Source organism: uncultured Porticoccus sp. (assembly GCF_963975625.1).
Classification (GTDB): domain Bacteria; phylum Pseudomonadota; class Gammaproteobacteria; order Pseudomonadales; family Porticoccaceae; genus Porticoccus.
The window spans coordinates 171,329-228,999 of record NZ_CAXBHS010000001.1; the positions used below are offsets into that span (position 1 = coordinate 171,329).

Annotated in this window: 53 protein-coding genes and 2 pseudogenes (2 of these 55 running past the window's edge); 27 read left to right on the top strand and 28 right to left on the bottom strand. The window is 53.0% G+C overall.

What is annotated here, in order from left to right:
- Window positions 1-155 (bottom strand): annotated as a pseudogene (locus AACZ64_RS00815) (carboxylesterase); it reaches 508 nt to the left of the window's first position.
- A gap of 112 nt (window positions 156-267) precedes the next feature.
- Here AACZ64_RS00815 and AACZ64_RS00820 point away from each other — a divergent pair.
- On the top strand, window positions 268-921 hold the full coding sequence (locus AACZ64_RS00820) for a glutathione S-transferase (protein ID WP_339639586.1): 654 nt from the start codon (window positions 268-270) through the stop codon (window positions 919-921).
- Here the strand turns inward: AACZ64_RS00820 and panB are convergent.
- From panB to dksA, 7 genes are all read right to left on the bottom strand, one after another.
- Entirely contained in the window at window positions 918-1,706 is a 789-nt protein-coding gene (gene panB, locus AACZ64_RS00825) for a 3-methyl-2-oxobutanoate hydroxymethyltransferase (protein WP_339639587.1), read from the bottom strand. The two genes, AACZ64_RS00820 and panB, sit on opposite strands and share 4 nt — an antisense overlap.
- Before the next feature lie 14 nt (window positions 1,707-1,720).
- The gene (locus tag AACZ64_RS00830; protein ID WP_293613898.1) at window positions 1,721-2,404 is read right to left on the bottom strand and encodes a deoxynucleoside kinase; all 684 of its coding nucleotides are present in this window, start codon (window positions 2,402-2,404) and stop codon (window positions 1,721-1,723) included.
- Window positions 2,388-2,897, bottom strand: a complete 510-nt coding sequence (folK, locus tag AACZ64_RS00835; RefSeq protein ID WP_293613897.1) for a 2-amino-4-hydroxy-6-hydroxymethyldihydropteridine diphosphokinase — start codon at window positions 2,895-2,897, stop codon at window positions 2,388-2,390. Before folK ends, AACZ64_RS00830 begins: the two co-directional genes overlap by 17 nt.
- Window positions 2,890-4,257, bottom strand: coding sequence for a polynucleotide adenylyltransferase PcnB (gene pcnB / locus AACZ64_RS00840; RefSeq protein ID WP_293613896.1), 1,368 nt, complete (start codon window positions 4,255-4,257; stop codon window positions 2,890-2,892). The genes folK and pcnB overlap by 8 nt, the downstream gene beginning before the upstream one ends.
- 414 nt (window positions 4,258-4,671) lie before the next feature.
- A complete protein-coding gene (locus AACZ64_RS00845; protein WP_293613895.1) occupies window positions 4,672-6,042 on the bottom strand; it encodes a sigma-54 dependent transcriptional regulator in 1,371 nt (456 codons plus the stop codon).
- 105 nt (window positions 6,043-6,147) lie between these two features.
- Window positions 6,148-7,065: a tRNA glutamyl-Q(34) synthetase GluQRS gene (gluQRS, locus tag AACZ64_RS00850; protein ID WP_293613894.1), complete on the bottom strand. Its 918-nt coding sequence runs from the start codon at window positions 7,063-7,065 to the stop codon at window positions 6,148-6,150.
- A 21-nt stretch (window positions 7,066-7,086) separates the two neighbouring features.
- A complete protein-coding gene (dksA, locus tag AACZ64_RS00855; RefSeq protein ID WP_272991884.1) occupies window positions 7,087-7,533 on the bottom strand; it encodes an RNA polymerase-binding protein DksA in 447 nt (148 codons plus the stop codon).
- 252 nt (window positions 7,534-7,785) lie between these two features.
- Here dksA and AACZ64_RS00860 point away from each other — a divergent pair, with 252 nt between their 5' ends.
- Window positions 7,786-8,946 carry a pyridoxal phosphate-dependent aminotransferase gene (locus AACZ64_RS00860; RefSeq protein WP_339639589.1) on the top strand — a complete coding sequence of 387 codons (1,161 nt, stop codon included), beginning with the start codon at window positions 7,786-7,788 and terminating at the stop codon, window positions 8,944-8,946.
- Window positions 8,943-9,653, top strand: coding sequence for a DNA/RNA nuclease SfsA (gene sfsA / locus AACZ64_RS00865; protein ID WP_339639590.1), 711 nt, complete (start codon window positions 8,943-8,945; stop codon window positions 9,651-9,653). Before AACZ64_RS00860 ends, sfsA begins: the two co-directional genes overlap by 4 nt.
- Window positions 9,654-9,669: 16 nt before the next feature.
- Here the strand turns inward: sfsA and rep are convergent, their stop codons facing one another.
- The 4 genes from rep to AACZ64_RS00885 form a co-directional block, all read right to left on the bottom strand.
- Window positions 9,670-11,703, bottom strand: a complete 2,034-nt coding sequence (gene rep, locus AACZ64_RS00870; protein ID WP_339639591.1) for a DNA helicase Rep — start codon at window positions 11,701-11,703, stop codon at window positions 9,670-9,672.
- 84 nt (window positions 11,704-11,787) lie between these two features.
- Window positions 11,788-13,575: an alpha/beta fold hydrolase gene (locus AACZ64_RS00875; protein WP_293613890.1), complete on the bottom strand. Its 1,788-nt coding sequence runs from the start codon at window positions 13,573-13,575 to the stop codon at window positions 11,788-11,790.
- A 79-nt stretch (window positions 13,576-13,654) separates the two neighbouring features.
- The gene (locus tag AACZ64_RS00880; protein WP_339639592.1) at window positions 13,655-15,148 is read right to left on the bottom strand and encodes a YifB family Mg chelatase-like AAA ATPase; all 1,494 of its coding nucleotides are present in this window, start codon (window positions 15,146-15,148) and stop codon (window positions 13,655-13,657) included.
- A gap of 67 nt (window positions 15,149-15,215) precedes the next feature.
- Entirely contained in the window at window positions 15,216-15,473 is a 258-nt protein-coding gene (locus AACZ64_RS00885) for an accessory factor UbiK family protein (protein ID WP_297187463.1), read from the bottom strand.
- A 315-nt stretch (window positions 15,474-15,788) separates the two neighbouring features.
- Between AACZ64_RS00885 and AACZ64_RS00890 the strand changes: the two genes are divergently transcribed.
- From AACZ64_RS00890 to glnK, 4 genes are all read left to right on the top strand, one after another.
- Complete coding sequence (locus AACZ64_RS00890) at window positions 15,789-16,562, top strand: TorF family putative porin (RefSeq protein ID WP_297187464.1); 774 nt, start codon at window positions 15,789-15,791, stop codon at window positions 16,560-16,562.
- A 53-nt stretch (window positions 16,563-16,615) separates the two neighbouring features.
- Complete coding sequence (locus AACZ64_RS00895) at window positions 16,616-16,954, top strand: P-II family nitrogen regulator (RefSeq protein WP_036858463.1); 339 nt, start codon at window positions 16,616-16,618, stop codon at window positions 16,952-16,954.
- Window positions 16,955-16,973: 19 nt separating this feature from the next.
- The gene (locus AACZ64_RS00900; protein WP_036858462.1) at window positions 16,974-18,221 is read left to right on the top strand and encodes an ammonium transporter; all 1,248 of its coding nucleotides are present in this window, start codon (window positions 16,974-16,976) and stop codon (window positions 18,219-18,221) included.
- A 155-nt stretch (window positions 18,222-18,376) separates the two neighbouring features.
- Window positions 18,377-18,715 (top strand): P-II family nitrogen regulator, encoded by a 339-nt coding sequence (gene glnK / locus AACZ64_RS00905; protein WP_036858461.1) that lies wholly within the window; start codon window positions 18,377-18,379, stop codon window positions 18,713-18,715.
- Window positions 18,716-18,825: 110 nt separating this feature from the next.
- Here the strand turns inward: glnK and AACZ64_RS00910 are convergent, their stop codons facing one another.
- The 6 genes from AACZ64_RS00910 to AACZ64_RS00935 all read right to left on the bottom strand — a co-directional run bounded on the left by AACZ64_RS00910 (window position 18,826) and on the right by AACZ64_RS00935 (window position 23,570).
- Complete coding sequence (locus AACZ64_RS00910) at window positions 18,826-19,539, bottom strand: SIMPL domain-containing protein (protein WP_293613885.1); 714 nt, start codon at window positions 19,537-19,539, stop codon at window positions 18,826-18,828.
- Window positions 19,540-19,627: 88 nt separating this feature from the next.
- Entirely contained in the window at window positions 19,628-20,524 is an 897-nt protein-coding gene (gene xerC / locus AACZ64_RS00915) for a tyrosine recombinase XerC (RefSeq protein WP_293613884.1), read from the bottom strand.
- Window positions 20,525-20,540: 16 nt separating this feature from the next.
- On the bottom strand, window positions 20,541-21,239 hold the full coding sequence (locus AACZ64_RS00920) for a DUF484 family protein (RefSeq protein ID WP_339639593.1): 699 nt from the start codon (window positions 21,237-21,239) through the stop codon (window positions 20,541-20,543).
- Window positions 21,236-22,066, bottom strand: coding sequence for a diaminopimelate epimerase (gene dapF / locus AACZ64_RS00925; protein ID WP_339639594.1), 831 nt, complete (start codon window positions 22,064-22,066; stop codon window positions 21,236-21,238). The genes AACZ64_RS00920 and dapF overlap by 4 nt, the downstream gene beginning before the upstream one ends.
- Before the next feature lie 58 nt (window positions 22,067-22,124).
- On the bottom strand, window positions 22,125-23,372 hold the full coding sequence (gene lysA, locus AACZ64_RS00930) for a diaminopimelate decarboxylase (protein ID WP_339639595.1): 1,248 nt from the start codon (window positions 23,370-23,372) through the stop codon (window positions 22,125-22,127).
- 24 nt (window positions 23,373-23,396) lie between these two features.
- Window positions 23,397-23,570, bottom strand: coding sequence for a lipoprotein (locus tag AACZ64_RS00935; protein ID WP_293613880.1), 174 nt, complete (start codon window positions 23,568-23,570; stop codon window positions 23,397-23,399).
- A 115-nt stretch (window positions 23,571-23,685) separates the two neighbouring features.
- Here AACZ64_RS00935 and cyaY point away from each other — a divergent pair.
- Both cyaY and AACZ64_RS00945 read left to right on the top strand, forming a co-directional pair.
- Window positions 23,686-23,928: pseudogene (gene cyaY, locus AACZ64_RS00940) on the top strand (iron donor protein CyaY); the annotation flags it as partial.
- Between the two features lie 188 nt (window positions 23,929-24,116).
- Complete coding sequence (locus AACZ64_RS00945; RefSeq protein WP_293613879.1) at window positions 24,117-24,863, top strand: proteasome-type protease; 747 nt, start codon at window positions 24,117-24,119, stop codon at window positions 24,861-24,863.
- Here AACZ64_RS00945 and AACZ64_RS00950 read toward each other — a convergent pair.
- The 4 genes from AACZ64_RS00950 to argH form a co-directional block, all read right to left on the bottom strand.
- Window positions 24,817-25,860: a putative zinc-binding metallopeptidase gene (locus AACZ64_RS00950; RefSeq protein WP_293613878.1), complete on the bottom strand. Its 1,044-nt coding sequence runs from the start codon at window positions 25,858-25,860 to the stop codon at window positions 24,817-24,819. The genes AACZ64_RS00945 and AACZ64_RS00950 overlap by 47 nt on opposite strands.
- Window positions 25,857-26,795, bottom strand: a complete 939-nt coding sequence (locus tag AACZ64_RS00955; protein WP_293613877.1) for an alpha-E domain-containing protein — start codon at window positions 26,793-26,795, stop codon at window positions 25,857-25,859. The genes AACZ64_RS00950 and AACZ64_RS00955 overlap by 4 nt, the downstream gene beginning before the upstream one ends.
- Window positions 26,795-28,240, bottom strand: coding sequence for a circularly permuted type 2 ATP-grasp protein (locus AACZ64_RS00960; protein WP_293613876.1), 1,446 nt, complete (start codon window positions 28,238-28,240; stop codon window positions 26,795-26,797). Before AACZ64_RS00960 ends, AACZ64_RS00955 begins: the two co-directional genes overlap by 1 nt.
- Before the next feature lie 193 nt (window positions 28,241-28,433).
- Window positions 28,434-29,834: an argininosuccinate lyase gene (gene argH, locus AACZ64_RS00965; protein ID WP_339639596.1), complete on the bottom strand. Its 1,401-nt coding sequence runs from the start codon at window positions 29,832-29,834 to the stop codon at window positions 28,434-28,436.
- A gap of 93 nt (window positions 29,835-29,927) precedes the next feature.
- Between argH and AACZ64_RS00970 the strand changes: the two genes are divergently transcribed.
- From AACZ64_RS00970 to AACZ64_RS00995, 6 genes are all read left to right on the top strand, one after another.
- A complete protein-coding gene (locus AACZ64_RS00970) occupies window positions 29,928-31,028 on the top strand; it encodes a histidine kinase (RefSeq protein ID WP_339639597.1) in 1,101 nt (366 codons plus the stop codon).
- Between the two features lie 11 nt (window positions 31,029-31,039).
- Window positions 31,040-31,777 carry a LytTR family DNA-binding domain-containing protein gene (locus tag AACZ64_RS00975; RefSeq protein WP_036858451.1) on the top strand — a complete coding sequence of 246 codons (738 nt, stop codon included), beginning with the start codon at window positions 31,040-31,042 and terminating at the stop codon, window positions 31,775-31,777.
- Between the two features lie 97 nt (window positions 31,778-31,874).
- Window positions 31,875-32,810 (top strand): hydroxymethylbilane synthase, encoded by a 936-nt coding sequence (hemC, locus tag AACZ64_RS00980; protein WP_293614021.1) that lies wholly within the window; start codon window positions 31,875-31,877, stop codon window positions 32,808-32,810.
- A gap of 10 nt (window positions 32,811-32,820) precedes the next feature.
- Entirely contained in the window at window positions 32,821-33,582 is a 762-nt protein-coding gene (locus AACZ64_RS00985) for a uroporphyrinogen-III synthase (protein WP_293613873.1), read from the top strand.
- A gap of 123 nt (window positions 33,583-33,705) precedes the next feature.
- Complete coding sequence (locus AACZ64_RS00990) at window positions 33,706-34,932, top strand: uroporphyrinogen-III C-methyltransferase (RefSeq protein WP_339639598.1); 1,227 nt, start codon at window positions 33,706-33,708, stop codon at window positions 34,930-34,932.
- Window positions 34,929-36,143: a heme biosynthesis HemY N-terminal domain-containing protein gene (locus AACZ64_RS00995; RefSeq protein ID WP_293613871.1), complete on the top strand. Its 1,215-nt coding sequence runs from the start codon at window positions 34,929-34,931 to the stop codon at window positions 36,141-36,143. Before AACZ64_RS00990 ends, AACZ64_RS00995 begins: the two co-directional genes overlap by 4 nt.
- A gap of 65 nt (window positions 36,144-36,208) precedes the next feature.
- Here the strand turns inward: AACZ64_RS00995 and AACZ64_RS01000 are convergent, their stop codons facing one another.
- From AACZ64_RS01000 to yrfG, 5 genes are all read right to left on the bottom strand, one after another.
- Window positions 36,209-37,768, bottom strand: a complete 1,560-nt coding sequence (locus AACZ64_RS01000; protein WP_339639599.1) for a phosphoenolpyruvate carboxykinase — start codon at window positions 37,766-37,768, stop codon at window positions 36,209-36,211.
- An 87-nt stretch (window positions 37,769-37,855) separates the two neighbouring features.
- Window positions 37,856-38,746 (bottom strand): Hsp33 family molecular chaperone HslO, encoded by an 891-nt coding sequence (hslO, locus tag AACZ64_RS01005; protein WP_293613869.1) that lies wholly within the window; start codon window positions 38,744-38,746, stop codon window positions 37,856-37,858.
- 94 nt (window positions 38,747-38,840) lie between these two features.
- Window positions 38,841-39,278, bottom strand: a complete 438-nt coding sequence (locus AACZ64_RS01010) for a DUF4124 domain-containing protein (RefSeq protein WP_339639600.1) — start codon at window positions 39,276-39,278, stop codon at window positions 38,841-38,843.
- The gene (locus AACZ64_RS01015; protein WP_036858445.1) at window positions 39,275-39,682 is read right to left on the bottom strand and encodes a S4 domain-containing protein; all 408 of its coding nucleotides are present in this window, start codon (window positions 39,680-39,682) and stop codon (window positions 39,275-39,277) included. Before AACZ64_RS01015 ends, AACZ64_RS01010 begins: the two co-directional genes overlap by 4 nt.
- Window positions 39,672-40,343 (bottom strand): GMP/IMP nucleotidase, encoded by a 672-nt coding sequence (yrfG, locus tag AACZ64_RS01020; protein WP_339639661.1) that lies wholly within the window; start codon window positions 40,341-40,343, stop codon window positions 39,672-39,674. Before yrfG ends, AACZ64_RS01015 begins: the two co-directional genes overlap by 11 nt.
- 31 nt (window positions 40,344-40,374) lie before the next feature.
- Here yrfG and nudE point away from each other — a divergent pair, with 31 nt between their 5' ends.
- Window positions 40,375-40,935: an ADP compounds hydrolase NudE gene (nudE, locus tag AACZ64_RS01025; RefSeq protein WP_293613867.1), complete on the top strand. Its 561-nt coding sequence runs from the start codon at window positions 40,375-40,377 to the stop codon at window positions 40,933-40,935.
- A gap of 11 nt (window positions 40,936-40,946) precedes the next feature.
- Window positions 40,947-41,771 carry a 3'(2'),5'-bisphosphate nucleotidase CysQ gene (cysQ, locus tag AACZ64_RS01030; RefSeq protein WP_339639662.1) on the top strand — a complete coding sequence of 275 codons (825 nt, stop codon included), beginning with the start codon at window positions 40,947-40,949 and terminating at the stop codon, window positions 41,769-41,771.
- Here the strand turns inward: cysQ and AACZ64_RS01035 are convergent.
- Window positions 41,763-44,228 (bottom strand): penicillin-binding protein 1A, encoded by a 2,466-nt coding sequence (locus AACZ64_RS01035; protein WP_293613865.1) that lies wholly within the window; start codon window positions 44,226-44,228, stop codon window positions 41,763-41,765. The two genes, cysQ and AACZ64_RS01035, sit on opposite strands and share 9 nt — an antisense overlap.
- A 133-nt stretch (window positions 44,229-44,361) precedes the next feature.
- Here AACZ64_RS01035 and AACZ64_RS01040 point away from each other — a divergent pair, with 133 nt between their 5' ends.
- The 10 genes from AACZ64_RS01040 to hemE all read left to right on the top strand — a co-directional run.
- Window positions 44,362-45,429 carry a pilus assembly protein PilM gene (locus AACZ64_RS01040; RefSeq protein ID WP_293613864.1) on the top strand — a complete coding sequence of 356 codons (1,068 nt, stop codon included), beginning with the start codon at window positions 44,362-44,364 and terminating at the stop codon, window positions 45,427-45,429.
- 1 nt (window position 45,430) lies between these two features.
- Window positions 45,431-46,018, top strand: a complete 588-nt coding sequence (locus AACZ64_RS01045; RefSeq protein WP_293613863.1) for a PilN domain-containing protein — start codon at window positions 45,431-45,433, stop codon at window positions 46,016-46,018.
- Window positions 46,018-46,629, top strand: coding sequence for a type 4a pilus biogenesis protein PilO (locus AACZ64_RS01050; protein ID WP_293613862.1), 612 nt, complete (start codon window positions 46,018-46,020; stop codon window positions 46,627-46,629). The genes AACZ64_RS01045 and AACZ64_RS01050 overlap by 1 nt, the downstream gene beginning before the upstream one ends.
- Before the next feature lie 3 nt (window positions 46,630-46,632).
- A complete protein-coding gene (locus tag AACZ64_RS01055) occupies window positions 46,633-47,169 on the top strand; it encodes a pilus assembly protein PilP (protein ID WP_293613861.1) in 537 nt (178 codons plus the stop codon).
- A gap of 23 nt (window positions 47,170-47,192) precedes the next feature.
- Window positions 47,193-49,340 carry a type IV pilus secretin PilQ family protein gene (locus AACZ64_RS01060; protein ID WP_293613860.1) on the top strand — a complete coding sequence of 716 codons (2,148 nt, stop codon included), beginning with the start codon at window positions 47,193-47,195 and terminating at the stop codon, window positions 49,338-49,340.
- Entirely contained in the window at window positions 49,340-49,864 is a 525-nt protein-coding gene (aroK, locus tag AACZ64_RS01065; RefSeq protein WP_036858438.1) for a shikimate kinase AroK, read from the top strand. Before AACZ64_RS01060 ends, aroK begins: the two co-directional genes overlap by 1 nt.
- Window positions 49,865-49,909: 45 nt before the next feature.
- Window positions 49,910-50,998 carry a 3-dehydroquinate synthase gene (aroB, locus tag AACZ64_RS01070; RefSeq protein ID WP_200877085.1) on the top strand — a complete coding sequence of 363 codons (1,089 nt, stop codon included), beginning with the start codon at window positions 49,910-49,912 and terminating at the stop codon, window positions 50,996-50,998.
- Window positions 50,999-51,182: 184 nt separating this feature from the next.
- On the top strand, window positions 51,183-55,637 hold the full coding sequence (gltB, locus tag AACZ64_RS01075) for a glutamate synthase large subunit (protein ID WP_036858436.1): 4,455 nt from the start codon (window positions 51,183-51,185) through the stop codon (window positions 55,635-55,637).
- Window positions 55,638-55,665: 28 nt separating this feature from the next.
- On the top strand, window positions 55,666-57,084 hold the full coding sequence (locus AACZ64_RS01080) for an FAD-dependent oxidoreductase (protein ID WP_036858435.1): 1,419 nt from the start codon (window positions 55,666-55,668) through the stop codon (window positions 57,082-57,084).
- Window positions 57,085-57,102: 18 nt separating this feature from the next.
- Window positions 57,103-57,671, top strand: partial view of a uroporphyrinogen decarboxylase gene (gene hemE / locus AACZ64_RS01085; RefSeq protein ID WP_036858434.1) — the 5' portion only. Its footprint extends 496 nt past the window's final position; the window shows 569 of its 1,065 coding nt (coding positions 1-569); its start codon is at window positions 57,103-57,105; the stop codon falls past the right edge of the window.

A 57,671-nucleotide genomic window follows, 5' to 3' on the forward strand; every position in this document is an offset into this window, starting at 1 on the left:
AAGATAAAGCGAACTGGCAAAGACTCTGGAAGATGTAACTCCGGCACCACAGGTTCAAAATCGTGGCCGTTGGCCCCCAGTCCGTGTAGCCATATGACAGCGGCGTTTGCCGGTGATGCGGGATCTATTTCGACCCCGGGTAGTAGCGGTTTCATATTTGCCTGAACTCCTGTTTTTATGGCCGGGCGGCCAGTATAAAGCCTGCTGGTGGATGGTGTGGAAAGTTTGCTACGCTAACTTCGCTTATTTTTTACCGGGTAGGTTCTGATGTTGCCTGTATTGTATTCCTTTCGCCGCTGTCCCTATGCCATCCGGGCCCGCATGGCCATTTGCTATGCCGGTGTCCCCGTGGAATTGCGGGAAATTTTATTGAAGAACAAGCCACCGAGCATGTTGGCGGTCTCGCCGAAAGGCACGGTACCCGTGTTGGTGCTGCCCGACGGCCGTGTGCTGGATGAAAGCTGTGATGTGATGTGCTGGGCTCTGGCTGTTCACGATCCGGACAATTGGATAAATCCAGCTGTAAGCCGGGAAGCCTCCCGGCTGATTGCAGAGAATGACGGGTCTTTCAAAACTCATCTGGACCATTATAAGTATTCAGACCGTTACCCTGAGCAAGCCTCTGCGCATTATCGTGCCGAAGGAGAGGCTTTTTTGCAGGCCCTGGAGGTCCGTTTGCAGCAGCAGTCGTTCTTGCTCGGTCATCAACCGGGCTTTGCCGATGTAGCCATTTTTCCGTTTGTGCGGCAGTTTTCCCTGGTGGATCCGGACTGGTTTTCCAGCGCGCCCTATCCCAGATTGCGGCATTGGTTAAACTACTGGCTCGAATCCCATCTGTTTACCTCTGTTATGGAAAAATATCCGGTCTGGCAGGACGGTGCGGCTGCGCGCTATTTTGGCTGCACGGCTGAAAACAACTAGAAGCTCTGCCCGCTTTGTGGAAAAAGACCCGCGCGCACAGCCTCGGCGTAGGCGTTCAGTGCAGCTGTCACATTGCCGGTTTCTGCGAGAAAATTTTTGGCGAAACTGGGCTGATGGGGTGACAGGCCGAGCATGTCGTAGAGCACTAACACCTGGGCGTCCGTATCTGCACCTGCACCGATCCCGATCACTGGTGCGGCCAGTGCCTCGGTAATGGTTTTTGCCAGGGTGGCGGGCACACACTCCAGCACCAGTAAGTCGATCCCGGCTTTTTCCAGCATCTTGGCATCACTGATCATCTGATCGGCGGCGGTTTCGTCCCTGCCCTGAACGCGATAGCCACCGAGTTTGTTGACGGACTGGGGCGTAAGGCCGAGGTGGCCGCATACCGGGATGCCCCTCTCGGTCAGCATGGCGACTGTCCTTGCCAGCCAGGCCCCGCCCTCCAGTTTTACCACGTGGGCGCCGGCCTGCATGATCCGTGCGGCATTGTCCATCGCCTGTTGTTCAGTCGCGTAGGCCATAAAGGGCAGGTCCGCAACAATCAGGGATTTACTGTTACCCCGTCGCACAGCACTGACGTGATAGGCCATATGCTCCATGGTGACGGGAAGCGTGCTGTCCTGTCCCTGTATAACGTTGCCCAGTGAGTCGCCTACCAGCACAACTTCAATACCCACCTGTTCTATCAGTCGCGAAAAGGCGGCGTCATAAGCGGTGATTACCGGGAATTTCTCACCCTGCTGCTTGAGTTTGTAGAGGGTGTTGATGGTGACCGTTTTCATGGGCGATGGTCCTGTCACAAGTGGGCTTGTGGATTGTAGTAGTGGCGTCCGGTCTTGATATTCAGCAAATAGGCCAGCAGGTTTTGGTAGTCCAGCTCATTATTGGCGAGATCGATGTCTGCTGCGTTGACAATCAACAGCGGGGCTTCATCGTAATAGTAAAAAAAACGGGTGTAGGCATCGTTGAGCTGATGGAGATAGGCGGCGTCTATGGATTTCTCTGCTTCGGTACCGCGGCGCTGAACCCGATCCAGCAGTACCTCTGTAGGCGCCTGAAGATAAATGACCAGATCCGGTGTGGGGGCATCGATGGTGAGCTGCTGGTACACCGTCTGATACAGTTTTAATTCATCATCGTCTAGCGTGATTTGGGCGAACAGTTGGTCTTTGTCGATTAGAAAATCTGCCACCCGGACCTGCTGAAAGATATCGCCTTGTCGCATTTCCTGAATTTGCCGGGCACGGTGGAACAGGAAAAACAGTTGTGCCGGAAGCGCACCCGAGCGTCGATCTTCGTAAAAGCGTTCGAGGAAGGGGTTTTGCTCGGGTTCTTCCAGCAGTGTGTCATAGTTAAAACTGCCTGCCAGTCGCTTGGCCAGCGTGGTTTTCCCCACGCCAATCGGCCCTTCTACCGCAATAAATCCCGGTAGTTTCTGGTGTGCCTGCCCAGGCTTCAGATCGTTAGTCAGTTGTTCCACAGGGATCTCCAGACGAGAGGCGAACGATACCGTCAGATGGGCAGTTTTCCAAGTGTAAAACCAGTGGCGTTCCATCGGGAAAAATCAGCTGTTCCGTGATCTCCGCCAATGGCAGCAAGACAAAGTTTCTGAGGTGGAGGCCGGGGTGGGGAATCTGCAGGTCGGTGTTGTCAATAATCTGTCCGCCATACAGCAAAATGTCCAGATCGAGGGTACGCGGACCCCAGTGTCTGTCCTTTTTGCGCAGGTGTGCCTGTTCGATGGCTTGTAACGCCTCAAGCAGTTTTCGAGGGGACAGTGATGTCTGAAGCTTGGCGACGCCATTGATGAAGTCTGGCTGGTCCTGTGGCCCCATTGGCGGGCTCTGGTACCAGCTGGATGTTGTTATCAGGTTGGTGTCTGGTAGAGATGCCAGTTCGATAACCGCATCCCGGAGTTGTTGCAGTGGTTGGTCGAGGTTGCTGCCCAGCCCGATATAGGTGATTTCAGTCATGGTCTGGCGGGGTTGTGGCCGGTGACCGGCGGGGCCGCCGCCGACGACGTTTTTTGGTGGGTGTCGGCTCTGCCAGAGTGCTGACCATCTTGAGTCGTTGATCTTCGTCCATTTCCTGAAAGCGGGTCCACCAGGTTCCCAAGCCGGGTTCCAGTTCGCCGGCATCTTCCCGCAATAACAGGAAGTCATAACCGGCGCGAAAACGTTTATTTTCCATCAGACGGAAGGCCTGGTTGCCATTACGGCGGGGGAGGCGCAATTGCATCTCCCAGATCTCTCGCATTGGCATACTGAAGCGGCGCGGAATGGCTACCCGCTGACAGGCTCTGTGCAGTACGTCTGCCGTGGCCTGTTGCAAGGCGTAAACCGGAGAGATGTTGGAGCGCTCAAATTTTTTGTTGGCCTGTTTGGCCGCCGGCCAGAGCAGTGCGGCAAACAGAAACGCCGGTGTCACCCGTTTGCCCGAGCGAATGCGTTTGTCGGTATTGGTCAAGGCCTGCTCGATAAACTCAAGGTACCAGCCGGGGTCTTCATCCAGGGCGTCTTCGGTGGCGGGAAACAGCAGACGAAACAGATCATATTCCCGGAGTAGTCGGAAAGTGACCAGGGCCTGACCGTGCATCAGTAGCTTGAGGACTTCATCAAACAGCCGAGCCGGTGGAATATCTGCGAGTAGATGCGCCATTTTATTGATGGCGACGGCACTTTTTTCCTCAATACTGAAGCCGAGTTTTCCGGCAAAGCGAATGGCTCGCAGCATCCTGACCGGATCTTCCCGGTAGCGTACCTCGGGGTCGCCGATGATTCTGATCACGCGCCGCTCTATGTCTTCCAGGCCATTGGCATAGTCATAGACGCTATTATCCTGCGGGTGGTAATAGAGGGCGTTCATGGTGAAATCACGACGACTGGCATCTTCGTTGATAGAGCCGAAGAGGTTGTCTCTCAGCAGCAGACCCTTGGCGGATCGGTGTGATTCATCCCGGGTGTTTGAGCCCTGTTCTGTGTGATGGGCCCGAAAGGTGGTTACCTCGATAATTTCAGCACCCATGCGGACATGCACAATCTGGAAGCGGCGGCCGACAATACGGGCTCGCCTGAACAGTTTGTTGACCTGCTCCGGTGTGGCATCGGTGGCTACGTCGAAATCCTTGGGACTCAATCCCAGCATCAGGTCGCGGACACAACCACCGACCAGGTAGGCCTGAAAGCCATCGCTGACCAATTGTTCGACAACCTTTCTCGCACCACTGGTAATCTGCCTGGCGGAGAGCGGGTGCCCTCCGGAGCGGACAATATGGGGTTCGCTGATAACTGGGAGAGCGTGTCTCCTGAAATATTTGGAAAGCTTTTTTAGCATGTTGTGGTGGCGTAGACCCGTAAACTGGCGATTCTAGCACAGGGTATGACAAAAAGACTGTTGGCAGTCACGCTGATATTGATCTGGGATCAGATCAATTCTGGGGGACATTAAAAAAGGGGAAGCATTCAAGCTTCCCCCTGTATCCCATAGGCTATTGGTCGATGGGTCTACCCCCCTTGTCAACCTCCTAGCAATCCATCCTGTATTATTTTTATTGTTTATTTTTTTAATAGTTGCTGTTTTTATTGTGTCTATAGATGAGCATGAAGCGTGCCATAAAATTAAAGCCTTTATAAACAAAGTGTTACGTATTTTTTTGTGACGTGTCGCACATAAATTCATCAGTTTTGTTACCTATCTACACGACGGGCTGGTTAATAAGGTAACAGTTGGTTCTGGTGAAACAGCTGGCTAATCGTTTTTTTGACGGGGAATACCCAGCTTCTGGCGTCGTTCCCATAGACATTTGCGACTGATACCCAGTTTTCTGGCTAGCTCGGTCTCGCTCATGGCTTCCTGGTGTTCCAGTACAAAGCGGGTGAAATAATCCTCGAGCGACAATCCCTCCGGGGGGTCTGTGTCGATATGCTTGATGTTTGCCGGAGTCGAACGGAGACGGCTTGGTTGATCTCCAATCTCTACCAATGACAGTTCAATGCCCAGCAAGTCATGGCTGATCTGCTGATTTTCATCACACAGAATACTGGCCCGTTCCAGGGAGTTTTCCAGTTCACGGATATTGCCCGGCCAGTTATACATGGTGATGGCCTGGATGGCATCCGGTGCCAGCTTGAGATGATGCCTGTCGAGCTTTTGACCCTGTTTGGTCAGCAACATATCTGCAATTTCGAGGATGTCCTTGCCCCGTTCCCGCAGTGGTGGCAGGTTCAGGTTAACCACGTTGATCCGGTAAAACAGGTCTTCGCGAAAGCGACCCTGTTCACAGAGTTTTTTCAGATTGCGGTGGGTCGCTGCGACGAGACGCACATCCACTTTGCGCGACTTGACCGAGCCGATGGCGCGGACCTCTTTTTCCTGTATGACCCGCAACAGTCTTGCCTGGGCTTCCAGTGGCAGTTCACCCACTTCGTCCAGGAACAGTGTGCCGCCATCGGCAGCTGCGACAAGACCTTTGCGTGCTTCAGTGGCGCCGGTAAATGCCCCTTTCTCATGACCAAACAATTCCGCTTCAATCAGTGTTTCCGGGATCGCGGCGCAGTTAACACAGATGAGTTGTTTTTTTGCCCGGGGACTCTCATTGTGAATGGCGCTGGCAGCCAGTTCTTTACCGGTGCCTGTTTCCCCATGAATCAGAACCGTTGCATCGGTTCGGGCCACTTTTTGAATAATATTGTAAACGGTTTTCATGGCGGGACTTGAGCCGATCATGCCGCGATTTGACAGGTCGGGGGCATGGCGCTGTCCGACAGGACGTGGCTTGTCCATGATGCGGGTCACAGCTTCCAACAGCTCCGCATGATCGAAGGGCTTGGGGATGTAATCGACTGCGCCCATGCGCATGGTTTCCACAGCGCATTTTAGGCTGGCGTAGCTGGTCATGATCAATACCGGCACTGCGCCGGCCAACTGAATCAGGTCGGTGCCCGGTGCGCCGGGAAGTCGCAGATCGCTGATAATCATTGCAAAGTCAGTGAGCTCAAAACGAGTGAGCGCGTCTTCGATATTTTTTGCTTCACGGGTCTCGAAATGGTGATGTTCAAGCAGCCTTCTCAGTGAAGTGCGAAAAATATCTTCGTCTTCAACAATTAGAATCTTGTTCATGGCCAACCTGTATCAATAAGCGATCTGGTTTGCTTGCCGACCCGGGGATAATGCTCTATTAGAGTCAGTCAGACAATTTAGGCAATGGGGCGGATGATGTTCATTCTACAGTGCCGGCGCCGGTATTTGTATCAGGCGGGGTAATTGAGTCCGGTGCCAGTTGCTTATGCCCCACTCGAGCAATACTTCCGGATTGGTATTCGGCAGGTCAGCGGGCGGTTGCATGCCCAGCCAGTGCATGGCCGTGAGGAGGTTGGCCCCAGCCCGCCGGTTCTCCACCGGCGGTGCCAGATTTTGCTTGCTGAGTTTGTGTCCCTGCTCATTGACGGCGATCGGGAGGTGCCCGTAGACGGGAGTGGGCAGGGTTAGCAGTTGCTGCAGGCAGATCTGTCGTGCGGTGGAGTCAAGTAAATCACTGCCACGGATAATGTGGCTGATACCCTGGTGTGCGTCATCTATAACAACCGCCAGTTGGTAGGCAAACAGGCCATCTTTGCGAAGGAGCACAAAATCGCCTGCGGTTTGCTTGACCCATTGTTGTTGACGGCCCTGAAATAGATCGGTGAATGCGATCAAACAGTTGTCGGGAACCGACAGTCGGAGAGCGTGTGGTTGGTCGGGGTCGCCGGGAACGCAGCTGCGCTGATGCAGGCCGCCGGTATCTTGCAGGACCTGGCGACTGCAATGGCAGGGATACGCGAGGCCGCTGTGGCTGAGTTCTTCCAGTGCGGCAAGGTAAGCCTCGCTGCGCTGGCTCTGGTAGAGGGGCTGTCCATCCCAGAGCAGGCTGTGGGCTTCGAGTTGGCGGAGAATGGTATCTTCGGCACCGGGCAGCTGGCGGGGGGGATCAATATCCTCCATGCGGACCATCCAGGTTCCACCCTGCGCTTTTGCATCAAGATAGCTGGCCAGCGCGGTAACCAGTGAACCAAAATGCAATGGGCCGGTGGGAGAAGGCGCAAAGCGCCCTGTGTAGGCGGGGTGATTGCGGGGTGAGGCCATAGCAACTGAGGGAAGAGGCAAATTGCCATTTCCCTCAAGGCGTCAACCACCGGTCAGTTGCTTTTCCCTGATTTCATCAAGGGTTTTACAGTCGACACAAAGGTTTGCCGTGGGGCGTGCTTCCAGGCGCCGGATACCGATCTCAACACCACACTGATCACAAAAGCCGTAGTCGTTGGCTTCGATTCGCTCAATGGTGCTGTCAATTTTCCTGATCAGTTTGCGCTCCCGGTCGCGGGTTCTGAGCTCCAGGCTGAACTCCTCTTCCTGCGTGGCGCGGTCGGCAGGATCCGGGAAGTTGGCCGCCTCATCCTTCATATGGGATACGGTTCGATCAACTTCTTCCATCAGCTCGCGTTTCCAAGCCAGCAGAATCTGCTTGAAGTGGCTGCGCTGATTCTCGTTCATGAACTCCTCACCCTTCTTTTCCTTGTAGGGGGTGAAGCCATGAAGTGAGGCAATGGTGACAGTTTCTGCTTTCTTAGGCATTTTTTTCCATTCTCGGTAATTTGCGAGACCCGCGTTTATAGTGCCAGCGGGAAAATTTTTCAAGTAAAAAAACTGTTTTCCCGGTATTAAACCATTATAGACGTGTACGGGACGTTGCAATTGCAAGGCCAGAGTATAGCAATTTGCGCCACCTGTTTGGTTGACAGTGAAATAATCGCATAATGCTAATGAGTATAATAAATACTGATTATGTCACCCGTGTATCTTGTTGTGGCTTGAGGGCAGAATACCATGCAGACAGCGGAAAGAACCCGCAAGCTAACCTCTTTCAAAGTAGTAGATTTTCTCGAGGCGGCAAGGCGGCTTGAGGCAGAGGGCCGGGATATCATTCACATGGAAATCGGTGAACCCTGCTTCGCTACCGCAGCACCCATTTTAGAGGCGGCCCGTTTGGCGCTGGATCAGGGTAAAACGGCGTATACGCCGTCCTGCGGCATTCCCGAACTGCGTCTTGCCATCAGTGGTTATTACCGCCGGCGCTACGGTGTAACGGTTGACCCTGAACGCGTGATTGTCACCACCGGTAGCAGTGCCGCACTGGGGATGGTCTTTGAGTTGTTACTGAATCCCGGTGATGGATTTTTGCTGGCGGACCCCGGTTATCCCTGTAATGCCAATTTTGTCCGGCGACTGGATGCTGAACCCCAGCTTGTACCGGTAGGCCCTGAACATAATTATCAGTTGACCGCAGAATTGGTCAATCGCTACTGGCAGGCGAATACGGTCGGCGCCATGGTTGCGACCCCCAGCAACCCTACCGGGTCAGTCATTGACCGGGATCAGATGTCAGACTTGTATCGGGCAGTTGCCTCCCAGGGTGGAACTCTGGTGGTGGATGAGATTTATCACGGCCTGACCTACACGGCTGCGCCGCTCAGTTCTGCCCTTGAGGTGGCGGAAGATGTGCTGGTGGTAAACAGCTTCTCCAAGTATTTTGGCATGACCGGCTGGCGGTTGGGCTGGATGGTGGTGCCCGAGGCATTTGTCGACCTGTTTACGGTGATGGCGCAGAATTTTTATATTGCCAGCCCCACCCTGTCGCAGTACGCCGCACTCGCGGCACTTCAACCGGAGACCCTGCCAATACTGGATGGCCGCTGTGCGGACTTTCAACAGCGCCGGGACTATCTGGTGCCAGCGCTGCAGCAGCTCGGGTTTGCTATTGCCGGGCTGCCGGAGGGTGCCTTTTATGTCTATGCCGATGTGTCTGCCTTGACCGATGACTGTGAAGATTTCTGCTGGCGGTTGTTGAACGAGCACGGCGTGGCCTGTACTCCGGGGACGGACTTTGGTCAGCACCGCGCCAGCCAACATGTGCGTTTTGCCTATACTGAACCACTGCCCCGATTACAGTTGGCCGTGCAGCGGATTGAACGGGCGTTACAGTCATGAAGATTGTTCCGCCGTTTGAACGTGCCACATTGATTCAACGCTACAAGCGGTTTCTCGCCGATATTCGGCTGTCCAGTGGTGAAGAAATGACGATTCACTGTCCGAATACCGGCTCCATGAAAAACTGTTGGCAAGCGGAGACGCCGTGCTGGTTTTCCCGCTCTGATGATCCCCGGCGAAAATTGTCGGGAACCCTGGAAATTACTACCACCCCGGATGGCTTTCTCACCGGCGTCAATACCAACCGGCCCAACAAGCTGGTTCGCGAAGCGATTGAACAGGGTGTTATTGCAGAGCTGCAGGGTTATGAGTCAATTCGCGCGGAGGTGAAATACGGTGCCGAGAACAGTCGTATTGATCTGTTGCTGACGGGAGAGGAGCTTGCGCCCTGCTATGTGGAGGTCAAGAACACGACCCTGGGCGTAGGTGGTGGTCGGGTGCTGTTTCCCGATGCGGTCACCGAGCGCGGTACCAAGCATCTTCGGGAATTGATCAGTATGGTTCAGCAGGGTCATCGTGCGGTACTGGTGTTTTGTGTGCAGCACAGTGGTGCCGATTGTGCAGGGCCCGCCGATGAGATCGATCCGGTTTACGGTGCGACACTGCGACAGGCGATTGCTGCGGGTGTTGAGGTGCTGGTTTACGGATGCCGGATATCGGCAACGGAGATCGTTATCGACCGGCCACTGCCATTTCTGCTGGATTAACCGAGGCGAGCCCCGTTCAGGCAAACAAGCCTTTCAGGGCATCCAGTGAGTCGCGCCCTTTTTGTCGGGCCACCTCCGGATCACTCGGCTGCCCCATGCCTTCTTTTTCCAGGTCCTCCTGTGGCAGTTCATCGATAAAGCGGCTCGGAGTTGTCTCGGCGATCTCGCCGAACAGTTTTCGCCTGGCGGCCATGGTCATGGTCAGGGTTTGTCTGGCCCGGGTAATGCCGACGTACGCGAGGCGCCGCTCCTCTTCGATGGTATCCCCATCAATACTGTTGCGGTGGGGTAGCAGGCCTTCCTCCATGCCGATCATGAACACGTGGGGGAATTCCAGTCCCTTGGCGGCGTGCAGGGTCATCAGTTGTACCTTGTCATCGGCGGAATCCTCCTCCTGACGGTCGAGAATGTCCCGCAGCACCAGTTTGGCAATTGCATCCTCCACCGCGGTATCCTGCTGTTCCCGCTCTCCGGTAATGGCCAGTTCGTCCCTGGTCAGCAGTTGCCGGATTTGCTCGATCAGAAAGTTGACATTTTCCATGCGCTTTTCTGCAACCTTGCCACTGCTGGCGTTCTGGTGCAGCCAGCCTTCGTAGTCCATATCGTTGACCATCTCTCGGATGGCAGCAATCGGGTCGCCATTGCTGCAGTGGCTGGCCACCTGGCCAATCCAGTGCCTGAAACGTTGCAGTCGTTCCAGGTTGTTGGGCGCCAGCTGGCACTGTAGCCCGAGCTCATCAATACAATCCATTAGGGACATCTGCCGTTCGTTGGCGTAGCGTCCCAGTTTTTCCAGTGTTGAGGTGCCGATTTGGCGGCGCGGCGTGTTGATGATTCGCAAGAAGGCATTGTCGTCATCGCTGTTCACCATCAGGCGAAGATAGGCCATGATGTCCTTGATCTCGGTTCGGGCGTAAAACGAGGTGCCGCCGCTGAGCTGATAGGGCACGCCCTGGGCCTGTAGTTTCAACTCCAGCAATCTGGCCTGGTGATTACCCCGGTAGAGCACGGCAAAATCGCGGAAGTGACAACTTTTGCGCAATTTCGTATCGAGAATTTCATTGACGATGCGTTCGGTTTCCGCCTCCTCGTTGGCGGTGAGGATAATCCGCAAGGGGGCCCCTGGACCCAGCTCACTCCAGAGAGATTTGCTGAACAGGTGAGGGTTGTTGTCGATCAGCCGGTTGGCCGCCCTTAGAATGCGGCCAGTTGAACGGTAGTTTTGCTCCAGTTTGATGACGTGAAGCTCCGGAAAATCCTCCTGCAGTTGCTGCAGGTTTTCCGGCCTGGCGCCGCGCCAGGCATAAATGGACTGATCGTCGTCACCCACCACGGTCAGTGATCGCCTTGCTCCCACCAGCAATTTAACCAGTTGATACTGCGCAAAGTTGGTGTCCTGATACTCATCCACCAGCAGGTAACGAATGCGATTCTGCCATTTGCCGAGGATCTCCGGCGATTGCTGAAACAGCAGTGACGGGATCAGTATCAGGTCATCGAAGTCCACTGCGTTGTAGGCCCGCAGGGCGTCCGTATAACGCTGATAGACCAACGCTATTGTCTGTTCTTCACTACTGGCGGCATTTGCAAGGGTTTGGGATGGCGTCAGGAGATCATTTTTCCAGCTGGAAATCTGGTGTTGCACCCTGTCCAGATGATCGGCATCCAGGTCGGACTTCTTCAGCATCAGCTCTCGCAACAGGCTTTTTGCATCCTCTGCATCGAAAATGGAAAACCCGGGCTTAAAGCCGATCTGGACGATTTCGCTGCGGATAATGTGCAGGCCGAGATTGTGAAAAGTGGAGACGGTTAGCCCCTTGGCCTGTTGGCCGCTGACCAGCTTGGCTGCTCGCGCCTTCATCTCCCGGGCAGCTTTATTGGTGAAGGTGACGGCCGCAATATGACGGGCACTGATGCCGCATTGCTGAATCAGGTGGGCGATCTTGCTGGTGATGACACTGGTTTTGCCACTGCCGGCCCCGGCCAGTACCAGCAATGGGCCATCAATGTAATTTACTGCAGCACGTTGCTGGGTATTGAGTTTGTTCAAGTCGGTTTGCCGGTTTTGGAGGATGATCAGTGAGTCGCGGATTGTAGCAAGTGAATAGCTGCCGTCCACTGCTACCCAGCCGGATCAACCAAAAACGTATTTACCGGGCGCGGGCCATAGCACCTCATAATCCGTGCCTTCGGCACCCATAGTCGGTGGGGCAACCTGCTCGGAGGATTGGTCATCCAGCCAGAGATTCCAGGCCGGCCACCAAGAGCCGGAGTGACTCTCTACCGACTCCACCCAGCTGTCCGGGTCAATGTAAGGTGCCATGGGGTCCTGTGACTTGATCTGGTAGCGGCGGTGGGGATGCTCCGGCCCGGATACAATGCCGGCATTGTGGCCACCACTGGTGAGCAGGAAGGTGATATCCGAGCGGGCCATATGGTGGATTTTGTAGACGGATTTCCACGGTGCCACATGGTCGGCTGAGGTGCCCACTACAAAGAAAGGTACGCGAATATCCTGGATTGCGACAGGTTTGTCCTCCACCAGAAATTTACAGCTGGCCAACCGGTTTTCAACAAACAGTTCGTGCAGATAGCGACTGTGCATGGCTGCAGGCATTCTTGTGCCATCGGCATTCCAGGCCATCAAGGCGACGGGTTTCGTTTCCCGGCCCAGATAGTAGCGTTCCACCGCCGGGTTCCAGACCAGTTCCTGGGTGCGCAGCGCCTTGAAGGCACCACCCATACTGGCGGCTTCCAGGTAGCCGTCGGTCCACATCATGCTATCGAGAAAAGCCAATTGGCTGGCCCCCAGGAACAGTTTGATTTCGCCGGGCTCGGTGAAGTCCGTCTGGGCTGCCAGCAGGGTGATGCTGTTGAGACTGTCATCCTGCTCTCTGGCCAGGTAGGCTGCGGCCATTGCCAAGAGTGTTCCACCAATACAATAGCCGGTAGCGTTGATTTTGGCCTTTGGCACCACCGTTTTGACGGCATCCAATGCGTCCAAAATGCCTGATTTTATGTAATCCTCAATATCCAGTTCGCGATCATCTTTATCGGGATTTTTCCAGGAAATCATGAACACGGTTTTCCCCTGGGCAACCAGGTAATTAACCAGGGATTTTTCCGGCACCAGATCAAGGATGTAATATTTCATGATCCAGGCGGGTACGATCAGTACCGGCTCTCTGGCCACGGTTTCTGTAGTGGGGCTGTATTGAATCAGTTCGATCAGGTTGTTCTGGTAGATGACCTGGCCCGGGGTAATGGCCAGATTTTCCCCCACCTTGAAATCACCCATCTCAGGCCGGTTATCCCTGAGCAGTTTCTTTTGAATGTCCCGTTGCATATTGCCGATGCCTTCCAGCAAGTTCCGGCCTTTGTTTTCCCAGGTGGCTTTGAGAACCTCCGGGTTGGTTTGTGGCAAATTGGTTGGTGAGATGACCTCCAGGGCATGACCGTTAATAAAGTCTACCAGTTCCTTGCTGAACGGTCCCATACCCGGCAGATCCGTATCCGCTTCCTTCAGCCATTCCACCGCCATGCTGTGGCCCTTGGCCATGACGCTGAAAGGGACTTTTTTCCAGAGATCATTCATGAAATAAGGGTATTTTTTAGGGGGTGGATTCTCGCTTTTTTCGGTGATGGCCCGGGCGGTAAACGTGGATAGTCGCAGCAGCTTCTCAGAGAAATTCTGCAATAACCTCACGCGTCTGGCAGGAGAAATAGACAGGTGGGCCAGCCAGTCTGTGTAGGCCAGCAATAACTGAACAGGAGACAGCCCCTGAGATGCCTTGCCGATGATTGAGCGTATCCGTGAGTCTATTTTCTCGACAGATGCATCATTTAATCGGGGGATTTCGGCGATGAGATTATCCAGTTCATCAATCACACTGGAAACTGTTCTGTCCGGTTTTTCCGCCATGTATTGCTCCTTGGTTAAGTGTTGCCAGTATACCACCGCCCAGAGGTCATTTTTGTGGCAGTCGTTTGTCGATGGCAAATCAATGACTCAGTCTGAGTCTGTAGCCGAGGGCTTCAGTGAGGTGAGCCATGGTGATAGCGGCACTGTTGTCGAGGTCTGCAATGGTCCGTGTCACTTTCAATATACGATGAAATGCTCTGGGTGATAAACCGAGTTGTTCTACCGCCCGATTGAGCAGGGTTTTTTGTGGCTGGTCAAGTGCGCAAAAGGTAGCCACTTCCCGGCTGGAGAGTCGGGCATTGATTGTTCCCGCCCGGGTCAGCTGCCGCTGGCGGGCTGCCATGACCCTGTTGCGGATATCTGTGCTGCAGTCGCCATCGGTTTTTCCGTCAACCAGCCGGTCGCCCGGCAGAGGCGGGACTTCTATCTGTAAGTCGATGCGATCCAGCAATGGCCCGGAGATGCGATCGGAGTAGCGGTGTATCTGGTCGGGGGTGCAGCGACAGCGTTGGCTGCCGTAGTAGCCGCAGGGGCAGGGGTTCATTGCCGCAATCAGTTGGAATGCCGCCGGAAAGCGCGTCTGAGCCTGGACCCTTGAAATCATGATTTCGCCGGATTCCAGTGGCTCACGCAGTACTTCGAGGACCCGCCGGGGAAATTCAGGCAATTCATCCAGAAACAATACGCCGTGATGGGCGAGAGAGATTTCCCCAGGCCTGGGCACGCTGCCGCCACCAACCAGTGCTGTTGCAGACGCCGTATGATGGGGCGAGCGAAAAGGCGGATTGTAAAGCGTACCCCGCAAGCCGCGACCTGCTACTGAATGAATGGCGGCCACCTCGAGCATTTCCCGCTCCTGCAACGGTGGCAATATACTGGTGAGTCGGCTGGCCAGCATGGTTTTGCCTGTCCCCGGAGGACCGCTGAAGAGCAGGTTGTGGCCACCGGCAGCAGCGATTTCCAGTGCCCGTTTGGCCTGGTGCTGACCGATGATGTCGGCCATATCTCCATCCGTTTCAGCAACACTTGCCCTGGTGCCGCAGGAAAGGGGCTCAATCGGCTGATTGCCATTCAGGTGTGCACAGACTTCGAGCAGATGGGTGGCGGCGATAACCCGGGTTTTGCTGCTCAGGGCTGCTTCCTCCGCATTCATGGTAGGCAAGATCAGGAGTCTGCCCGACTTTCCACAAGCCAGTGAAGTCGGCAGTACCCCCTCCACGGGACGCAAGTCCCCCGACAGCGCCAGTTCACCGATGACTTCGTATTGATCGAGCTGGTCAGCAGGGATTTGTGCCGACGCGGCCAGCACCCCCAGCGCAATCGCCAAATCGAAGCGACCCCCTTCCTTGGGCAGATCGGCGGGTGCCAGGTTAATCGTGATGCGTCGGGCGGGGAAATCGAAGTGAGTGTTCAGCAGGGCGCTGCGAACCCGGTCCTTGCTCTCTTTCACGGCAGTTTCCGGCATGCCCACAATTGACAACCCGGGGAGTCCGTTGGACAGATGAACCTCCACGGTCACGGCGGGGGCATCGATGCCGTATTTGGCGCGGGTATGGACGATGGCAAGTGACATGGATGCCCTCCTTGGCTGGCATGTCGATCAGATGGTGCTTCCTTTGTATTAGGGCGGCCGGGACCGTTCAGTCTTGCCGATTCTCCAATTGTGCTTCAAGCCTGGCGAGCTGTTGCTCGAGTTGTTCCAGCTTTTCCCGGCTGCGCTTCAGGACAGCCTGCTGCGCATCGAACTCGTCCCGGGTCACCAGCTCCAGCTTGTCGAAAGCAGCCTGTGCAGCCGTTCGCAGCTTCTGTTGCATGTCGCTACCCAGGGCCTCTGCGCCCGGGGTAATGACATTGTTGAGTTGGTGCAAAAACTGGTTGATGAACTCGTTAGGTCGCATTGATGGGCCGCTCCGAATAAGTGGTGATCTATTTTAAGGAGATCACTCTGTATGTACAGAGCACTTTAGTGACGGCTGCTTCCGGGCAGCAGTAAGCAGTGGGGCTTCCAGCGAAGTTTTTTGGTGCGATGACAGATTTGGTGAGTCCATTTGTGCACAAAAAAGGTGCATTGAGAGGTTGGTGCCCGCTTTACAGGAGTTCAATTACCGCTTTTTGAAGGTTGGCATGCCAAATGCATTAAGTGCTGATGTACCAATTACAAACCGTGATTGCATGTTTAATTTTTCGCTGTTGTTTATATTTTGGAGAAGCATATGAACGCATTTAAAAAGTCTCTGGTCGTTACCTCTATGGCGCTGACCTTCCCCTTGGCTTCCAATGTTGCGCAGGCCTACGAGGTCTCTGCCAACGTCACAATCGCTTCGGATTACAGATTCCGTGGGATTTCACAGAATGACACTGAAATTGCCATACAGGGTGGTTTTGATGTCGCGTTTGATAACGGACTGTACGTAGGTACCTGGGGTTCCCAGGTGGATTTCAATGATCCGGACAGCTCTGATGCTGGGCTCGAGCTGGATTACTACTTTGGTTACGGTGGCGATCTCACTGAAGAGGTTAGCTATGACGTCGGTTATATTTACTATGATTACCCCGGTTCCGATGCAACTGCATTTCCTCTGACCGGTAATCGTGATCTCGACTACCAGGAACTCTACGGTAGCCTGTCCTACAAGGGCGGCACACTGGGTTTCGCGTACTCTGACGATTATTGGCTGGAAACCGGTGAATTCTGGTATCTCTACGCGGACTACGGTTTCGAGCTGCCCCACGGGTTTTCATTGGGATTCCATGCGGGCTACAACAAGTTTGAAAATAAAAGTACTGACAGTGGCAAGGATGGCGAAGAAGCTTTCCTGACCGATGGTGAAGATAAGTACACCGACTACTCCATCACCCTCGGCAAGTCCTGGCAGGGACTGGATTTTGCACTGAGCTGGGTTGATACCACGCTGGACGATGAAGAGTGCTTCGATACGTCCTGGTGTGACAGCACGTTGTTGTTTTCCATTAGCAAAAGCATGTAATTGAACGGTGGCACCCGGCATGTCGGGTGCCACTATCTCTGAGGAGCAATGCAATGAAAATGATTACAGCAGTTGTCAAGCCCTTCAAACTGGATGACGTGCGAGAAGCGCTTGCCGCCATCGGTGTTCAGGGTGTGACGGTGACCGAGGTAAAAGGGTTTGGCCGACAAAAAGGCCACACAGAACTGTACCGTGGTGCTGAATATGTGGTGGATTTTTTGCCCAAGGTAAAACTGGAATTGGCCCTTGCGGATGAAATGGTGGACGGCGCTATCGAAGCGATTACCTCTGCCGCTCATACCGGCAAGATTGGTGATGGCAAAATCTTCATTTCGGATTTACAGGAAGTCATTCGAATTCGCACCGGTGAAACCGGTGTAGAAGCAGTTTAAGACACGGGAGACTACGACAATGAGTCCTGAAATTATTGAAGTTAAATACGCGCTCGATACATTTTATTTTCTGATCGCTGGCGCGTTCGTGATGTGGATGGCAGCAGGTTTTGCCATGTTGGAGGCCGGCCTGGTTCGCGCCAAAAACACCACTGAAATTCTTACCAAAAACGTCGCACTGTTTGCCGTTGCCTGCACCATGTATCTGTTTGTGGGTTATACCATCATGTATGGCGGCAGCGCGGGCGGTTTCCTGCCCGATGGCTGGTTCGGTAACAGTATTGCAAATGCTTCTCTCGAAGAGGTGCTGGCCAGCGACGGAGACACGTATTACTCCGGCGCGTCGGACTTCTTCTTCCAGGTGGTATTTGTGGCAACCGCGATGTCGATCGTATCCGGTGCTGTTGCCGAGCGGATGAAGCTCTGGGCCTTCCTGATTTTTGCCGTGGTCATGACGGGTGTAATCTACCCGATTCAGGGAATGTGGACCTGGGGTGGTGGTTTCCTTAGTGAAGCCGGTTACTCCGACTACGCCGGTTCCGGTATTGTCCACATGGCCGGTGCTGCCGCTGCCCTGGCGGGTGTGTTGCTGCTCGGTGCCCGCAAGGGGAAATACGGTGCCAACGGACAGATCAACGCTATTCCGGGTGCCAATATGCCTCTGGCAACACTGGGTACCTTCATTCTCTGGATGGGTTGGTTTGGCTTCAACGGTGGCTCTGAGCTGGTGGTTTCAGATGTCAGTTCCGCCAATAACGTGGCCAGTGTCTTCGTCAACACCAATGCGTCAGCCTGCGGCGGTTTGATCGCTGCCCTGTTGCTGGGTCATATCCTCTTTGGTAAGGCGGATCTCACCATGGCACTGAACGGTGCTCTGGCTGGTCTGGTCGCCATTACTGCCGGTCCTCTGGCACCGAGCCCTGTGGTGGCAACATTGATCGGCGCCATTGGCGGGATCATTGTCGTGTTTTCCATCGTCGGCCTGGACAAAATGAAAATTGATGATCCCGTAGGGGCCATCTCTGTTCATGGCGTGGTAGGTATCTGGGGTGTTCTGGCTGTGCCATTCACCAATAGTGACGCCTCATGGGGCTCTCAGATCTACGGCATCGTGGTGATTTTCCTTTGGGTCTTTGTGATGAGCCTGATTGTCTGGGGTATTATCAAGGTCGCCATGGGTATCCGCGTCAGTGAACAGGCAGAGTACGAGGGTGTTGATGTGTCCGAATGTGGCATTGAAGCCTATCCCGAGTTCACTAAAAGCTGATTCTTCTTCCCACTTCCAGGGGGCCGGTCGAGATGACTGGCCCCCTGTTTTTATGTTTGACTTGAAAACCGGGTAACCGGGGTGCAATTATTGATGGGAAGGTGTATCTTTTGCCGTCAATTGTTCGTTCTAAATAAAATGTACAAGGTAAATCTATGAAGCTTATTACAGCTATTGTAAAACCCTTCAAACTGGACGATGTCAGAGAGGCGCTTGCAGAGGTCGGCGTTCAGGGTATCACTGTCACTGAGGTAAAAGGTTTTGGACGCCAGAAAGGCCACACTGAACTCTATCGTGGTGCGGAATACGTTGTGGATTTCCTGCCCAAGGTAAAACTGGAAATTGCGCTTGATGACAACCACGTCGATGTTGTGGTTGAAGCGATCACCAAGTCTGCCCAAACCGGTAAAATCGGCGATGGAAAAATCTTTATTTCTACACTGGAAGAAGTGATTCGTATTCGTACCGGAGAAACCGGTAGCGACGCCATTTAGATGGATGGCCGGGCTGAATGCCCGGCAACCCATAATTTTCCTGCCCTATCCCTCTTTCTTCTTTCGCTCGTTATCAGTTTGATCACACATCTATCGGAGCTTTTATCGGCTCAGGGGCTGATGATCAGGTCAAAGCTCACTTGAAGATTATCGCTATAGGTGATTTCGTCGGGTAGGTAGGTTCCCGGACGAGCAGCGCTGTTGCGCACCATCATCGTCTCCATGCTGGATGCCTTCATCATGTCGCCAGAGGGCGGTGTATTGCGGTGATAATCGATTCGCACGACAGGCCCAAGCTCTGCACCGTAGGCTTTTGCAAGCGCTTCAGCCTTGGTCTTCGAGTCTGAAATTGCCAGCAGATGGGCTGCCTGAATGTGTTTGGCCATTTCGCTATTTTCGTAGCGTACGTTATCAATACCCTCCAGCCGCTGGGCTAGTGCCTGGTCCATCACTTCGGTGAGTTGTGTCATATCCTTTAACGTGACAGTGAGTCGGCGGACCGCTTCATAACCGCTGAACAACCGATTACTGTTGGTGTGTTCGTAGCGAGGGTAAATGCGAATGGATGAGGCCACCAGGTCATCCTGTGAGATAGACATTGTTTTGAGTTGATCGATAAAGGCATTTACCCGGTCATCTACATCGCGCTTCGCTTCCTGACCGGATTTGCGGGTGGCCCGGACGCTCAAGTCAACGATGGCAGTATCAGCGGGAACAGTTATTTCGCCGTAGCCATTGGTGGAAATCAGTCTTCTATCACTTTCATCATGGGCCTGGCAGGACAGAGACAGGAACAGTAAAGGTAACAATAGGACGTTGCGCACAATAAAACTCCGTTGGTGTATGTTGAGAAACCATAGCAAAAGTGGGGCAGGCAATGGATGCCTGTAACCGGATAGCCTCAGCAACCGCTCACTTTTTTTGGGCGCGGGGATGAGACTGATCATAAATCCTGGCAAGGTGCTGGAAGTCCAGGTGGGTGTAAACCTGAGTTGTGGATAAATTGGCATGGCCCAACAGTTCCTGAACAGCGCGAAGATCGCCGCTGGATTCCAACAGATGGCTTGCAAATGAGTGGCGCAGCATGTGGGGATGTATTTTCCCGTCCATATTTTGCTTGAGACCGATTAGTCGCAGCCGTTCCTGAATGGCGCGAGTAGAAATGCGTTTGCCCTGGCGGCTGACAAATATCGCTCGCGTGTCGTCATTGGCATATTCGCGGCGCCTTGTGAGCCAGGCCTTCAAGGCTCTGATTGCATGGCTTCCCACGGGCAGTTGCCGCGATTTGTTTCCCTTCCCGGTGACCGTCACCAGTTGATCATTCAGGTCGATGTCTCCCAGGTTCAGGGCTGTTAATTCCGATAGCCGCAGGCCGGAGGAGTAGAACAGCTCCACGATGGCCAGATCCCTGCAGTCGATCCAGCTTTCCGCCGAGAATGCCAGGAAGCGTGCAACTTGGTCCGTATCGAGGGTTTTTGGCAGTTTTTTCACGGATCTTGGTGCACTGATCGCCATCGCCGGATTGGCTTTCAGCCACTGTTGTTTGAGCGCGTAGTTAAAGAAAGTTCTCAGTGACGCGAGCCAGCGATCCAGGCTGCGTCCGCCCAGCCCTTTGCGATGCAGGGTGGTCAGGCAGCTACGAATATGTTGACTGTCCAGCTGTAACAACGATAGGGATTGCTTTTCACACCAGTCGTCCAGTTTATGCAGGTCGCGAAGATAGCCCTTGATGGTGTGAGTGGAAAGCCTGCGTTCGCTGCGTAAGTGCTGTTCAAATTGCTGGAGTCGATCAGTGGAGTCGGGCAGCATCGGTTCGGTCCCTCGGCTAGGGTAGCAGGCGGGGAATAATGCGATTCAGTACCTCTGCAATATAGCTGAGGAACAGCGTCCCCATGCTGCTCCGATAGTAGTTTGGATCAGTATGGCCTATAGCCAGCACGCCGAACACCGTGCCGTGTGTCAGGGGTACGGCAGCCACAGATCCCACATTTTTAGCCTCATTGCCAAACAGAAAAGCCAGCTCGTCACTACCCAGAACCCCACAGATAGCCCGATTGGTGCGCAGTAGTGTCCCGATATGATTATTGGCCTGCTCCACACTAACCATCCGCACATGGGGGTTCAGTTCAGAGGTTGATTCGTCACCAAACAGGAGCATGCTGTGGAATTGAACCTGGAAGTCTGTGCTGAGACTGTTGGAGGTGGCGTTGACAATGGTTGCGAGATCCTCTGCTTCCAAAAGGGTCAGAATGAGCCGTTTGGTTTTTTCGAAGAGTTTGTCATTGATTTTTGCTGAATCCAGCATGGCATTGAGCCGTTGTCGCATTTCCAGATTGCGTTCCCGTAAAACGGCTACTTGCCGTTCAATCAACGAGATGGCTGGCCCACTGTCGTGGGGCAGCGCTATGACTTCAAGCAGGTCTGGGTGATCTTCAAAAAAACTCGGGTTCGTTTCCAGGTAGGTTTTAATCTGGGCAGGGGTCAGCAATTCTTCAGTATGTGGGTTTTTTTGCTCTGTACTCATATTTTTATCCGTCCATGAAAAACGGTGGTGGCCGGTCCGGACATGATTACCGGCTGATTCTCGCCTGGCCACTCGATCTGGAGACTGCCGCCCGGGAGGTTGACGGTTACGGACGAGTCTAGCAGGTCTTGCAAGTGGCCTGCCACTACTGCGGCGCAGGCCCCGCTTCCACAGGCCAGTGTCTCCCCGGCGCCCCGTTCAAAAACCCGCAGGTTGATCTGTTGGCGGTTTAGAATCTGCATAAAGCCCACGTTGACTCTCTGGGGGAAACGATGATGGCCCTCAATCGCCGGTCCCAGTGTGTCAACCGGTGCTGTTTGTACGCTGTCGACGGTGAGGACTGCATGGGGGTTGCCCATCGATACTGCGCAGATCGACAGCTCTTTGCCACCGACTGACAGGGGATAGCTGATAGCCTTCACGTCGGCAACAAACGGAATATCCGGCGGGGTCAGAATGGGTACGCCCATATTGACTTCGATCAGATTGTTGGCTTTAACCCGCAGCGTGATAATGCCTTTCCCGGTTTCCACCCGTAACGTGCTTTTTCCGGTGAGGTGTCTGTCCCGGACAAATTTGGCAAAACAGCGAGCACCGTTGCCACATTGCTCAACTTCATTGCCATCCTGATTGAAAATCCGGTAGCGAAAATCCACATCACGGCGACTGGGTGGCTCTATCACGAGGACTTGATCGCAGCCAATACCAAAGTGGCGATCCGCCAGCTTGCGGGCTAGCGCCGGAGTCATGGCAATAGCCTGAGAGACGCCGTCAATGACGACGAAATCATTACCCAGTCCGTGCATTTTGGTAAAGCGTAACAGCATAGCCCAGTTATCTTGTATTAAAGGTTTATTCCCAGGGTAGTTCGGTTTCGCTGCAGGTTCAGGTGGGTAGCAGAGTCTCTCCGCGAATGAGGTCTTCGACGGTTTCCCGAGCCCTGACCTGATGGGCCTGGTTGCCATCCACCATGATTTCTGCCGCCCTGCCCCGACTGTTGTAGTTCGAGCTCATGGTAAATCCATAGGCTCCGGCTGAATAAACGCACAGCAGGTCTCCCTGCTCAAGCGCCAGCCGTCGATTTTTCCCCAGAAAGTCTCCGGTTTCGCACACTGGACCGACAATATCCCAATGCTGGGGTGTGCCGGTATGGGGCGATACCGGTTCGATAGCCATCCATGCTTCGTAAAGTGCCGGCCGGATCATATCGTTCATGGCGGCATCTACAATGGCAAAGTTTTTGTCTTTCCCCGGTTTCAGGTATTCCACCCGGGTTAGAAGGATACCGGCGTTTGCCGCTATCGATCGTCCGGGTTCGAGTACCAGCGTCATTGGCGATTGGTCGAGCTGTTGTCGAATAGCCGCGATGTATTCCGAGGGATGAGGCGGTTGCTCGTTCTGGTAGCACACGCCGAGTCCACCCCCCAGATCCAGGTGTTCCAGCTTGATACCGTTGGCAGACAGTTGTTCTACCAGTTTCAGCACCCGATTTAGTGCATCGATAAAAGGTGCGATCTCAGTCAATTGGGAACCGATGTGGCAATCAATACCAGTAATGGTCAGGTGTGGCATTTTGCTGGCGGTCAGGTAGACATCCAGCGCCTGGCTGATATCAATGCCAAATTTATTGTCGCGCAGGCCGGTGGAAATATAGGGATGGGTTTTTGCATCCACATCGGGGTTGACCCGCAGGGAAATACTTGCCTTTTTACCGGATTCACCTGCGATCCGATTGAGTACTGCAAGCTCAGCTTCCGATTCAACATTGAAACAGTGGATCCCGACCTGTAATGCCCGGGCCATCTCCGACGGCTGTTTGCCCACGCCGGAAAAAATGACTTTCGCGGGATCTCCTCCTGCTGCCAGAACACGCTCCAGTTCACCCACCGAAACAATGTCGAATCCAGCACCGAGCTGGGCCAATACATTTAATACGGCGAGGTTGGAATTGGCTTTCACCGCATAGCAAATCAGGTGATGTCTATCCGCCAGTGCATCCTGATAAGCCATAAAATGTTCTGTAAGCGCCGCCCGGCTATAGACGTAAGTGGGTGTACCGTAGCGCTCGGCAATCCTGGTGAGGGCAACGCCTTCGGCGCACAATCTGCCGTCTCGGTAATCAAAATAGTTCATGGCTGGCAGCAACCCTTTGGTGAATTATGCGTCGGTGTCCGAAGGCTGGCCTTCTTCCTCTTCCGGTGGTTGGGTTTGTTGTTCGGCAGGCGCCTGTTGCACCGGCTCGGGTGGAAGGTATAGCGGACCTTTATTGCCGCAGGCGGACAAGCCGATAAAAAACGCGCTGAGCAATATCAGTGCAAAAAAACGTTGCATGTGGGGAAGCCTGTATTCTGATTCCGGGAATTCCTGCGAGTATAGCGGCTGTCACCCTAAACACTCAATCGCGTATACTCTTCAATGAGTTCAGTAATGCTTTCAAGAGTTCTATCCTATGACTGAAATTGAGTTCACCCAACTGGCAGACGAGCTGATGCTGTCCAGCGGCTTGGATATTGATTATGAAAGTGCCGGCGGCGTGCTGTTACTTACTATCGAGGTGGAAAACTCCAAAGTGATTATTTCCCGGCAGCCGGCGATGCTCCAGATATGGTTGGCTGCCAGGTCCGGTGGATTTTATCTGAATTACCACGATCAAACCTGGCGTTGTGCTACGGCAGCTGAAACTTTTTAGACTCTGCTGAACCGTGTTTGTCGGGAGCAAGGCGCGGGCGAGCAGAGGATTTTGATCACTCGAATGGCTAGTCAGATTGGTTTCAGGCACCAGGAACAAGCTAATGGCTTTTACGGACCGGAGCCCTTATCCTTCCCGGTCTGGCGATTGGCTCACCTCTGCGTTTACATGAATTGGTTTGTAGTTATATGACGTATTGCGTTTCGATAAGACTGAATGAAGGACTGGTTTTTTGTTCTGATTCACGTACCAATGCTGGTCCGGACAGGGTCAGTACCTACAGCAAGCTGCATCGTTTTTCCATCCACGGTGACCGCCAGATGATGATGATGTCAGCAGGTAATCTGGCCACCAGTCAGGCAGTGATGGCCCAGATTGAGCGGGATCTCAAAGAGGATGCCGAATTCAATTTGCGAAAGGCCTGCTATCTGTCTGAAGTGGCTGATTATATTGGTGAACTGAGTGTCAGGGAGCAAAGCAAACACAAACAGAATGGGGTCAAGGCCGGCTTCAACGCCGAGGCAACCTTTATTTTGGGTGGACAAATCAAGGGAGTGGATACCGAGCTTTACCTGATATATCCCGAGGGCAACCACATCACCTCCTCGGAACAGTATCCATTTTTGCAGATCGGTGAAACCAAATACGGTAAACCGATACTGGACCGGATTGTTCGCCCCGAAACGCCCCACGAGACAGCCATGCGCTGTGCTCTGGTGTCGCTGGATTCAACGATGCGCAGTAACGCTACTGTGGGACCACCCATTGAGCTGCTCTACTATGAAGCAGACAGTCTTAGCAACCCGAACAAATATTATAAATTTGAAGACAATGATCCCTATCTGGTCATGTTGCGGCAGAGTTGGGATGAAAATATACGCAAGGCGTTTAGTGAATTGCCATCGTTGAGCCAAGTGTTTGGAGCTGACTTATAACCCGGTCAACAAATACCAGCTTGTTCTCCACTTGGTGGTTGATGATAAAGGGGTAAGCGTCTTGCCGCCCGACACTCCGGTTAAGTTCATTCAGGGTGATGCTCAGTTCTCGCCAGATATCAATGCGCGTTTGCATGTCCATGGCTGAGGGTCCGTGATTGATGACACCGTGAGCCGCGGCCGTTTCCAGTGCATCATAGATGTGCAGGTAGTGGCCCCAGCTTTCAGCCCAGTCTTCAGATGGATGGGCACTGGCATAACTGCTGATGAAATGATCGGCCCAGTCCGGTGTCGGTCCATGCCTGTAGTATTCATCCAGCGCACTGCGGTAATCCTGGCGTTCATCACCGAAGACGTTTCTGAAAGCCTGTTTCACGTCATTATCCGGATTGAGTCTTGACCAGTAATAATGCCCGGATTCATGGCGGAGGTGTCCAAGTACGGTGCGATAGGATTCTTTCATTTCAGATTTTACGGTCACCCGGGCGATGTCGTCCGCTTCCATCACGTTGATAGTAATGACCCCACCGAGATAGCCGGTGGTGACAAACGTTTCTGCAAAAAGCGGTTGTGTGCGGCCATCTTCAATAAAATCCAGTAGCAGGCCGCGTTCGGGTTCTGCCCAGCCGTTTTCAAAGGGTAGGCCCAGTTGAATCAAAGTGAAAAACAGGCGTTTTTTGCCTTGTTCCAGTCGCAACCAGCGAGCCCTGTTCTCGGGTTGACTCTGGTTGGGAACAGTGCGGTTGAATTGACAGGCAGTGCAAAGTGAGTAGCCGCTTTCTTTGGGGAGCAGCCAGTTACAGACACCAAATTCCATTTCGTTGCTGCAGAAGCGGAAGAGCTGTTGATCGCTGGCTTCGAACAATTGGCCATGCACGGCAGTCAGTGTCCGCATTTCCATATTGCCGGGGTCAAAACCCAGATTGGTTTTGCAGTATAGGCATTGGCGACTTTCAAAAAAAACCTGATTGCCACAGTGGCAGAAAAACTTCTTCATGATTGCATGGGCAAAAACCAGGCTGTATTGATGGCATCATCAAGTTGATTGAGTGATATTTGCAGCTGATCGATAAATTGGTGCAGTTGTGCCAGAGTCATGTTCTCTGCATCAAACCGGGTCAGCTTTTGCAGTGCCGATTCCACTATCTGGATCGCGTCGCCATTGTTGCTCAGTGGCTGCAGTTCTTCAAGGATTCCTGTCAGGCAAAAGTAAACGGTACGGGGTAGCCTGGCTTCCTTGAAAATAAAGTTGACCACGGCGTTTGGCTCCACCAGCGGGCCAATTTTGTGGCGATAGGCGCTCATCGCCGAGAGCGATTTAAGCATGCTGCCCCACAACAGGGGATCGATTGCCTGATTGGTCTCTGCCCTGCCCAGAATAGCGCCTGCACCCACATCGATGATGCGGGTACTCATGTCAGCTCGTTCCAGCAGGTGCCCCAATTTTATAAAGCGGTGTGAGTGTTCCCTGAAAAGGGTGGTCATCAGCAGGCCATTGACCATCTGGCAGCGGGAAATAATCTGTTCCAGAAATTCGTAGCGGTGACGTCGACCAATCGACTTTTCTGCCGTCTCCTGCGTGTAGATGAACAGTTCATTGACATGCTCCCAGGTCTCTTCGGGTAGTACATCGCGCGTGGTGCGGACATTCTCTCGAGCGGCCTTTACCGAGTTGCTGATGCTCGAAGCATTTTCCTGATCCGCAATCAGGAAGCGGAGTACATTCTGTTCATTAAAGACCCGATACCGTTTTGTATAAACAGGCTCTGCATCCAGCATTTGGATGAGCACTTCCCAGCCAACCTGAGTGTCACGGGGCAAATCCATTATCAGGTGAGTGTAGGCATTGGTCAGTCTGGCCGTGTTCTCTGCACGTTCCAGATAGCGGGCCATCCAGTAGAGTCGTTCGGCAACGCGGGACAGCATCGTCATCAGTTCCCCTCCACAATCCAGGTGTCTTTGCTGCCGCCGCCCTGAGAGGAGTTGACCACGAGAGAGCCTTTCGTCATGGCAACTCTTGTCAGTCCGCCCGGTGTGACCCAGGTATCTTTGCCCTGCAGGATAAAGGGGCGCAGATCCAGGTGGCGCGGTGCGACAGTGTGGTCGATATAGGTCGGTGCAGTCGATAATGACAGGGTGGGCTGAGCAATATAGTTGCGTGGATTATTTTCAATTAGCGCGGCAAACTCCCTGCGCGTCTGTGCGCTGGCATGGGGACCGACCATGATGCCGTAACCACCGGACTCATTGGCGGGCTTTACCACCAGCTTGTCGAGGTTGGACAGCACATACTCACGGTCTTTTTCGATCATGCAAAGATAGGTTTTTACGCTATCGACCAAGGGTTCCTGTTTGAGATAATAGCGAATCATATCGGGGACATAGGCGTAAATGACCTTGTCATCCGCTACGCCGCTTCCCGGGGCGTTGGCAATGGCAACATTCCCCGCCTTCCAGGCCCGCATGATTCCCGGAACCCCTAACATGGATTCCTGGCGAAATACCTCCGGGTCAATAAAGTCCTCGTCTATGCGCCGGTAGACCACATCCACTTTTACCGGCCCGTCCACGGTGCGCATGTACACGCAGTCGTCATCGCCGGTGTGCAGATCGCTACCCTCTACCAGTTCCGCGCCCATACTTTGGGCAAGAAATGCATGTTCAAAATAGGCGGAGTTGTAGATACCGGGCGTCAGGACCGCAATGCAGGGTTTCCGGGTTTCGCGGGGAGAGAGTGAAGCGAGTGTTTGATAGAGTTTTGACGGATAGTCGTCTACCGGCTGGATGCTGTAGTTTTCAAAAAGCTCCGGCAGAACACGTTTGGTGATTTCCCTGTTTTCCAGCATATAGGACACACCGGAGGGCACCCGTAGATTGTCCTCAAGCACATAGAATTTTCCGTTGCTGTTGCGCACCAGATCGGAGCCACAAATATGGGCCCATGCGCCATAACGAGGCGAAACCCCTCTGCACTGGGGTTTGTAATTGGTGGATTCAAGGACAATGTCTGCAGGGATCAGCTGGTCAGCAAGGATGCTCTGTTTGTTATAAATATCATCGATAAAGCAGTTGAGAGCACGGGTGCGCTGTTGTAATCCAAGACTGATCTTCGACCACTCCTTTGCCGTGATGGTCCGGGGGATGATGTCGAATGGCCAGTTTCGATCAATATTGCCGCCCTCTGTGTAAACCGTGAAAGAGATGCCCATATCCCGTATGGCCAGCTCTGCGGCAGAGCGTCGTTCATTAATCTCCTCCTCTGGCAGGCGCTGCAGAAAATTGATCATGCCCCGTGCGGCAGTTCTTGGATTTCCTGAACTGGTTAGCAGCTCGTCATAAAACAAGCTGGAGTTATAGCCTTGCCAGGTGTTATTCATAAATTGTCATGCACCTCCTGTTGTGGCGGATCGGCTGTTCCGAAGGCAGCCCAATTAATGACAAATTAGCAATCGCTATGCCAACAACAACTGCCGGAGAAAATAGATGGCAGTCCTCTTCTCTAAAACGGTTGTCGACTGCGCCTTTATTGCGGAGCTGACACAGTCATAGTGGTGTAGCACTGCTCCGCAGTCAGGTTCGATTGCTGAGTCGCTCGGCCGCAGATTGGACGGCAATTCTTACTTGTTCGGGTGCTGTGCCCCCAATGTGGTTTCTGGCGGCGACGGAGCCTTCGAGTGTCAATACATCGAACACATCGGTTTCAATGACAGTCGAGAATTGTCTCAGCTCTTCCAATGACATATCCGAGAGGTCCTTGTTTTCAGCAATGCCAAATGCCACGGATTTGCCGACAATTTCATGGGAGTCGCGGAAGGGGATGCCTTTGCGAACGAGATAATCGGCGAGATCGGTGGCCGTTGAAAAGCCGCGGCGTGCAGCTTCACGCATGGACTCTTTCTTTGGTTGAATCGCCGGGATCATGTCGGCAAAGGCCCGCAGGCAATCCTTGACGGTATCCACGGTATCAAAAAGCGGCTCCTTGTCTTCCTGGTTATCCTTATTGTAGGCCAATGGTTGCGACTTCATAAGGGTCAACAATGCAACTAAATGGCCATTAACCCGGCCCGTTTTACCCCGAACCAGTTCGGGTACGTCGGGATTTTTCTTCTGTGGCATGATGGAAGAACCCGTGCAAAAGCGATCCGGCAGCTCAATAAAATCAAACTGCGCGGAGGTCCACAGAATGAGTTCTTCGGAAGCGCGGGACAGATGTGTGAGCAGGATGCTGGAAAATGCACAAAATTCAATGGCAAAGTCCCTGTCGCTGACAGAATCCAGGGAATTGCGGGTGGGACCATCAAACCCCAGTAAATCTGCGGTCATATATCGATCAATGGGGTAGGTGGTCCCTGCCAGGGCTGCAGCACCGAGGGGTGATTGATTGAGACGTTTTCTGCAGTCGAGCAATCTGCCGTAATCGCGTTCCAGCATTTCAAACCAGGCCATCAGATGGTGACCAAAAGTGACTGGCTGAGCTGTTTGGAGGTGGGTGAATCCGGGCATGATGGTCTCTGCCTGGGCTTTTGCCAGGCCCAGAATACCCTGTTGCAGACGGGTCAACTCCGCACCGATGGCGTCAATTTCATGTCTCAGCCAGAGTCTGATATCTGTGGCCACCTGATCATTTCTTGAGCGCCCGGTATGGAGCTTTTTGCCGGTTATGCCGATTTGTGAGGTAAGTGCTGCCTCCACATTCATGTGGACATCTTCCAGTGCCAGGCTCCACTCGAATGTACCGTTTTCAATATCCGTCAGAATAGTCGTCAGGCCATTTTTGATCGACTCAAGTTCATTTTCATTAAGTACCCCGACTTCGGTCAGCATGGTGGCGTGGGCGATGGAGCCCTGAATATCCTGTGGGGCGAGGCGTTGGTCAAAGTCGACAGAGGCCGTAAATCTGGCCACGAACGCATCTGTGGCCTCATTGAAGCGGCCGCCCCAGGATAGATTGGTATCTTTTGAATTGCTCATCGGTAAACTGAACCTTTATAACTTGTCGGACCACAGATAAAGTACTGCGGATGCAGGAAAAACCTGATTATAGCAAAGCCGCGTGAAACGCGAGTGAAACAGGATGGGTTGGCGTTGATGGGAATCGTGGATCGGTGGAAGGCGAATAAATCCGGGGCTGCACAACTGTTTCTTCGGGAAGGGGATACCTTCCTGCCTAACTTTTGCCGCGGTCAGGGATTGCTGACCGTGATTGTTATTTCCGAACTACTGGCACTGATGATTAGTGTCGCCGACAGTGGTCTGCAAAACTTTGACTGGGTCAAGCTGGCAAAAGTGTCCCTGCTGTCCCTTTGGATCGCACTGCTCAGTGCAGTCGTGCTCTGTTTCGCCAATCGATTGCTGTCCGGCGTACGGCTGGTGACTGCAGCAATCCTGTCTTTTCTGCTTATTCTGATGGTCACCCTGTTTTGTGGTGCTGTATCCGAAGGTATTATGTGGTGGTACTCAGCACCTTTGGCTGAGCGCAGTTACAACACTTGGAATATTGCCGAGTATTTGCTTCTGGTGGCGATACCCGCCGGTATCCTGCTTCGTTATCTGTATCTTCAGCAACAGTTGCGGTTGCGCCAGCGAGCTGAACTGGAAGCGCGGATTCAGGCATTGCAATCGAGAATCCGGCCCCACTTTCTGTTTAACAGTATGAACATGATTGCCAGCCTGATTGGTTCTGACCCCGAAAAAGCTGAGCGCGTTGTGGAAGATCTGTCGGACCTCTACCGCTATGCCCTGACGGATGCGCAAACGCTGGTTCCGTTGCGCGAGGAGTTATCTCTTTGCCGCCGTTACATGGCGCTGGAGAAGCTGCGATTGGGTGATCGACTCTCGGCGCGGTGGGAAATTGGTGATTATGGGGAAGGCGTACAGATTCCCTGTCTGACACTTCAGCCAATTCTGGAGAATGCAATTTACCATGGAATTCAGTTGTTACAGGAGGGTGGTGAAATCACTATTTCTGTCCAGCGAATCCGGGACTGTATTGAAATTGTCGTCTCCAATCCATTGCACCGAGCGCTCCAACAGCACCGGGGTAATAAAATTGCACTGCAGAATGTCCGGCAACGCCTGCGGGCGCATTTTGGTTCCGGGGCCAGCGTCACTGCGGAATCCGGTGAAAGTTGCTATATTACTCGCATTAGCTACCCAATCGGATAGTAGGCTTGGCGATGAGAATACTGATCGTTGATGATGAACCACTCGCCCGTGACCGTCTGAAAAGAATGTTGTCGGTGATTGATAGTTGCATGCATGTCGGTGAAGCTGGCAGCGGTGAACAGGCCCTTGAGGTGGCTGAGAAGTTCAGCCCGGATCTGGTGTTTATGGATGTGCGGATGCCGGGGATGGATGGCCTTGCAGCTGCCCAGTATCTGTCGGATTTTGAGCCGCCGCCAGCGGTTATCTTCTGTACCGCTTACGACGATTATGCCGTCGAGGCTTTTTCCTCTCAGGCGATCGGTTACCTGCTCAAGCCGGTTAAACAGGTGGATTTGGAAAATGCCATTCTGCGCACCAAGCGAATCAATAAAGCACAATTAATCGAGTTGCAGGATTCGCCTGTCTATCAGACAGATGGTAGGAGCCATATTGCTGCCAAAAATCGTCGGGGTATCGACCTGGTCGCCATTGCTGATGTGCGGCTGTTTCAGGCAGATCATAAATATGTAACGGCCTATCATACCCAGGGCGAAGCACTCCTCGACGAAACACTGAAAGAACTTGAGGATGAGTTCGAGAACCGGTTTTTTCGCATTCATCGCAATGCACTGATTTCAATCCCGCATATTGAAGGCCTGGAACGCAATCTTGAAGGACAGTTTTTTGTCCGCCTTCAGGGAATGGATATTCGCCCACAGGTTAGCAGGCGTCATGTGGCGCCGTTGCGTAAACTGCTCGAGCAGATGTAGGGCAGTTAACTGCATGTAGCTGGGGTTGCGTTGTCTGCCGACAAAGATCCCAACCCAATCTGTTATGATGCGCCGTTTGCAGGCAATGGTCGTTACTATCATGTCAAAACACCTTCGTATCGCAACCCGTAAAAGCCCCCTGGCGCTCTGGCAGGCAGAGTATGTCAAAGAGCGGCTGCTGCAACTCCATCCGGATCTCGAAGTGAGTCTTGTCACCTTTACCACTAAAGGTGACAAGATACTGGATGTGCCATTGGCGAAGGTTGGCGGCAAAGGGCTTTTTGTCAAAGAGCTGGAAGTTGCCATGCTGGAGGATCGGGCAGATATTGCGGTTCACTCGATGAAAGATGTGCCCATGGAGTTTCCGCAGGGTTTGGGTCTCAGTGTGATCTGTGAACGAGAGGACCCCACCGATGCTTTCGTGTCCAATCATTTTGCGCGACTGGAAGAGCTGCCGTCCGGCAGCCGGGTCGGAACATCGAGTCTGCGTCGCCAGTGCCAGCTCCGGGAGGCTTTTCCCGAGCTGTTGGTCGGCGATCTGCGAGGCAATGTCCAGACGCGTCTCGGCAGGCTGGACAGTGGTGAATTCGATGCTATTTTGCTGGCGACGGCCGGGCTGGTAAGGCTGAAAATGGAAGAGCGCATCAGCCTCCGGCTGGCGCCGGAGCAGTGCTTGCCTGCAGGTGGACAGGGGGCCGTGGGCATTGAAAGTCGTGTTGGCGATGACTGGGTTCAGGTGTTGCTGAAGCCGCTACATGATGAGGCCACAGCGGAGTGTGTCATGGCAGAGCGCGCCATGAATCGACGTCTGGAAGGAGGCTGCCAGGTGCCGATTGCCTGCTATGCCATTCACCGTGGAGAACAGCAGATTTGGCTGAGGGGCCTGGTCGGCTCTCCCGATGGTACCCGGATCATACGAGACGATATCAGCGGCAGTGTAAACGACGCCGAAGCATTGGGTGTTGAGCTGGCAGAACGCCTTTTGCAGCGGGGTGCCGGTGTCATTCTGCGTGAGGTCTACGAGAATCATTGAGTCGAGCGGAATGAGCCGGTTGAATGTGTTGTTGATAAGGCCGCTCCTGGAGCAGGATGAGCTTGTGACATCGCTGGAGCTGGCGGGGATACAGATTTACCGCTATCCGGTAATGAAAATAGAGCCCGTACTAGCCCCGGATGCCAAATCGAGAATTCTGGACTTCGATCACTATCAGATAGCGATATTTGTCAGCCGCACTGCAGTCCGGTTGGGGGTTGATTGGCTGGAAAATTACTGGCCGATGTTACCGGTGGGTGTACGCTATTATGCGGTAGGTAAAGCCACAGCGACGGAACTTGCAGAGCGTGGAATTTGCGCTGAGTCGCCCAAGACAACCTTTAACAGTGAAGCGCTATTGGGATTGGACTCTCTTCGGTCCGTTGCCGGCCAGAAAGCGCTGATTTTTGCCGGAGAAGGTGGTCGTACGCTGTTGGCCAAAGAGCTACAGAAACGTGGTGCGACAGTGGATCGCTGTGAGTTATACCGGCGCTGCATAATGAAAGACTCCGCCGGTAAAATCGCCAGACTGCTGACAGATAAAAAGTTGGATCTGGTGGCTGCCCATAGTGGAGAGTTGGTTCATAATCTGCTTGCAGTCGTTCCCGCCGAACTCCATGGCGCACTCTGCCAGTTGCCTGTCGTTGTGCCGGGTGAGCGGGTTGCAACCATTGCGAGAGACCTGTCGTTTGGTCGGGTTCTCACTGCCCCATCGGCGGCGCCAGAGGACATGGTCTCGACTATCCTTGAGTGGTACAGTAATAAAATCTAGATCTGTGTTACACGTTTGCCGTGGATAGCTTGGCTACAGAAGACAGTTAATTACACCGTCAGTCTCAAAGCCCAGGCCAATCGTTATAATGAACTCCAATCACCATCGCCAGGAATCGAGTCAGTGGATAATGACAAGCAGCCAGATGACAACAAACAGCCAGTAAATCCGGAAAAGTCTGCAAACCGACAGTCTGCTCAAGCAGGTGATTCGGTATTGACGCCTTCCGGGGAGATGTCCGACCCACCTCCCGCAAAACCTTCTAAAACCTCCAGTTCCACGAAAAGCACGACCCCTGAAAAACCGGTCAAAGCTTCATCGGGCAGGCCAATGCTGATTTTTCTGATGATCCTCCTGATACTCACCATTGCCGCAGGTGGGACCGGTGGCTGGTGGCTTTATCATCAGCAACAGCGTCAACCGGGCATCCAGGGCGATTTGACTGTCCTGCGAGCTGATGTTGAACGTCTGCGGCAGAGTCTGACTGAGGAAAGGCGTTTGCGAAGTGATCTTGCTGCGGGTTCAAGTCAGGCTGACCAGGAGCTGACGCTCAGAATGAATCGTCAGGCCAGCCGGCTCGAGGAAATTTCGACGCCCTCCAGAAAGGACTGGAAACTGGCCGAGGCCGAGTATCTGCTCAGGCTGGGTAATCAGCGACTGCTGACCGAGCGGGACAGTGATGGTGCGCTGGCCTTGTTGCAGTCCGCCGACAGTATTCTTCGCGACCTTGATGAAGTCGAGTTATTGCCGGTTCGTGAGGTGCTGGCAAAAAATATCGTCGCCCTCAAGTCTGCCCCCGTAGTCGATACAGACGGACTCTATCTTGAATTAAAAGCGATTGCCGGGGAGGTGGGCGATTTACCGATATTGGCACCCCAGATGCCGGAATTGACAGGGCAGGTCGTGCCAGTTGAGGCCGCTACTGATCAGGCTGATACCTGGTATGACCCGCTGGTCAGGGTGTTTTACAGCACCTTAAACCAGATTAGCCAGATTGTTCGCGTCACGCATCGTGAAGAGGCCGTCAAACCAATACTGTCTCCCCAGCAGGAACAATTGATTCGCCTGAGGCTTATGACGGTTCTGGAGTCGGCTCAGCTGGCTATGTTGCGTGAGCAACAGGTGGTTTACGACGAGAGTCTGGCTCTAGCCCAACAATTGCTGGCTGATTATTTTAAGCTCAATGAAGCGCGTTCAATGGCTTTGGTTGAGCAGTTAAGTGAGCTGCAGCAGCGATCAGTGGTTCAACCGCGCACGGATATTTCGGCTGGGCTCAACGCGCTGCGTGATTACATCGATAGTTGGCGTCAACGTCATGATCTGGATTCCCGGGGAGGTCAACAGCGGTGAGAAAGTTGCTGTTGTTTATCGTATTGATTGCCCTGATTGGCGGGGTCGTTGCGTGGCAAATGCTGGAAACCAGTGGTTATGTGTTGATAGCCGTCGGTAACTATACCGTTGAAATGAGCCTTTGGGCGCTGCTGTTTTTACTGCTGCTGGTGTGGTTTCTGCTCAGAACGGGGGGCTATTTTTTTCGATTGCTGGTAGAGCCCGGTAGACAGCTTGTTCGTCAGCGTGTGACCTCCAGACAATCGCGTTTTCGTGCACGGACTGCAAAAGGGTTGTTACAATTTATCGAAGGTCGCTGGGATCTGGCTCGTCGCAATCTCAAGCGCGCAGCCCGACATTCCGATATGCCGCTGATCAACTATCTGGCTGCTGCAAATGCAGCGCATGAACTCGGTGACCGTCTGGATGCCAACCGACTGCTTTTGAAAGCAGAACAAACCGACCCCGGCGGTGAGTTGGCTATCGGGTTGGTTCAGGCAAGAATGCATCTGCATAGTGAGCAGTACGAAGAAGCATTGGCGATTCTGCAACGCCTCTATGCTGGTGAGCCTGACCACCCTCTGGTATTGCGTTTATTGCAGCAAGCCTATAGTGGGCTGGAGGACTGGACTAGCCTTGAAAAGCTGCTGCCGGACTTCAAGCGTTACCGGGTGTTTGATGAGCGCACACTGGGGCAGATTGAAGTGGATATTTACGCTGCGCTCCTGGCCGGAATGGCGGCTCCGGCTCAACATAGTGGTTCGGCAAGCCTGGTCAAACTCTGGCAGGATATACCCCGTCATGTGCGTTCAAAGCCATTAATACTGGATACCTATATCAACAGTTTGTATCAATTGGGCGATTATGCCCGGGTGGAGGATTTGCTGCGAAAAACCCTCAAATCCAGGTGGGACGAGAAGTTGGTGAAGTTGTTCGGTGTGGTGGATGGCGGAGATCCGCGCCGACAATTATTGCTCGCTGAGCGCTGGTTGCGAGAACGTCCCAATGATGCTGTTCTGATGCTCACGCTGGGCAGGCTTTGTCTTCGTAATCAGCTTTGGGGCAAGGCACGGGATTATCTGGAAAGCTCCTTGTCGCTCAAAGCAGATCCCGAGACTTATGCTGAACTTGCCGGTTTGATGGCCAGACTGGGCGAGCATGAGAAAAGTGCACGTTACTATCAGCAGGGGTTATCTTTTTCTACGGGCATAGGCCAAACACTCGGTACTTAGTCTGAGTGGCTAACAGCAAAAAGGCGCCTCTAAGGCGCCTTTTTGCTGTTCTGGTTAACGGGCCGTTAAAGCTTGGGGCCCGCATTTAAAACAGCGTCAGTGACTTCAAATCGTTTGATATTTTCAATAAAAAGTCCGGCGAGCTTGCTGGCCTGTTCGTCGTAGGCAGCCTTGTCTTCCCAGGTTTCGCGGGGGTTAAGGTAGCGGGTGTCAACGCCCGGCACCGTGAGGGGGATATCCAGGTTGATCAGTGGCAGCCGGACGGTTTCCACGTCCTCCAGGTCGCCGTTCTGGATGGCGGCAATAATGCCTCGTGTCACCGGGATCGGGAACCTGGATCCTGTGCCACCCGGCGCTCCCGAGCCCGCCGTCCATCCGGTGTTAACCAGGTAGACACGACTGTCGAAATCGTCGATACGCTTCATCAGCAACTCGGCGTATACATTAGCTGGGCGGGGCATAAAAGGGGCCCCGAAACAGGTGGAAAAGGTTGGCTGAATGCCTGCACTTCCGCCCACTTCCGTGGAGCCTACTCTGGCTGTATAACCACTTAGAAAGTGATAGGCGGCAGCCTCTTTTGAAAGAATGGATACCGGTGGTAAAACGCCGGATACATCACAGGTTAAAAAGATGACATTTTTCGGTTCACCGGCACGGTTTTCCAGGCAGCGCATCTCCACATGCTCCAGCGGATAGCTGCAGCGGCCATTTTCTGAAAGGCTGGTGTCATCGTAATTGGCCGTGCGACCGGCATTGACGACGACGTTTTCCACAATGGCGCCAAAGCGAATCGCATCCCAGATGACCGGTTCATTCTTTTGGCTCAGATTGATGGTTTTGGCGTAGCAGCCTCCCTCCATGTTGAACACGGAGCCTTTTGCCCAGCCGTGTTCATCGTCGCCGATAAGGTAGCGATTAGGGTCGGCAGAGAGGGTGGTTTTTCCGGTGCCCGAGAGGCCAAAGAACAGGCAGACATCACCGCCGGCGCCGACGTTGGCAGCACAGTGCATGGGCATGACATCTTTTTCCGGCAACAGGAAGTTTTGTACCGAGAACATGGCTTTTTTCATTTCGCCAGCGTATTTTAGCCCTGCAATCAGTACCTTTCGCTGTGCGACATTGATAATACCCACGGCATCACTGTTGGTGCCATCTCGTTCCGGGTCACAGACAAAATTCGCAGCATGGAGAATTTTCCATTGTTCCTTGCCGGAAGGATTGTATTTTTCCGGACGAATAAACATGTTATGGCCGAACAGGTTGTGCCAGGCGGTTTCGGTAGTAACTTTGACCGGTAGGTAGTGTTCTGAATCCTGGCCCACGTGCAGGTGGGACACAAAGCGATCACGATCCGCCAGATGGGTTTCCACGCGATCCCACAATGCATTGAATGCCTCTTGCGGAAAGGGGCGATTTACGGGGCCCCAGTTGATGTCATCCCGGCTGCTTGGTTCATCTACAATGAAGCGGTCCGCCGGTGATCGGCCGGTTCGGTTGCCGGTGACAGAGAGAAAGGCGCCTGTATCGGTCAGGTGGCCTTCCCCGCGCTGGAGGGCCAGTTCAATCAGCTCGGCGGAGCAAAGATCGGTGTAAACGTTCACCGCAGAATCTTCGATTTGCGTCATCAGTAATATCGTCCTGTAGGGGTTTCCGGTCAGGTTGTCGGCCCTGCTGGAGCCGAAGGGGTGGCAATTATGCCAGAAAAAATTCCTCTAGTGGAGCACCGGGGGACTTTCGTCGAACAGCCGTTGGATATCATCGCGGGTAAACGTGTAATGCTGGCCACAGAAATGACAATCAATGGCCACCAGCCCGGCTTCATCAAGGATGCTGTTGAGCTCTTTTTCTCCGAGGGAAAGCAGTGCCTGAGAGATACGCTCTTTTGAGCAGCTGCAGTTAAACTGGACGGGTTTTGCTTCGAATAGTCTCAGCGGTTCCTGGTGAAAAAGGCGGTGAAGTTGTTGTTCGTGGTCGAGCGTTAGCTGCTCTTCGGCCGTGATTGTGTTGGCCAGTTGTGTGGTGTGTTCCCACATCTGCAGATTTTCTTCCGCCGACGTTTCCAGCTGCCTGGGCAATGCCTGAAGCAGCAAGCCAGCAGCCCTTGGTGAATCAAGTTCGGTGTCGGCCGCCAGCCAGATCCGGGTCCTGAGTTGTTCAGAGCGAGTGAAGTAATCCTCCAGACAGTTGGCGAGATTTTCTGACTCCAGTGGAACAATACCCTGGTAGCGCTCGCCGTTACTGGGGTCAATCGTCAGGCTCAAGGTTCCCATGCCCACGAGTGCTGCGAGTGGTTCATCGGTATTAAAGTCATAAGCGCGGTCAAAACTGGCAATCGCTCGCAGGTTGTGGTGGCGGGTACAGTCAGCCATGATCATCGAGAGTGGACCCGGCCCCTGGGCCTGAAGTGTCAGGACGCCATCAAATTTGAGTGTTGCACTGAGCATGCCTGCAGCCGCCATGAATTCCCCCAGCAGGTGCTTGATCAACTGAGGATAATTGCCGCGGGCGATGGCTTCGCCATAGCTTTGTTCCAAGGTTAAAATTTCGCCGCGAATATCAAATTGATCAAAGATAAATCCTTGCAGTTTGTCCCTGTCGGGCATTTGGTGGCTCCTCTGAAACGGGCGATGGAATTTAGTGTGGTTCCGGAGAGTTGTCCAGTGTGGTCAAGTTTCTTCCGGGTTCAAATGTAGGTGGCTACGAGCAATGGATCTGGATTTGTTGTGCCAGCTGTTTTGCCCGTTGTTGTCGTTCCTCTTCGCTAATGATGATTTCATTGCCTTCGCTATCTTCGAAAGCAACCCTGCCACGCAGTACACGGAGCTGGTTGCGTGCTTTCTGGCAGTCCCTTTGCTTATGTAGATGCTGTTTTTCCTGCTCAGCCTTTTGTCGGGCGTTAAACGATTTTTCTTCAGGTGTTTCTCCCGGGAAAACAGTCTTGAGCTTTTCGGTTTCAGTAGTGCTGGAATCGTTGTTGAGGGGGCGCAACTGCCCCGATATATCTTGCGCAGTAGCGTTGTTCTCTGGCTGTTTATCCGAAAAATGTACTTTGCCACTTTCGTCAACCCAGCGGTAAATGGCCGCCTGGCTCAGGGGCGTCAGGCATAACAGCAGGGCAAGGATGCGTGCTTTCATGATTGGTTCTGCTCCTTGAATCGGTGGATTTGCCGGCGCTGCTTTTTGCTGGGCCGCTCGTCGGAAAAGCGAATGCCCTGCTGGGCGACTTTGCGTTGAAGCGCCTGTTGCTCTCGTCTGACTCGGCTTTGTTCCGTTTCTGTATAGAGTTTCGCCGCGTCATCGGCGCCCCGACGCTGGGTGCTGAGCTGCTCCACCAGAACGGTTTTTTCATCCCACCCCTGCCGTATATCGAGGACGGTCCCCACTGTGATCTCTTTACTGGGCTTTGCACGATGACCATCAATGTGGACTTTGCCGCCTTCAATAGCCACTTTCGCCAGTGCGCGTGTTTTAAAGAATCTCGCAGCCCACAGCCATTTATCCAGACGGACCTTCTGATCAGGTATTTTTTCATTCGCCATCGGGCAATATCTCGTCAAAGTGAATGATAGACGGAAACTCCTGGATGATGATGGGTGCTGTTCGGCTATCCGGTTGGCTGATAGCCAAAAGGTGGCCGATGCCATAGGCGGCTGCCGCTTTTAATACTTGCAAAGAGTCGTCGATAAACAATGTTCTGGCCGGGTTGAAATGTTGCCGGCGTTCCAGTAATTGCCAGAATATGGGGGATTCTTTGGGGTGGCCGAATTCGTGGGAGCTGTAGACTTGGTCCAGTAGGGGTTTGATGCTGGTGAGCTTCAGCTTGAGATCCAGGCTCTGGGGGTGGGCATTGGTGATGAGGATTCGTTGTTTACCATGGGCGCCCAGTTGTTCGAGAAACTCCTGCACGAAGGGGCGCTCAGTGATCAGGTAATCAATCTCTCCTTTCAGCTGACGAATATTCAGCGATAATTCCTGGGACCAGTGTTCCAGGCAATACCACTCCAGCGTACCGCGTTTTGCGTTGAGTCGTTTGTGCAGCTCGGGTGTTGTCTTGCTCGCGCAGAGTCCATGATGTTCTGCATAGCGGCGGGGTAGGTGGGTGAGCCAGAAAAAATTATCGAAATGCAGGTCCAGCAGCGTGCCGTCCATGTCGAGTAGTACGGTGTCGATAGTATTCCAGTCGATCTTCACAGCTATAATGGTCTGCCACGTTATCAAGGTATTGTTCAGTATGCCGACAAAACCCCTCATATTGAAGCGGCGACAGCTGGCCAAAACCCGGTTGTTCCAGATTGAAGAGCAGGACCTGCAGTTTGCCAATGGTGCTCGGCGTGTTTATGAGCGGTTGCTGCGATTCGGGGAGGGTGCGGTACTGATTGTTCCCATGCTGGATGATGAAACAGTCCTACTGGTTCGGGAGTATGGTGCCGGCATCGGTGATTATCAGATTGCCTTGCCAAAAGGCGCCATAGATCCCGGAGAGGGTGCGTTGCAGGCAGCCAACAGGGAGTTGATGGAGGAGGTGGGCTATGGTGCGCGCGAGCTGCAACTCATCAAAAGTCTGACACTGTCACCCGCTTACATGGAGCACGATATCCTGGTCGTTTTGGCAGAGGGGCTCTATGAGAGCCGATTGCCCGGCGATGAGCCAGAAACTATTGAGGTGATCCCCTGGAAGCTCGACGACCTGGCCGCATTGGTGTCCCGGGATGATTTTACGGAGGGACGGTCAATTGCTGCATTGTTCTTGGTCAGAGATTTACTCAACAATCGGGCAGCGATAAAGCTGTGAATCACCCTTTTCTGAAAGACATCATGGCGCTCGCAGTGGATGCAGGTAAAAGCATAATGTCATTTTATCACAGAGGCGATCCTCTCCCGGTGATGACCAAACAGGACCGTTCGCCGGTGACTGAGGCAGATTATAGCGCTCACCGGGTATTGGCGGCTGGGTTGCCGGATTTGCTGGCTGTTCCAGTGCTGTCGGAGGAGTCCGAGCCCCCTTCGCTTGATGTCAGGGTCCATTGGGGGAGCTACTGGCTTGTTGATCCGCTGGACGGTACCCGGGAGTTTCTGGATGGCAATGATGAGTTTACGGTCAATATCGCACTGGTTGAGTCAGGGATGCCCAGCCTGGGGGTGATCTATGTCCCTGTCACGGGCATTGGTTATGCCGGGGGCCCGGGTCTTGGAGCATTCAAATATAAAAATCAGCAGTGGTCTGAGATTCAGGTGCGGACGGAGGCCCAGCGTCGCCTGCTGGAGGAGCCTTTCAGGTTGGTGGCAAGCCGTCGGCACGGAATATCAGAGGTTAGTCGGCTGGCAGAAAGGCTGAGGTGCTCTCTCGGTAATGTGGTGATTTCCGAGGTTGGCAGCTCATTGAAGTTTTGTCATGTCGCCGAGGGGTACGCCGATTTATACCCGCGCTTTGCCCCCACCAGCGAATGGGATACCGCAGCAGGGCAGGCAATACTTGAAGCCGCAGGCGGGTGCGTGGTGGGACTGGATTTTCGCCCTCTCGCTTATAACAGCAAGTCTGACTTTCTCAATCCTTTTTTTTATGGATTGGGTGACGGTGCTTTCCCCTGGCAGAACCTGTTAACCACGCTGGGGGATGATCTAGAATAGATCTTCAGGTCTCGGGCCTTGTGATGAACCGAAGCCGTCATCAGATGACCTGTGGTTGTCCATCAGAGGGGGGACATCCTCGTCCCGGAAAATTTCAAACACAGCATTGCTGTGGCCCGGCCCGACCCGCAGCCCTGTGTCAGGATCAATTCTCACCATCACCACACCTTCCGGTTGTGGGCGACTGATTTCCGGTTTGTCTGCCAGTGCCACCCGCATGAAGTCCATCCAGATTGGCAGAGCCGCAGAGCCGCCATATTCATTTCTGCCCAATAACAGGTTTTGATCAAAACCAAGCCATGCAGTGGCGACAATGTGTGGGCTATAGCCTGAAAACCAAGCATCTCTCGGACCATTTGTCGTGCCGGTTTTTCCTGCCAGATCCGTACGTTTTAGTGCCAGTGCCCGCCTGCCTGTTCCCTTGAGAATAACGTCTTTGAGAATGGAGTCCATGATGTAGGCAACCCCCGGCTCAATGATTCTTTGCGCATTGGGTGGGGGTAAATACAATTGTTCTGGCGCGTGAGGGTTGACGTTGGCTGCGTCATTATCGGAGGGCTGCGTGGGTGGAGTGACATCCCTGTTGTCCAAAGCATCGGGTTGTCTGTGGTCACAATTCTTGCGGCAGACGGTCATGGGAGCAGCCTTGTATAGCAGTTTGCCGGCAGAGTCTTCCACGCGATCCACCAGGTAGGGTTCGACCCGATAGCCACCGTTGGCCAGCGCTGCATAGCCGGTGACAATCTGTAATGGGGTGACGGCATGGCTGCCCAGTGCCAGTGACAAGTCCCTGGGAAGTTTACTTTCATCAAAACCAAAACGTTTCAGTCCATCGATGGCTTTGTTGATGCCAATAGATCGCATCAACCTGATAGAGACCAGATTTCGGGAAAGATAGAGCGCTTTGCGCAGACGGGTGGGCCCAAAAAACTTGCCACCATCATTTTCAGGGCGCCAACTCTTTTCCAATGACCCGTCGTCGAATACCACTGGCGCATCATTGATGATGCTGGCCGGCGTAAATCCGTTTTCCAGTGCAATCGTGTAGATAAAGGGTTTGAAGTTGGAGCCCGGTTGGCGCTCAGCCTGGGTTGCCCTGTTGAAATTGCTCTGGCGGAAGTCGTAACCTCCGATCAATGCCTGAATGGCGCCATTCTCGGGATCAAGGGCAACAATGGCGGCTTGGGCTTTGGGTAGTTGGCCCAGTTGCCACGACTCCTGATGTTGCCGAATTCTGATGAGGTCGCCCACAGAGAACAGCTCATCTGCTGTTTTTATGGGTGCGGAGCGGTTGCTGGGGCTTATATAGCGCCGAAGTCCCTTGAGGCCGTTTTCCCAGGCAATTTCAATCGTCTCAGCGAATTCTGTCTGAACGACCAGGGCCTGGGGTTTTATCTCGGAGATAATGGCGGGAACCAGGTTTCCGTAGGTTTGCGTCTGACGCAAGGTTGTCTGCCAATCCTCAGGCTGGGGTAGATTTTTTTCAGGGCCACGAAAACCGTGCCGGCTATCGTAGGCGATCAGCCCATCCTGAACGGCCTGCTCGGCAGCTTGCTGCAGCTGGCTGTTGACGGTCGTTATTACCCGGTAGCCATCGGTGTAGGCGGACAGTCCCACCATATCAACGATCTCCCGGCGGGCCATTTCTGCGATATAGGGTGCATCGAGTTCAGTCAGATAGCCGTGATAGCTGGCACTGACCGGTTCGTTTCGCGCCGACAGGTAAGTCGCTTCATCAATATGATTCAGTTCGAACATTCGCTTCAGGATCCAGTTGCGCCGAATCAGGGCCCTGGTTGGGTTGGCAATGGGATTAAAGGCGGAAGGTGCCTTTGGTAAGCCCGCCAGCATGGCCACTTGAGCCAGATTGAGGTTATCAATCGTCGTGCCATAGTAAACTTGGGCGGCGGCCTCAATGCCGTAGGCGCGATTGCCCTGGTAAATCTTGTTGGCGTAAAGCGTGAGAATCTCGTCTTTGCTGAGTTCGTCCTCAATACGCAATGCCAGCAGAATTTCATTGAACTTTCGGGTGAATGTTTGTTGACGGGTGAGGAAGTAATTGCGGGCTACCTGCATGGTAATGGTGCTGCCGCCGGTTTGGATCTCGCCAGTGCTGATCAGCTCCGAGGCGGCCCGCAGCAGGCTGGTAATATCCACGCCGGAATGCTGATAAAAGCGATCATCCTCAGCGGATAACAATGCTTGTATATAAATGGTGGGAATTTGCTCGAAGGTGATCGGGTTGCGTCTTTTTTCACCAAATTCACCAATTAGATGCAAATCTTGTGAGTAAATTCTCAAAGGTGTCTGCAGTTTTACCTGTCTGAGGCTTTCAGAGGAGGGTAGTTTGGGGCTAAGGTAGAGATACAGGCTCCCGGTTGCAATCAGTGTACAGCCCAGAGCGGATAGAGCGAGCCAGACTAGTATGACGGTGATTTTGTAAAAGCGGTGAATCATGTGGAGACCGTTTAAAAAAACAGCATGCTATTATAGAGCCAAAAGAATAGGGACACACTACTTGCAAACTTGCAAAAAATAGTTAAAGTCCTGACTTAGTTGCTTTGCGTAACCTTGGGAAAAGAAAACAAAAATGGGACTTCTCAGTTTTCTAGACCAGCAACCCAAAAGTTTATTGGGGCTGGACATCACATCTTCTGCTGTGAAGTTGCTGGAGATCAGTCGTAACGGTAATCGTTACAAGGTTGAAAGCTACATGGTGAGGCCTCTGCCACCGAACACGGTTGTAGAAAAAAACATCAATGATGTGGAGGCGCTCGCTGAGATCATTCGCAAAGTGGTAAGCCAAGCCAAAGCCAAGGCCCGGGATACTGCGGTTGCCGTCTCGGGTTCGTCGGTGATTACCAAGGTGATTGAGATGCCAGCCGATCTCAATGATCAGGCAATGGAAACCCAGATCGCCCTCGAAGCAGATCAGTATATTCCCTATCCCCTCGATGAGGTTGCGCTCGACTTTGAGGTGATCGGCCTCTCGGATAACAATCCCGAGCAGGTCGATGTTTTGCTGGCTGCGTGCAGGCGGGAAAACGTCGATTCTCGTGCGGATGCACTGGAGCAGGCCGGCCTTAACCCCAAGGTGGTTGATGTTGAGGTTTTTGCGGTCGAGAGAGCTTTCGAGCTGTTGTCTACGCAATTGGAAGAGCTGGGTGATCAGGTGGTCGCTATCGCGGACATCGGTGCCACCATGCTGACGCTGAGTGTTCTGGTAAACGGCAAAACAGTTTACACGCGGGAGCAGTTATTTGGTGGCAAGCAGGTTACCGAAGAAATCCAGCGTCGTTACGGTTTGTCTCTCGAAGAGGCCGGCCAAGCCAAAAAACAGGGCGGCCTTCCGGAAGACTATGTCTCAGAAGTGTTGGAGCCATTCAAGGATGCCCTGGTCCAGCAAATATCCCGTTCCCTACAATTCTTTTTTTCGTCCAGCCAGTACAACTACATTGACCAGTTGATCCTGGCGGGAGGCGTGGCTGCTATGGAAGGGCTGCGTGAGGAAATTGAGGGCAAGCTGGGATTGCCCACGATGATTGCAAATCCCTTTGCGGATATGGAAGTGTCCAACAAGGTGAATGCCGTTGCATTGTCTAACGATGCCCCGGCCATGCTAATTGCCGCTGGGCTTGCATTGCGGGGGCTTGAATAAGATGGCCAAGATCAACTTGCTTCCCTGGCGCGAAGCACTTCGCGCGGAAAAGAAAAAAGAATTTATTACGCTTATTTGTGTGGTTCTGGTTGCTGCTGTGATCAGTGCATTTGGCTGGGATCGCATGCTCTCCAGCCAGATAGAGACCCAAAACGACAGAAATTCCCTGCTGAAGGCCGAGATTACCAGACTTGAAAAACAGGTCGCTGAGATTAAAGAGCTGAAAAAGCGCCGTCAGGATTTACTGGATCGTATGGAGGTAATTCAGGAGTTGCAGGGCAACCGGCCGGAAATAGTCAGAATTTACGATGAGTTCGTTCGATCGGTGCCTGACGGTGTTTATTTCACCAAAATGACCAGAAAGGATGATCAGATTTCACTGGAAGGGTATGCAGAGTCAAACAATCGTGTCTCCACTCTGATGCGTCAGCTTGATGCCTCCTACAAATTCACTGAGCCAAACCTTACCAAGGTACAAGCCAATGATGTCCTCGGTGAGGACGGAAGCCGGTTTGAGATGAAGGTCAAAATTGTCAATACACCGGTTGCGCAAGGGTCGCCGAGTGAGACTGCTGAGGGAGATACCTGATGGCGCTAAGTGATTCCTTTCAGCAATTAAAGGATTTTGATTTTACTGACCTGGATTTTGACAGTATTGGCGTATGGCCCCTTCCTGTCAGAGTGCTGTTGTTGATCGTGGTGTTTTCCCTGGTGTTGGCCGGTACTTATTACTTCCATGTCAAGGATCTTGGTGTACAGCTGGAGCAATCTAAAGCCCAGGAAGTCAAGTTAAAAAACAACTTTGAACAAAAGGCATTCCAGGCGGCAAATCTTGAGGCATACAGGATTCAGATGGCGGAAGTGGAAAAGCTTTTTAGCGCTCTGCTGGCGCAGCTGCCAAGTGATACTGAAGTACCTGGATTGCTGGAGGACATTACGGAAATCGGTCATGGTGCAAGCCTGAATATTTCCAGTATTACTCTCCAACCCGAGCGGTCAGCGGAGTTTTATGTGGAGCTGCCAATAAAAATTGTTGCTGAGGGTGGTTATCATGATGTGGGTGCCTTTGTCAGTGGTGTGGCAGGCCTGCCACGGATAGTTACGCTGCATGACTACAGTTTGTCAGCTAAAGGGAGTGGGGGGCTTTTGGCGCTGGAAATCCAAGCCAAAACCTACCGCTACAAGACACAGGAAGACTAGGAAATGACCAAGTTGAAGGGTTTAACTTTCCTGATTGCCGGCTGTGTCCTGCTATTGGGTTGTTCGGGCGATAAAAGCTATAACGATTTGCAAAATTACATGCAGGAGATCAAGGCGCGGCCTGTCGGGGAGATTGAGCCCCTGCCCACTTTCCGTTCTCACAAAACTTTCCGATACGGTGCTATCGCCATGCGGAGTCCCTTCGACGCCCCACTGCTCGCTGGTTCGGCGGAAAGTGTTGCTGGTAGGAGTACGGTAGAGCCACCCAGCGAAAATCGGAAAAGGGAATACCTCGAAAGCTTCAACTTTGCTGCGTTGTCCATGGTGGGGACCCTTTCCAGGACGGGGCAGATGTGGTCGTTGATCAATGACGGGAGTGGTGGGATTCATCGGGTTACTGTCGGAAACTATTTGGGAAAAAATTACGGACGGATTACCTCCATATCGAATGCCAAGGTAGACGTAATTGAAATTGTTCCCGACGGGAAAGGAAACTGGGTAGAGCGTCCGCGCACCCTGGGTCTGAATGAGAAAGACTAATCGAGAGGTTTGGGGAAACTGAGATGAAAGGCTATCTGAAAAAGAGCATATTGGTATTGGCCGGGTGTTTGGCCTGTTTGGGCCTGTCATCACAGGTATTGGCTGAGGTGGTGCTCGAGGATATCAGCTTTGCGACTTTGCCAGGTGGCCGCTTCGAAGTCCGTATGGACTTCTCCGAGACCCCCCCTGCTCCGGATGGTTACACGATAGACAACCCGGCCAGAATAGTTCTGGATTTGCCCAGTGTAGCCAGTGCACTGGATCAAAAGAAATATGCTCTATCCTTCGAAAATGCCAGAAGTGCAGTGGTGTTGGGCACGTCAGATCGTACCCGCGTCATTCTGAATATGCTGAAAATGGCGCCCTATGAAACCCGTATAGATGGAAACAGCATTGTTTTGTTGGTGGGTACTAACGACGGTGTCGCCAGAAGTACAATAGGCCAAGCCAGTATTGCCGGGGCTGCGCCTAGCGAAGATCGCACCAGTGCCCCCACTTATAGCATTCAGGGTGTTGATTTCCGCCGTGGCGAGGAAGGTGAAGGGTTGGTGGTCATTGACCTGTCAAACCCGGCGACAAGTATTGATATTTCCCAGTCTGGTGGCGATGTCAAACTGCGCTTCTTTCGCACGATGTTGCCGGAGTCACTCGATCGTCGGCTGGATGTGGTTGATTTCGCTACACCTGTAAAGGAAGTTGATGCCAGCTTTGATGGCTCTACCTCAACGGTGTTGATAAAAGCTGCTGGTGAATACGATTACATGGCTTACCAGACAGATGATCAATACATTGTTAGCCTGAAACCCCTCTCAGAAGAAGAGCTGGAAAACCAAAAATCCAAGTTTGCCTATGTCGGCGAAAAACTGTCGCTGAATTTTCAGGACATTGAAGTCAGGTCAGTATTGCAGTTGATTGCTGACTTTACCGATCTGAACCTGGTGGCCAGTGACACGGTGTCAGGTAGCATCACCCTCCGCTTGGAGAATGTTCCCTGGGATCAGGCCCTCGATATTGTGTTAAAGGCGAAAGGGTTGGATAAGCGACAGGAAGGCAACGTGTTGATGGTTGCCCCGGCGGCTGAAATTGCAGAGCGGGAACGGCTTCAGGTTGAAGCCAATAAGCAACTTCAGGAGCTGGCACCACTCAGGACTGAATTTATTCGAGTGAAGTATGCCGATGCGAAAGCGCTTTATGAGCTATTTGATGTTCGTGGAGGCAGTAGTGGCGGTAGTTCTGGAAGTCGCACAGCCACTGACAGTATTCTGTCCGAACGGGGAGCCGCGATTGTCGATAACCGCACCAACACGATTATTCTCACTGACACAGAAGATAAGATCCTTGAGTTCAAGCGGCTGATTGATCAAATTGATATTCCAGTCAAGCAGGTTCTGATCGAAGCCAGGATCGTCATTGCCAACCGTGATTTCAGAAAAGAGATCGGTGCGCGGGTGGGCTTGCAGGGCCTGCGCAACCCAGGTAATTCACAGTTCGGTTTCTCGGGTTCATTGGAGGGTTTTGATGGCGGGGTGAACCCGATTGATGCTTTTGATGGCACACCGGGTATCGGTTCCATTCTGGTGAATGATGCCGGGTTGGGAGTGGATCTTGGCGTAGAAGACCCCAATGGCAGCTTTGCGCTGGAGCTTTTGACCAACAATACGTTCATTGACCTAGAGCTCAGCGCGCTGGAAAACGAGGGCAAGGGTGAAATTGTTTCGCAACCCAAGGTGTTGACTGGCGACAAGCAGCAGGCCTCGATCAAAACCGGTACTGAAATTCCCTATCAGAATGCAGCATCAAGTGGTGCCACCGCCACCCAGTTCAAGGAAGCGGTGCTTTTGCTTGAAGTGACCCCGCAGATTACGCCGGATGGTCGTATCGTAATGGACATTAATGTGGCACAGGATTCTGTGGGTGACCTCCTGCCTACCGGAGAGCCAGTTATTGAAATTACCCAGGTTGAGACAAAAGCCATTGTTGGCGATGGTCAGACCCTGGTGCTTGGCGGACTGTTCCAGATGCAGACTGTCGACAATGTGGAGAAAGTCCCGTTCCTGGGCGATGTTCCCTACCTGGGTCGCCTGTTCCGTCACGATATCGAGGATATTCAGAAGCGTGAAATCCTGATTTTTATCACTCCCAAAATACTGAATGAAGCTTTGCTTGATTAATGACAAAACCCCACAACATCTTCCTTGTCGGTCCTATGGGGGCCGGCAAGACTACCATTGGCCGACTCCTTTCAAAGACGCTGAAACTTCAATTCATTGACCTTGATACCGAAATAGAGAAACGATGCGGTGCCGATATCCCCTGGATATTCGACGTCGAGGGTGAGGTCGGTTTTCGCAAACGTGAAAGCCAGTTGTTGAATGAAATTACAGCATCTACAAATATCCTTCTCGCCACGGGCGGCGGCGCTGTGCTCAATGAGCACAATAGAGCACTTTTGCAGCAAAGGGGGTATGTCGTTTATCTGACGGCCTCGGTGGATCAATTGCTGGAGAGGACAGCACACGATCGGAATCGGCCACTACTGCAGGTGGATGATCCCGCTGCTGTCATTGACTCCCTACTTCACGAACGCGATCCTCTTTATCGTGAAATAGCCGATTTGGTGGTTGCTACCGAGCAGAAAAAGCCCCAGCTGGTCGCTGATGAAATCGCAAGGACTATTCGCCAGCTAAACAGCTGATGTGATAAATTCTATACCCCTTTTTTTACTGTTAAAGAGTGACACATTGTGGACGCTGCCAATCAGCTCATTGTCGAACTAGGTGATCGTAGTTATCCAATACATATTGGTGAGGGGCTACTCCAGACAAGCGACGTTTTTGTACCCTATATCCAGGGTGAGCAGGTATTGATCGTGACCAATGAAACGGTTGCGCCCCTTTATCTTGGCTCGATTGAAAAAAGTCTTTCCCGTTACCAGGTCGATACATTGGTTCTGCCTGATGGTGAGCGCTACAAAACGCTGCAGTATCTCAATAAAATTTATGATCGGCTGCTTGAAAAAAGGCATAACAGAAGTACTACACTGATTGCCCTCGGTGGCGGTGTTATTGGCGACATGACTGGTTTTGCTGCAGCTACTTACCAGCGTGGTGTGAATTTCATTCAGGTTCCCACCACGCTGCTCGCCCAGGTAGATTCTTCTGTGGGGGGGAAAACAGCCGTCAATCACCCGCAGGGAAAAAACATGATTGGCGCGTTTTACCAGCCTGAATGCGTGATTGCCGATACGGCTACCCTGAAGACCCTACCTGAAAGAGAGCTCCATGCCGGCCTCGCCGAAGTGGTCAAATATGGTTTGATCGCCGATGAGGATTTTTTCTGCTGGCTTGAAACCAATGTGGAGCAATTGATGGGTAAATGTCCCGACTCGCTGGCAGTTGCAATCATGCGTTCCTGTGAAAACAAGGCAAGGATCGTCAGCCAGGATGAGCGGGAGACGGGTATTCGGGCAATACTTAACCTTGGGCATACCTTCGGGCACGCCATAGAGACGGCGCAGTCGTATACAGACTGGCTCCATGGTGAGGCGATCGCCGCTGGAATGGTTATGGCGGCTGAACTCTCCAGGTTACTGGGGTGGTTGCCTTCCGATGATGTCCTCCGTGCCAGAGAACTGCTTGGTCGGTGTCAACTGCCGCTATGGGCTCCCCCTACGATGAGTGCCGATAGGTTTCTCGATTTGATGGCGGTGGATAAAAAAGTCATGGATGGGAGTCTTCGTCTGGTTTTGCTCAAAGCGATAGGTCAGGCTATAGTGACCTCCGAGTTTGATCACCAACTACTGGGAGAGTTGCTGAAAAGCAGGTTATGACAGAAAATACTGCCTTGGCTGCCTGTCCATACTTCCAACCCTGAAAGACGTTTCACTCAACAGAAATTTGTGGCGCCCGCTAGTGGCGTGTAAAATGTGCCTCCTTTTGCCTCCATAAGCTCGGTTGGGCTTTTTTGGTGCTGTAACCAGCTGTTTTTATTTGTATTTTACCTAGAGTTATATTATGTCCACTGGCCTCTACCGGTTAGATGAGTTCAAAGATAACTGTGGCTTCGGTTTGATTGCCCATACCAAGGGGCAGGCGAGTCACCGTATTCTGGAAACAGCCATCGAGTCATTAACCTGCATGACCCACCGTGGTGGTATTGCCGCCGATGGCAAGACAGGTGATGGCTGTGGTTTGCTGATACAAAAGCCCGATCGTTTCATGCGGCAGCTTGCTCGTGAGCTCTTCTCTGTGGAGTTGCCAGAGATTTATGCGATTGGTGCGATCATGCTCAGTCAGGATGCCTCCTGTCGTGAAAAAGCCAAAACAGTGCTCTCTGAAGCATTGCTTGGCGAGGGATTATCGGTGGTCGGTTGGCGCCACGTGCCTACCGACAATGCCTGCCTCGGTGAAATCGCGCTGGAAACATTACCCGTCTTCGAGCAGGTCTTTGTTACCGCCGGCGAGATGAGTGAGCAGCAGCTCAATGCGGCGCTATATATGGCGACTCGGCGAGCAGAAAAAGCCCTGGTTGAGGACGAAGCGTTTTACATTGCGAGTCTTTCCACCAATGTCATCAGTTATAAAGGCTTGATGATGCCGGTGGATCTGCCAAAGTTTTATCCCGATCTGGCAAACCCCGAGCTCGAGACAGCCATTTGCGTCTTTCACCAGCGGTTTTCCACCAATACCATGCCCCGCTGGCCCCTGGCGCAACCCTTCAGAATGCTTGCCCATAATGGGGAAATCAATACCATTACCGGCAATAGAAACTGGTCCGTAGCGCGCACACCCAAATTTGAAACTGCCTTGCTGCCGAAACTGGGTGAGGTCAGTCCACTGGTCAATCGTACCGGTTCGGATTCCTCCAGTCTGGATAATATGCTCGAGGTGTTAGTTGCCGGTGGTATGGATCTGCATAAGGCCATCAGATTGCTGGTGCCGCCTGCCTGGAACAATACCCAAGATTTTGGCCCCAATGAAAGAGCTTACTTCGAATACGTTTCCATGCACATGGAGCCCTGGGATGGTCCTGCTGGTCTGGTGATCACCGATGGTCGTTATGCCGTCTGTACGCTCGACAGAAATGGCCTGCGTCCTTCCCGCTGGGTATTGACGGATGACGATGTCATAACTGTTGCCTCCGAAGTGGGTGTTTACAACTACAGTCCGGAGAGCGTTGTTGCCAAGGGTAAGCTTGGCCCGGGTGATATCCTCTCGATTGACACATTGACCGGCGCTATTATCGATTCAGAAGAGGTGGATCGCCAGCTGGCCTCCGGTAATCCTTACCAAAAGTGGTTGAGGGATGGCAGTGTCAAAGTCATGTCGACGATGGATCAGGATTCCATCGAAGTGGAAGGCGCGCTGACCCGCGAAGAAATTTATAAATACATGAAAATGTTTCTCGCCTCTCGCGAGGAGCGTGATCAGGTACTCAGACCGATGGCGGAAGGTGGCCAGGAAGCAGTAGGCTCGATGGGGGACGATACGCCGATGGCGGTGTTGTCCAGTAAAAACCGCACGCTTTACGATTACTTTCGCCAACAGTTCGCCCAGGTAACCAATCCGCCGATCGATCCTCTGCGCGAATCGCTGGTGATGTCTTTGCAGACCCATCTCGGCCGTGAACACTGCCTGTTTACGGAAACCGAGGAGCATGGCCACCGGGTAAACCTTAACAGTCCCGTGCTGTCGCCACGCAAATATTACGCGCTGAAGAATATCAATATCGCGGACTACCCGGTTCAAAAATTTGGAATTAATTACGATCCTGAACAAACCGACTTGGAGCAGGCGGTCAAACGCTTGTGTCTTGATGTTGAGGCGGCGGTTCGCTCGGGTATTGGTTGTTGTATTTTGTCTGACTCCGACATTGTGCCAGGACAGTTGCCCATGCCCATGTTGATGGCGGTGGGTGCGGTCCACCATCACCTGATTGCTGTGGGGGAACGCTGCAATGCCAATATCATCGCCAGCACGGCCTCGGCGCGGGATGCGCATCAGATTGCTGCGCTGATCGGGTATGGCGCTTCGGCGGTCTACCCCTACCTGAGTTATCACATCCTATGTGATCTGGTGCAATCCGGTGAATTGCTCAGTGACCTCGATGTTGCCTTTAAGAACTATCGCAAGGCGATTAATAAGGGGTTGTTGAAAATACTCTCCAAAATGGGTATTTCCACGATCGCATCCTACCGGGGCTCCCAGTTGTTTGAGATCGTGGGGCTGTCATCTGAAGTGGTCGACCTCTGCTTCACCGATACACCGAGTCGTATTCAGGGTGCTGGGTTCGAAGATCTGCAGCAAGATCAGCAGCGACTTGCGCGGGAAGCCTGGAGTGATCGGAAGCCCGTTAACCCGGGTGGTCTCCTGAAATATGTGCACGGCCAGGAATATCATGCGTTTAATCCCGATGTGGTCCAGGCGTTGCATCGCTCTGTGCAAAATAACGATTATGCGGCCTGGCACGACTATGCCGCGCTGGTTAATCAGCGTCCGATAGCAACACTGCGGGATTTGCTGAAGTTACGTGACGATATCGTACCTTTGCCCATGGCAGAGATTGAGCCGATCGAAAAAATCATCAAACGTTTTGATTCGGCGGGTATGTCGTTGGGCGCATTATCACCGGAGGCGCATGAAGCCCTTGCCGAGGCCATGAATACCCTGGGCGGACGCTCCAATTCCGGCGAAGGTGGTGAAGACTCGGTACGCTTTGGTACGAACAAGGTTTCGAAAATCAAACAGGTTGCCTCCGGTCGATTTGGTGTGACACCGCATTATCTATCCAGTGCAGAAGTCATCCAGATTAAGATTGCCCAGGGCGCCAAGCCGGGGGAAGGTGGCCAATTGCCGGGTGGTAAAGTCAACGAATTGATTGCCCGGCTTCGCTATTCGGTCCCCGGTGTGACACTGATTTCGCCACCCCCTCATCATGATATCTATTCTATTGAGGATCTGGCCCAGCTGATTTTTGATCTGAAGCAGGTTAACCCGACCGCTCTGGTATCCGTGAAACTGGTATCAAGGCCGGGGGTGGGAACGATTGCTGCAGGTGTGGCGAAAGCCTACGCAGACCTGATTACCATATCGGGGTACGACGGTGGCACTGCGGCCAGCCCCTTGACCTCCATTCGTTACGCGGGCTCCCCATGGGAACTCGGGTTGTCGGAAACCCATCAGATGTTGCGAGCCAACGATCTGAGAGGGAAAGTGCGCGTACAAACAGATGGCGGCTTGAAAACCGGGCTGGATGTTGTCAAGGCGGCTATCCTGGGTGCCGAGAGCTTTGGTTTTGGCACAGCCCCGATGATCGCCCTAGGCTGCAAGTATCTGCGTATTTGCCATCTCAATAATTGTGCAACGGGCGTTGCTACCCAGGACAAGACACTCCGGGAACAGTATTACCTAGGTACCGTGGAAATGGCGCGTAATTTCTTCCGTTTCATGGCAGAAGAAACCCGCGAGTGGATGTCGCGCCTCGGGGTCAGGAGTCTTGAAGAACTCGTGGGGCGGGTGGATTTGCTGGAAGTATTACCCGGCGTGACGGAAAAACAGAAAAAGCTCGACCTATCGCCGATTATCTACACTGATGAGCTGTTACAAAGCAAACCGCAGACCTGCCAGGTTTCAAGAAACACGCCATTTGACAAGGGGTATCTGGCAGAGCGTATGGTTGAGGATATACTCCCAGCAATTGAGGCAAAGTCAGGCGGAGAGTACCACTACTCCGTCAGTAATTGTGATCGTTCTATTGGTGCGCGCTTGTCTGGTGAGATCGCCAAGCGCCATGGTAATCAGGGGATGGCCGACGCGCCGGTGAAATTGAATCTTCACGGCGTCGCAGGACAATCACTGGGTGTCTGGAACGCGGGTGGACTGGATATTTATTTGCGGGGGGATGCCAACGATTACGTCGGTAAGGGAATGGCTGGCGGTAAAATTGTCATTGCGCCGCCCGAAGCCAGTAGGTTTTCTTCAAATCAGGCACCGATTATTGGCAATACCTGCCTGTATGGTGCCACTGGTGGAAAACTATACGCCGCCGGCCGTGCAGGTGAGCGTTTTGCGGTGCGCAACTCGGGTTGTATCACGGTGGTTGAGGGTGCTGGACACCATTGCTGTGAGTATATGACGGGAGGCGTAGTGGTGGTGCTAGGCAATACTGGTCCGAATTTCGGTGCAGGCATGACCGGTGGCTTTGCCTATGTGCTGGATGAGGAGAGAACTTTTGTCGATCGCTATAATATGGAGCTGGTCGATATTCAGCGTATCACCAGCGAGGCAACCGAGGCCTATCGCCACAATCTGGAAAGTCTGATCAAGGAATTTGTGGAAGAAACTGGTAGTGCCTGGGGGCAACAGGTCCTCGAAAACCTGGAGAGCCTCCTCAATAAATTCTGGCTGGTCAAGCCCAAGGCTGCGAGTCTGCAAAGCTTGCTTGAACACACTCGTGCTGCACCCCAATAAGGCTGTTGTTGAGTAAAGGTTTCCACTTATGACGCAAAGATTGAACAACAATTTCCAGTTTGTGCAGGTAAGTAGAGAAGAGCCCGGAAAAAAGGGATTGCTCAGTCGCACCCGGGAATTTGTCGAAATTTACGAGCCATTCGAACAAAAGGAGGCCGCCAGTCAGGCACATCGCTGTCTGGATTGTGGTAATCCTTACTGTGAATGGAAGTGCCCGGTTCACAATTATATCCCCAACTGGTTAAAGCTATTGTCTGACGGCAATATTCTTGAAGCAGCGGAGCTTTGTCATCAGACCAATACGCTCCCCGAGGTCTGTGGACGGGTATGTCCTCAGGACAGGCTTTGTGAAGGCGCCTGCACCCTGAATGACGATTTTGGTGCTGTTACCATTGGCAGTGCGGAGAAATACATTACCGACACCGCTTTTGCCATGGGTTGGCGTCCAGATATGTCCAACGTGTCGTGGACTGACAAACGGGTAGCTATCATCGGGGCTGGGCCAGCGGGTCTTGGTTGTGCCGATATTCTAGTACGGGGCGGTGTTCGACCAGTCGTATTTGACCGCTACCCGGAAATTGGGGGCTTGCTGACTTTCGGTATACCGGAGTTCAAGCTTGAGAAGTCGGTGATGCAAAATCGCCGTGTCATCCTTGAAGATATGGGTGTGGAATTCAGACTCAACACCGAGATTGGCGTCGATGTGACCATCGACCAGTTGCTGGAAGAGTACGATGCCATTTTCCTTGGCATGGGTACCTATAAATACATGAAAGGTGGTTTTCCCGGGGAAGACCTCCCCGGCGTTTACGATGCGCTTCCTTTTCTGGTGGCCAATGTCAATCGCAACATGGGTTGGGAAAAGAACCCTGACGATTTTATTAGTGTTGCCGGGCAGAGGGTCGTGGTATTGGGCGGTGGTGATACTGCCATGGACTGTAATAGAACATCCATTCGCCAGGGTGCGACCTCGGTGGTGTGTGCCTACCGGCGAGATCAGGAGAACATGCCGGGTTCCCGTCGTGAGGTGAAAAACGCCCAGGAAGAAGGAGTGCAGTTCCTGTTTAATCGCCAACCGGTTGAGATTGTTGGCAATGGTCGTGTAGAGGGCGTTAAAGTGGTTACTACAGAGCTGGGTGAACCGGACGAACAAGGTCGCCGTCGGCCCACGCCCGTTGCGGGAAGCGAAGAAATTCTGCCGGCAGATGTCATCCTGATTGCGTTTGGTTTTCAGCCTGATCCCGCCCCCTGGATTGGCGAGAAAAACGTTCAGCTCAATGACTGGCAGGGCGTCATAGCGCCCGAAGATCAGTGCTTCAAGTTTCAGACCAGCAATCCAAAGATTTTTGCCGGGGGTGATATGGTGCGTGGTTCGGACTTGGTGGTGACCGCAATTTGGGAAGGGCGCCAGGCAGGGGAAGGTATTCTGGATTACCTGCAAGTTTGACCACAAGGCTCCAAACCAATGGCTCTACTAAAAAATGATCGTTTTCTTCGGGCCCTGTTGCGCCAACCTGTCGACGTAACTCCGGTATGGATGATGCGTCAGGCGGGCCGGTATTTACCAGAATACCGCCAGACCCGTTCCTCAGCCGGGGATTTTATGGCTGTCTGTACCAATCCCGAGTTAGCCTGCGAGGTCACGCTCCAGCCACTCGAGCGCTACCCACTAGATGCGGCAATTCTGTTCTCGGATATTCTCACTATCCCGGATGCCATGGGACTGGGGCTCTATTTTGAAGCTGGAGAAGGGCCGCGTTTCAGGAAACCGGTCAGAACCGAGGCGGATATTGCCGGTCTCCAGGTGATTGATCCAGCCAGTGATCTTCCCTATGTGCTGGATGCCGTGTCTACAATTCGTCGTGAACTCAATGGTCGGGTCCCTTTGATCGGGTTTTCCGGAAGCCCCTGGACGCTGGCAACGTATATGATTGAGGGCGGGAGCAGTCGCGACTTTGCCCGCAGTAAAACTATGCTCTATGACCAGCCACAGTTGCTTCACCAACTGCTTGAGAAGCTCGCAGAGTCGGTGAT

Coding starts and splice junctions, on each gene's coding strand:
- panB (WP_339639587.1), bottom strand. CDS start 1,706: ATGAAAACGGTCACCATCAACACCCTCTACAAACTCAAGCAGCAGGGT.
- AACZ64_RS00985 (WP_293613873.1), top strand. CDS start 32,821: ATGAGCCGGTTGAATGTGTTGTTGATAAGGCCGCTCCTGGAGCAGGAT.
- AACZ64_RS00950 (WP_293613878.1), bottom strand. CDS start 25,860: ATGAAGAAGTTTTTCTGCCACTGTGGCAATCAGGTTTTTTTTGAAAGT.
- lysA (WP_339639595.1), bottom strand. CDS start 23,372: ATGAACTATTTTGATTACCGAGACGGCAGATTGTGCGCCGAAGGCGTT.
- argH (WP_339639596.1), bottom strand. CDS start 29,834: ATGAGCAATTCAAAAGATACCAATCTATCCTGGGGCGGCCGCTTCAAT.
- AACZ64_RS01010 (WP_339639600.1), bottom strand. CDS start 39,278: ATGAAAGCACGCATCCTTGCCCTGCTGTTATGCCTGACGCCCCTGAGC.
- AACZ64_RS00845 (WP_293613895.1), bottom strand. CDS start 6,042: ATGAACAAGATTCTAATTGTTGAAGACGAAGATATTTTTCGCACTTCA.
- AACZ64_RS00895 (WP_036858463.1), top strand. CDS start 16,616: ATGAAAATGATTACAGCAGTTGTCAAGCCCTTCAAACTGGATGACGTG.
- AACZ64_RS00955 (WP_293613877.1), bottom strand. CDS start 26,795: ATGACGATGCTGTCCCGCGTTGCCGAACGACTCTACTGGATGGCCCGC.
- pcnB (WP_293613896.1), bottom strand. CDS start 4,257: ATGCTAAAAAAGCTTTCCAAATATTTCAGGAGACACGCTCTCCCAGTT.
- dapF (WP_339639594.1), bottom strand. CDS start 22,066: ATGCTGTTACGCTTTACCAAAATGCACGGACTGGGTAATGATTTCGTC.
- AACZ64_RS00885 (WP_297187463.1), bottom strand. CDS start 15,473: ATGCGACCTAACGAGTTCATCAACCAGTTTTTGCACCAACTCAACAAT.
- folK (WP_293613897.1), bottom strand. CDS start 2,897: ATGACTGAAATCACCTATATCGGGCTGGGCAGCAACCTCGACCAACCA.
- gltB (WP_036858436.1), top strand. CDS start 51,183: ATGTCCACTGGCCTCTACCGGTTAGATGAGTTCAAAGATAACTGTGGC.
- AACZ64_RS01000 (WP_339639599.1), bottom strand. CDS start 37,768: ATGACGCAAATCGAAGATTCTGCGGTGAACGTTTACACCGATCTTTGC.
- AACZ64_RS00820 (WP_339639586.1), top strand. CDS start 268: ATGTTGCCTGTATTGTATTCCTTTCGCCGCTGTCCCTATGCCATCCGG.
- AACZ64_RS01045 (WP_293613863.1), top strand. CDS start 45,431: ATGGCCAAGATCAACTTGCTTCCCTGGCGCGAAGCACTTCGCGCGGAA.
- AACZ64_RS01015 (WP_036858445.1), bottom strand. CDS start 39,682: ATGGCGAATGAAAAAATACCTGATCAGAAGGTCCGTCTGGATAAATGG.
- nudE (WP_293613867.1), top strand. CDS start 40,375: ATGCCGACAAAACCCCTCATATTGAAGCGGCGACAGCTGGCCAAAACC.
- AACZ64_RS01050 (WP_293613862.1), top strand. CDS start 46,018: ATGGCGCTAAGTGATTCCTTTCAGCAATTAAAGGATTTTGATTTTACT.
- dksA (WP_272991884.1), bottom strand. CDS start 7,533: ATGCCTAAGAAAGCAGAAACTGTCACCATTGCCTCACTTCATGGCTTC.
- hslO (WP_293613869.1), bottom strand. CDS start 38,746: ATGCCCGACAGGGACAAACTGCAAGGATTTATCTTTGATCAATTTGAT.
- AACZ64_RS00975 (WP_036858451.1), top strand. CDS start 31,040: ATGAGAATACTGATCGTTGATGATGAACCACTCGCCCGTGACCGTCTG.
- AACZ64_RS00945 (WP_293613879.1), top strand. CDS start 24,117: ATGACGTATTGCGTTTCGATAAGACTGAATGAAGGACTGGTTTTTTGT.
- AACZ64_RS01060 (WP_293613860.1), top strand. CDS start 47,193: ATGAAAGGCTATCTGAAAAAGAGCATATTGGTATTGGCCGGGTGTTTG.
- glnK (WP_036858461.1), top strand. CDS start 18,377: ATGAAGCTTATTACAGCTATTGTAAAACCCTTCAAACTGGACGATGTC.
- AACZ64_RS01040 (WP_293613864.1), top strand. CDS start 44,362: ATGGGACTTCTCAGTTTTCTAGACCAGCAACCCAAAAGTTTATTGGGG.
- AACZ64_RS00935 (WP_293613880.1), bottom strand. CDS start 23,570: ATGCAACGTTTTTTTGCACTGATATTGCTCAGCGCGTTTTTTATCGGC.
- AACZ64_RS00880 (WP_339639592.1), bottom strand. CDS start 15,148: ATGTCACTTGCCATCGTCCATACCCGCGCCAAATACGGCATCGATGCC.
- xerC (WP_293613884.1), bottom strand. CDS start 20,524: ATGCTGCCCGACTCCACTGATCGACTCCAGCAATTTGAACAGCACTTA.
- AACZ64_RS00920 (WP_339639593.1), bottom strand. CDS start 21,239: ATGAGTACAGAGCAAAAAAACCCACATACTGAAGAATTGCTGACCCCT.
- AACZ64_RS00890 (WP_297187464.1), top strand. CDS start 15,789: ATGAACGCATTTAAAAAGTCTCTGGTCGTTACCTCTATGGCGCTGACC.
- sfsA (WP_339639590.1), top strand. CDS start 8,943: ATGAAGATTGTTCCGCCGTTTGAACGTGCCACATTGATTCAACGCTAC.
- AACZ64_RS01035 (WP_293613865.1), bottom strand. CDS start 44,228: ATGATTCACCGCTTTTACAAAATCACCGTCATACTAGTCTGGCTCGCT.
- AACZ64_RS00900 (WP_036858462.1), top strand. CDS start 16,974: ATGAGTCCTGAAATTATTGAAGTTAAATACGCGCTCGATACATTTTAT.
- AACZ64_RS01080 (WP_036858435.1), top strand. CDS start 55,666: ATGACGCAAAGATTGAACAACAATTTCCAGTTTGTGCAGGTAAGTAGA.
- AACZ64_RS00875 (WP_293613890.1), bottom strand. CDS start 13,575: ATGGCGGAAAAACCGGACAGAACAGTTTCCAGTGTGATTGATGAACTG.
- aroK (WP_036858438.1), top strand. CDS start 49,340: ATGACAAAACCCCACAACATCTTCCTTGTCGGTCCTATGGGGGCCGGC.
- AACZ64_RS00860 (WP_339639589.1), top strand. CDS start 7,786: ATGCAGACAGCGGAAAGAACCCGCAAGCTAACCTCTTTCAAAGTAGTA.
- AACZ64_RS00960 (WP_293613876.1), bottom strand. CDS start 28,240: ATGAATAACACCTGGCAAGGCTATAACTCCAGCTTGTTTTATGACGAG.
- AACZ64_RS01055 (WP_293613861.1), top strand. CDS start 46,633: ATGACCAAGTTGAAGGGTTTAACTTTCCTGATTGCCGGCTGTGTCCTG.